Annotated in this window: 67 protein-coding genes (1 of these 67 cut by a window edge); 14 read left to right on the plus strand and 53 right to left on the minus strand. The window is 40.9% G+C overall.

The window, feature by feature from the left end; genetic code table 11:
- Positions 1–114 precede the first annotated feature (114 nt).
- The 5 genes from C508_RS0110330 to C508_RS0110345 all read left to right on the plus strand — a co-directional run bounded on the left by C508_RS0110330 (position 115) and on the right by C508_RS0110345 (position 3,641).
- On the plus strand, positions 115–1,170 hold the full coding sequence (locus tag C508_RS0110330; protein WP_018703490.1) for an IS30 family transposase: 1,056 nt from the start codon (positions 115–117) through the stop codon (positions 1,168–1,170).
- 128 nt (positions 1,171–1,298) lie between these two features.
- Entirely contained in the window at positions 1,299–1,946 is a 648-nt protein-coding gene (locus tag C508_RS19470; protein ID WP_018703491.1) for a lytic transglycosylase domain-containing protein, read from the plus strand.
- A 25-nt stretch (positions 1,947–1,971) separates the two neighbouring features.
- Positions 1,972–2,508, plus strand: a complete 537-nt coding sequence (locus C508_RS0110340; protein ID WP_018703492.1) for a hypothetical protein — start codon at positions 1,972–1,974, stop codon at positions 2,506–2,508.
- A gap of 22 nt (positions 2,509–2,530) precedes the next feature.
- Entirely contained in the window at positions 2,531–2,800 is a 270-nt protein-coding gene (locus tag C508_RS20320; RefSeq protein WP_156817613.1) for a hypothetical protein, read from the plus strand.
- 46 nt (positions 2,801–2,846) lie between these two features.
- Complete coding sequence (locus tag C508_RS0110345; RefSeq protein ID WP_018703493.1) at positions 2,847–3,641, plus strand: hypothetical protein; 795 nt, start codon at positions 2,847–2,849, stop codon at positions 3,639–3,641.
- Positions 3,642–3,674: 33 nt separating this feature from the next.
- Here the strand turns inward: C508_RS0110345 and C508_RS0110350 are convergent, their stop codons facing one another.
- On the minus strand, positions 3,675–4,121 hold the full coding sequence (locus C508_RS0110350; RefSeq protein ID WP_018703494.1) for a hypothetical protein: 447 nt from the start codon (positions 4,119–4,121) through the stop codon (positions 3,675–3,677).
- Between the two features lie 111 nt (positions 4,122–4,232).
- On the opposite strand from C508_RS0110350, the gene C508_RS18305 reads away from it, so the two are divergent.
- The 3 genes from C508_RS18305 to C508_RS0110365 all read left to right on the plus strand — a co-directional run bounded on the left by C508_RS18305 (position 4,233) and on the right by C508_RS0110365 (position 8,394).
- The gene (locus C508_RS18305; protein ID WP_018703495.1) at positions 4,233–5,444 is read left to right on the plus strand and encodes an LCP family protein; all 1,212 of its coding nucleotides are present in this window, start codon (positions 4,233–4,235) and stop codon (positions 5,442–5,444) included.
- Positions 5,445–5,458: 14 nt separating this feature from the next.
- A complete protein-coding gene (locus tag C508_RS0110360) occupies positions 5,459–7,249 on the plus strand; it encodes a hypothetical protein (RefSeq protein WP_018703496.1) in 1,791 nt (596 codons plus the stop codon).
- A 203-nt stretch (positions 7,250–7,452) separates the two neighbouring features.
- The gene (locus C508_RS0110365; RefSeq protein WP_018703497.1) at positions 7,453–8,394 is read left to right on the plus strand and encodes a tyrosine-type recombinase/integrase; all 942 of its coding nucleotides are present in this window, start codon (positions 7,453–7,455) and stop codon (positions 8,392–8,394) included.
- Between the two features lie 13 nt (positions 8,395–8,407).
- Here the strand turns inward: C508_RS0110365 and C508_RS0110370 are convergent, their stop codons facing one another.
- From C508_RS0110370 to C508_RS20925, 12 genes are all read right to left on the minus strand, one after another.
- The gene (locus C508_RS0110370; RefSeq protein ID WP_018703498.1) at positions 8,408–8,722 is read right to left on the minus strand and encodes a hypothetical protein; all 315 of its coding nucleotides are present in this window, start codon (positions 8,720–8,722) and stop codon (positions 8,408–8,410) included.
- Between the two features lie 469 nt (positions 8,723–9,191).
- Positions 9,192–9,356 carry a hypothetical protein gene (locus tag C508_RS20325; protein ID WP_018703500.1) on the minus strand — a complete coding sequence of 55 codons (165 nt, stop codon included), beginning with the start codon at positions 9,354–9,356 and terminating at the stop codon, positions 9,192–9,194.
- A gap of 5 nt (positions 9,357–9,361) precedes the next feature.
- Complete coding sequence (locus C508_RS0110385) at positions 9,362–10,342, minus strand: site-specific integrase (RefSeq protein ID WP_018703501.1); 981 nt, start codon at positions 10,340–10,342, stop codon at positions 9,362–9,364.
- 11 nt (positions 10,343–10,353) lie between these two features.
- A complete protein-coding gene (locus C508_RS0110390) occupies positions 10,354–10,809 on the minus strand; it encodes a PIN domain-containing protein (RefSeq protein ID WP_018703502.1) in 456 nt (151 codons plus the stop codon).
- 1 nt (position 10,810) lies between these two features.
- Positions 10,811–11,059, minus strand: coding sequence for an AbrB/MazE/SpoVT family DNA-binding domain-containing protein (locus tag C508_RS0110395; protein WP_018703503.1), 249 nt, complete (start codon positions 11,057–11,059; stop codon positions 10,811–10,813).
- A gap of 302 nt (positions 11,060–11,361) precedes the next feature.
- On the minus strand, positions 11,362–11,802 hold the full coding sequence (locus C508_RS0110400; protein WP_018703504.1) for a DUF5348 domain-containing protein: 441 nt from the start codon (positions 11,800–11,802) through the stop codon (positions 11,362–11,364).
- A 129-nt stretch (positions 11,803–11,931) separates the two neighbouring features.
- Positions 11,932–12,333, minus strand: a complete 402-nt coding sequence (locus tag C508_RS0110405; RefSeq protein ID WP_156817614.1) for a hypothetical protein — start codon at positions 12,331–12,333, stop codon at positions 11,932–11,934.
- Entirely contained in the window at positions 12,284–13,039 is a 756-nt protein-coding gene (locus C508_RS19475) for a phosphoadenosine phosphosulfate reductase domain-containing protein (RefSeq protein WP_018703506.1), read from the minus strand. Before C508_RS19475 ends, C508_RS0110405 begins: the two co-directional genes overlap by 50 nt.
- 392 nt (positions 13,040–13,431) lie before the next feature.
- On the minus strand, positions 13,432–13,623 hold the full coding sequence (locus tag C508_RS0110415) for a helix-turn-helix domain-containing protein (protein ID WP_018703507.1): 192 nt from the start codon (positions 13,621–13,623) through the stop codon (positions 13,432–13,434).
- A 359-nt stretch (positions 13,624–13,982) separates the two neighbouring features.
- Positions 13,983–14,144, minus strand: a complete 162-nt coding sequence (locus C508_RS20330) for a MerR family transcriptional regulator (protein WP_018703508.1) — start codon at positions 14,142–14,144, stop codon at positions 13,983–13,985.
- A 197-nt stretch (positions 14,145–14,341) separates the two neighbouring features.
- Positions 14,342–15,454 carry an RNA-guided endonuclease InsQ/TnpB family protein gene (locus C508_RS0110425; RefSeq protein WP_018703509.1) on the minus strand — a complete coding sequence of 371 codons (1,113 nt, stop codon included), beginning with the start codon at positions 15,452–15,454 and terminating at the stop codon, positions 14,342–14,344.
- Positions 15,411–15,578: a transposase gene (locus C508_RS20925; RefSeq protein WP_215731967.1), complete on the minus strand. Its 168-nt coding sequence runs from the start codon at positions 15,576–15,578 to the stop codon at positions 15,411–15,413. Before C508_RS20925 ends, C508_RS0110425 begins: the two co-directional genes overlap by 44 nt.
- 167 nt (positions 15,579–15,745) lie before the next feature.
- Between C508_RS20925 and C508_RS0110430 the strand changes: the two genes are divergently transcribed.
- Together C508_RS0110430 and C508_RS0110435 are read left to right on the plus strand one after the other, a co-directional pair.
- Positions 15,746–17,608, plus strand: coding sequence for an ATP-dependent helicase (locus tag C508_RS0110430; protein ID WP_018703510.1), 1,863 nt, complete (start codon positions 15,746–15,748; stop codon positions 17,606–17,608).
- Between the two features lie 70 nt (positions 17,609–17,678).
- Positions 17,679–18,410 carry a hypothetical protein gene (locus C508_RS0110435; RefSeq protein WP_018703511.1) on the plus strand — a complete coding sequence of 244 codons (732 nt, stop codon included), beginning with the start codon at positions 17,679–17,681 and terminating at the stop codon, positions 18,408–18,410.
- A 31-nt stretch (positions 18,411–18,441) separates the two neighbouring features.
- Here the strand turns inward: C508_RS0110435 and C508_RS0110440 are convergent, their stop codons facing one another.
- The 31 genes from C508_RS0110440 to C508_RS0110600 form a co-directional block, all read right to left on the minus strand.
- Positions 18,442–19,221: a RecB family exonuclease gene (locus C508_RS0110440; protein WP_071595789.1), complete on the minus strand. Its 780-nt coding sequence runs from the start codon at positions 19,219–19,221 to the stop codon at positions 18,442–18,444.
- 61 nt (positions 19,222–19,282) lie between these two features.
- Positions 19,283–20,140, minus strand: a complete 858-nt coding sequence (locus tag C508_RS0110445; RefSeq protein WP_018703513.1) for an ERF family protein — start codon at positions 20,138–20,140, stop codon at positions 19,283–19,285.
- A gap of 95 nt (positions 20,141–20,235) precedes the next feature.
- On the minus strand, positions 20,236–20,439 hold the full coding sequence (locus tag C508_RS20705; RefSeq protein WP_018703514.1) for a helix-turn-helix domain-containing protein: 204 nt from the start codon (positions 20,437–20,439) through the stop codon (positions 20,236–20,238).
- An 81-nt stretch (positions 20,440–20,520) separates the two neighbouring features.
- Positions 20,521–21,720, minus strand: a complete 1,200-nt coding sequence (locus C508_RS18320) for a site-specific DNA-methyltransferase (RefSeq protein ID WP_018703515.1) — start codon at positions 21,718–21,720, stop codon at positions 20,521–20,523.
- A gap of 108 nt (positions 21,721–21,828) precedes the next feature.
- Positions 21,829–22,938, minus strand: coding sequence for a DNA polymerase III subunit beta (gene dnaN / locus C508_RS0110460; RefSeq protein WP_018703516.1), 1,110 nt, complete (start codon positions 22,936–22,938; stop codon positions 21,829–21,831).
- Positions 22,939–23,028: 90 nt separating this feature from the next.
- Positions 23,029–23,469: a tetratricopeptide repeat protein gene (locus C508_RS18325; RefSeq protein WP_018703517.1), complete on the minus strand. Its 441-nt coding sequence runs from the start codon at positions 23,467–23,469 to the stop codon at positions 23,029–23,031.
- Between the two features lie 22 nt (positions 23,470–23,491).
- Positions 23,492–24,037: a hypothetical protein gene (locus C508_RS0110470; RefSeq protein ID WP_018703518.1), complete on the minus strand. Its 546-nt coding sequence runs from the start codon at positions 24,035–24,037 to the stop codon at positions 23,492–23,494.
- A 24-nt stretch (positions 24,038–24,061) separates the two neighbouring features.
- A complete protein-coding gene (locus C508_RS0110475; RefSeq protein ID WP_018703519.1) occupies positions 24,062–24,499 on the minus strand; it encodes a pilus assembly protein TadG-related protein in 438 nt (145 codons plus the stop codon).
- Position 24,500: 1 nt separating this feature from the next.
- Positions 24,501–24,935: a TadE/TadG family type IV pilus assembly protein gene (locus C508_RS0110480; protein ID WP_018703520.1), complete on the minus strand. Its 435-nt coding sequence runs from the start codon at positions 24,933–24,935 to the stop codon at positions 24,501–24,503.
- A gap of 9 nt (positions 24,936–24,944) precedes the next feature.
- Entirely contained in the window at positions 24,945–25,178 is a 234-nt protein-coding gene (locus C508_RS0110485; RefSeq protein ID WP_018703521.1) for a hypothetical protein, read from the minus strand.
- A 114-nt stretch (positions 25,179–25,292) separates the two neighbouring features.
- Positions 25,293–26,075 (minus strand): single-stranded DNA-binding protein, encoded by a 783-nt coding sequence (locus C508_RS20710; RefSeq protein WP_018703522.1) that lies wholly within the window; start codon positions 26,073–26,075, stop codon positions 25,293–25,295.
- A gap of 108 nt (positions 26,076–26,183) precedes the next feature.
- Complete coding sequence (locus C508_RS0110495; protein ID WP_018703523.1) at positions 26,184–26,708, minus strand: hypothetical protein; 525 nt, start codon at positions 26,706–26,708, stop codon at positions 26,184–26,186.
- A gap of 22 nt (positions 26,709–26,730) precedes the next feature.
- On the minus strand, positions 26,731–27,048 hold the full coding sequence (locus C508_RS18335; protein WP_018703524.1) for a DUF192 domain-containing protein: 318 nt from the start codon (positions 27,046–27,048) through the stop codon (positions 26,731–26,733).
- Positions 27,049–27,128: 80 nt separating this feature from the next.
- A complete protein-coding gene (locus C508_RS0110505; protein WP_018703525.1) occupies positions 27,129–28,028 on the minus strand; it encodes a type II secretion system F family protein in 900 nt (299 codons plus the stop codon).
- Positions 28,029–28,041: 13 nt separating this feature from the next.
- Positions 28,042–28,983: a type II secretion system F family protein gene (locus C508_RS0110510; RefSeq protein ID WP_018703526.1), complete on the minus strand. Its 942-nt coding sequence runs from the start codon at positions 28,981–28,983 to the stop codon at positions 28,042–28,044.
- 9 nt (positions 28,984–28,992) lie between these two features.
- Complete coding sequence (locus tag C508_RS18340) at positions 28,993–30,405, minus strand: TadA family conjugal transfer-associated ATPase (RefSeq protein WP_169342528.1); 1,413 nt, start codon at positions 30,403–30,405, stop codon at positions 28,993–28,995.
- 98 nt (positions 30,406–30,503) lie between these two features.
- A complete protein-coding gene (locus tag C508_RS0110520) occupies positions 30,504–32,486 on the minus strand; it encodes a CpaE/TadZ family protein (protein WP_018703528.1) in 1,983 nt (660 codons plus the stop codon).
- Positions 32,487–32,502: 16 nt separating this feature from the next.
- Positions 32,503–33,213, minus strand: coding sequence for an SAF domain-containing protein (locus C508_RS0110525; protein ID WP_018703529.1), 711 nt, complete (start codon positions 33,211–33,213; stop codon positions 32,503–32,505).
- On the minus strand, positions 33,210–33,446 hold the full coding sequence (locus tag C508_RS0110530) for a helix-turn-helix domain-containing protein (RefSeq protein ID WP_169342529.1): 237 nt from the start codon (positions 33,444–33,446) through the stop codon (positions 33,210–33,212). Before C508_RS0110530 ends, C508_RS0110525 begins: the two co-directional genes overlap by 4 nt.
- Positions 33,447–33,570: 124 nt before the next feature.
- Entirely contained in the window at positions 33,571–33,999 is a 429-nt protein-coding gene (locus C508_RS0110535) for a M23 family metallopeptidase (protein ID WP_018703531.1), read from the minus strand.
- A 49-nt stretch (positions 34,000–34,048) separates the two neighbouring features.
- A complete protein-coding gene (locus C508_RS20335) occupies positions 34,049–38,134 on the minus strand; it encodes a serine-rich protein (RefSeq protein WP_156817615.1) in 4,086 nt (1,361 codons plus the stop codon).
- A gap of 14 nt (positions 38,135–38,148) precedes the next feature.
- Complete coding sequence (locus C508_RS0110555; protein ID WP_018703535.1) at positions 38,149–38,889, minus strand: hypothetical protein; 741 nt, start codon at positions 38,887–38,889, stop codon at positions 38,149–38,151.
- 14 nt (positions 38,890–38,903) lie between these two features.
- A complete protein-coding gene (locus C508_RS0110560; protein WP_018703536.1) occupies positions 38,904–40,247 on the minus strand; it encodes a hypothetical protein in 1,344 nt (447 codons plus the stop codon).
- 134 nt (positions 40,248–40,381) lie between these two features.
- A complete protein-coding gene (locus C508_RS0110565) occupies positions 40,382–42,190 on the minus strand; it encodes a cobaltochelatase CobT-related protein (RefSeq protein WP_018703537.1) in 1,809 nt (602 codons plus the stop codon).
- 48 nt (positions 42,191–42,238) lie between these two features.
- Positions 42,239–43,648, minus strand: coding sequence for an AAA family ATPase (locus C508_RS0110570; RefSeq protein WP_018703538.1), 1,410 nt, complete (start codon positions 43,646–43,648; stop codon positions 42,239–42,241).
- A gap of 105 nt (positions 43,649–43,753) precedes the next feature.
- Positions 43,754–44,239, minus strand: coding sequence for a hypothetical protein (locus C508_RS0110575; protein ID WP_018703539.1), 486 nt, complete (start codon positions 44,237–44,239; stop codon positions 43,754–43,756).
- Positions 44,236–44,844, minus strand: a complete 609-nt coding sequence (locus C508_RS0110580; protein WP_018703540.1) for a hypothetical protein — start codon at positions 44,842–44,844, stop codon at positions 44,236–44,238. The genes C508_RS0110575 and C508_RS0110580 overlap by 4 nt, the downstream gene beginning before the upstream one ends.
- Positions 44,845–44,950: 106 nt before the next feature.
- Entirely contained in the window at positions 44,951–45,160 is a 210-nt protein-coding gene (locus C508_RS0110585; protein WP_018703541.1) for a hypothetical protein, read from the minus strand.
- A 15-nt stretch (positions 45,161–45,175) separates the two neighbouring features.
- Entirely contained in the window at positions 45,176–46,246 is a 1,071-nt protein-coding gene (locus C508_RS0110590) for a hypothetical protein (protein ID WP_018703542.1), read from the minus strand.
- 34 nt (positions 46,247–46,280) lie between these two features.
- Positions 46,281–46,751: a hypothetical protein gene (locus C508_RS0110595; protein ID WP_018703543.1), complete on the minus strand. Its 471-nt coding sequence runs from the start codon at positions 46,749–46,751 to the stop codon at positions 46,281–46,283.
- Positions 46,752–46,994: 243 nt separating this feature from the next.
- Positions 46,995–47,384: a hypothetical protein gene (locus tag C508_RS0110600; RefSeq protein ID WP_018703544.1), complete on the minus strand. Its 390-nt coding sequence runs from the start codon at positions 47,382–47,384 to the stop codon at positions 46,995–46,997.
- A 471-nt stretch (positions 47,385–47,855) separates the two neighbouring features.
- On the opposite strand from C508_RS0110600, the gene C508_RS0110605 reads away from it, so the two are divergent.
- The 3 genes from C508_RS0110605 (at position 47,856) to C508_RS0110615 (ending at position 50,920) form a co-directional block, all read left to right on the plus strand.
- The gene (locus tag C508_RS0110605; protein WP_018703545.1) at positions 47,856–48,401 is read left to right on the plus strand and encodes a hypothetical protein; all 546 of its coding nucleotides are present in this window, start codon (positions 47,856–47,858) and stop codon (positions 48,399–48,401) included.
- Between the two features lie 368 nt (positions 48,402–48,769).
- Positions 48,770–49,657, plus strand: coding sequence for a sigma-70 family RNA polymerase sigma factor (locus C508_RS0110610; protein ID WP_156817616.1), 888 nt, complete (start codon positions 48,770–48,772; stop codon positions 49,655–49,657).
- A 117-nt stretch (positions 49,658–49,774) separates the two neighbouring features.
- Complete coding sequence (locus tag C508_RS0110615; RefSeq protein ID WP_018703547.1) at positions 49,775–50,920, plus strand: hypothetical protein; 1,146 nt, start codon at positions 49,775–49,777, stop codon at positions 50,918–50,920.
- Between the two features lie 43 nt (positions 50,921–50,963).
- Here C508_RS0110615 and C508_RS0110620 read toward each other — a convergent pair whose 3' ends face one another.
- From C508_RS0110620 to C508_RS0110630, 3 genes are all read right to left on the minus strand, one after another.
- On the minus strand, positions 50,964–51,338 hold the full coding sequence (locus C508_RS0110620; RefSeq protein WP_018703548.1) for a helix-turn-helix domain-containing protein: 375 nt from the start codon (positions 51,336–51,338) through the stop codon (positions 50,964–50,966).
- A gap of 164 nt (positions 51,339–51,502) precedes the next feature.
- A complete protein-coding gene (locus C508_RS0110625; RefSeq protein ID WP_018703549.1) occupies positions 51,503–52,111 on the minus strand; it encodes a hypothetical protein in 609 nt (202 codons plus the stop codon).
- 22 nt (positions 52,112–52,133) lie between these two features.
- On the minus strand, positions 52,134–52,517 hold the full coding sequence (locus C508_RS0110630) for a hypothetical protein (RefSeq protein WP_018703550.1): 384 nt from the start codon (positions 52,515–52,517) through the stop codon (positions 52,134–52,136).
- 153 nt (positions 52,518–52,670) lie between these two features.
- Between C508_RS0110630 and C508_RS0110635 the strand changes: the two genes are divergently transcribed.
- The gene (locus C508_RS0110635; protein WP_018703551.1) at positions 52,671–52,877 is read left to right on the plus strand and encodes a hypothetical protein; all 207 of its coding nucleotides are present in this window, start codon (positions 52,671–52,673) and stop codon (positions 52,875–52,877) included.
- Positions 52,878–53,344: 467 nt separating this feature from the next.
- On the opposite strand, the gene C508_RS0110640 is transcribed toward C508_RS0110635, so the two are convergent.
- The 6 genes from C508_RS0110640 to C508_RS0110665 all read right to left on the minus strand — a co-directional run.
- Positions 53,345–53,980: a GSU2403 family nucleotidyltransferase fold protein gene (locus tag C508_RS0110640; RefSeq protein ID WP_018703552.1), complete on the minus strand. Its 636-nt coding sequence runs from the start codon at positions 53,978–53,980 to the stop codon at positions 53,345–53,347.
- A gap of 4 nt (positions 53,981–53,984) precedes the next feature.
- Positions 53,985–54,419, minus strand: coding sequence for a DUF6788 family protein (locus C508_RS18345; protein ID WP_018703553.1), 435 nt, complete (start codon positions 54,417–54,419; stop codon positions 53,985–53,987).
- Positions 54,420–54,601: 182 nt separating this feature from the next.
- Complete coding sequence (locus C508_RS0110650; protein WP_018703554.1) at positions 54,602–54,967, minus strand: hypothetical protein; 366 nt, start codon at positions 54,965–54,967, stop codon at positions 54,602–54,604.
- A 31-nt stretch (positions 54,968–54,998) separates the two neighbouring features.
- A complete protein-coding gene (locus tag C508_RS0110655) occupies positions 54,999–55,286 on the minus strand; it encodes a DUF7352 domain-containing protein (protein WP_018703555.1) in 288 nt (95 codons plus the stop codon).
- 76 nt (positions 55,287–55,362) lie between these two features.
- Positions 55,363–55,947 carry a hypothetical protein gene (locus tag C508_RS0110660; RefSeq protein ID WP_018703556.1) on the minus strand — a complete coding sequence of 195 codons (585 nt, stop codon included), beginning with the start codon at positions 55,945–55,947 and terminating at the stop codon, positions 55,363–55,365.
- A gap of 52 nt (positions 55,948–55,999) precedes the next feature.
- Positions 56,000–56,194, minus strand: partial view of a hypothetical protein gene (locus tag C508_RS0110665; protein WP_018703557.1) — the 3' portion only. 144 nt of this gene lie beyond the right edge of the window; the window shows 195 of its 339 coding nt (coding positions 145–339); its start codon lies beyond the right edge, outside the window — the gene reads right to left on this strand; it ends in the stop codon at positions 56,000–56,002.

Consider the following 56,194-nt stretch of genomic DNA (forward strand, 5'->3'; position numbering starts at 1 on the left):
AAAGGTTGATTGTAAAATGAAGTTGAACACTTAAGAAAAAAGTCCATGGTGACTTTTCCTCGTATGGTAGAATGGAGTTCTCACACAACCATCACCAACGAGGAGGCAATCACTATGGACTGCCATGATTATATCATACAAGAGCCAGAACGCAAGCGCGGCCAGCACTTAGGGAAAGAAGAACGAGGTGCTATTCAGCACCTAAATAAGCAGGGCTATTCATTACGCAAGATCGCTCAAGCCATCAATTGCTCGCCAAGTACGGTTATGAACGAGCTGCGCCGGGGAACGCCGCTGCGCAAAAGCAACAGAGGTCGTGCGCCTGAATACAACGCTAAACGAGGTCATGCGGTCTACAAGGCTAACCGAACACGCTGCAAGAAAAGGCATCGTATAGTGGAGTGCTCGGCCTTTGTTAAATGGCTAGTAAAAATGGTTCGCAGCCATACGTGGTCCATAGATGCTTGTGTAGGCCATGCAAAGCTTCATAACAAATTCCCTAAAGAGCAGCTGGTGTGTACCAAAACGCTATACAACGAACTGGCATCCGGCAACTTGCCTCTATCACTTTTTGACGTGCCGGAATTGCTTAAACGCAAGCGCAGAAAGGTCAAAAGCCATGAACATAAACGCCTGAAAGGCCGTAGCATCGATGAGCGCCCCGCTATTGTTGCGGAACGCACCGAGTTAGGACATTGGGAAGCCGACACAGTGGTCGGCCTGCGCAATGGCAAGGAAGCTGTCGTTTTGACACTGATCGAACGCGTCACAGACCATTATCTTGCCATTCACATTCCCGGAAAAACAAGCGTGGCCGTGATGAATGCCATGAGGCAACTATACAGTGAATATGGCAACCAGTTCAGTACTATCTTCAAAACAATCACCACCGACAACGGTTCTGAATTTGAAGACTTTGCAGACGTTCAGCAATGGGGCACGAAAGTTTTCTTTGCTCATCCTTACTCGTCTTGGGAGAGAGCCATAAACGAAAGGCATAACGGTCTCTTGCGCAGGTACATTCCCAAAGGCACGTCTATAGAGAGGTATACTCCCGAAGAGGTGAAGGGCTTTGCTGATGAAATAAACGCTCTTCCACGCAAGCGCCTCGGTTATCGAACTCCAGACGACCTTTTCGAAGACTTTCTTGACTCTATTTATGCTGCTTAATTTAAACTACTGTTCTACTTTACCAAAGTGTTCAACTTGCACTTGCAATTTGCGGATAATTTTTAAATAACAAGGGAGGGGAGCGCTAAAGTATCTAGTGATACTCTTAGTTAATAAGCGCGATGATGATGAAAAAGTGGGTTGTATTGGTCATGGTGGGAGCTCTCATGGTTTGTTGTACTTGCGAAGCAAGCTGGGCTAAAACGTCTGATGGTAAATATTACGAAATCCCAGATGCAGGGAGCGCAGCGTCAACAACTCAAGCCGAATCCTATTCGTCTCAGCAACAACAAGATATGGGCCAAACATACTATCAAGTTATTATGAGACATATTTATAGAACGTCACCGTATTTAGGTATGGATTGGGCCGATTCTGTCGCGCGTTGTATTTTATCATCTTGCGTGAAATACCAAGTTGATCCATTGCTAGCAACAGCTCTTTTTACGCAAGAAAGTGGGTTCAATAATTCGGCGGTATCTTCTACCGGTGCGATTGGAATATCGCAGCTTATGCCTTCTACCGCTGAGTCGTTAGGCGTCAATCCGCAAAGCCCTGCCGAGAATATTGATGGAGGTGTTAAATATCTCTCGTATCAATTGCAGCAGTTTCAGTCAGCAGGAGAATGGTGTTTTACCTACGCTATAGCAGCGTACAATGCCGGTCCAGGACGAATTTTTCAATATGGTGGCGTACCACCATACCAGGAAACTATTAACCACGTTAGAAGCATAGGAGCTATATATACAAGATTGGTTAGTGACATGTCTGCATAGGTTGGTTATTTGAAAGGAGGTCTTTATGGATTATTGCAGTCAGTGCAGAGGAAGTTTAATATCGGACGTTGACTTGCCAACAGGGGAAGGGGCCTATATTTGCTCTAGATGTGGGAGTGTATTTTTAGTCGATGGACTGCAAATTTTAAAAAGTATCTCAGTACCTAAGAGATGGCCGTTTCCATTAGAGGAAATTCAATTGCAACCCGGGGAGACATTGCCTGATGAGGAATATCTGCAATCGCTTCATATACACCCAGTAAACAAAGAAATTTTAAGACGCATGGCTATCTTGATTGTTCTTTGCAAGCGGTTCAAGTATAAGTATTATCCGAGGGAAGGTATTGTTGGTATTTATTCGTTAGGGGATCGATGGAGTGTTGATATTACCTCTCCTAAAATGAAATTGATGCACGCGAATACACGCCATACCTTAAATAACAGTCATGTTCAAAGATGTTTCACGAAAATCGAAGAATTGGTTTTATATCTTCGCCATCACGATCGCTATCTATATGGACCACGGTCAAAGGAAATGCGGGTATTAAAAGCATTAAGCTAATAAGGCAAGGAGAGCGGATAGTATGGGAAAGAGAAGTGCCGCTTGTGCGGAAAGCTGTTATAATCCGGGTATGAATTTCTTGGTCCGTCCCAAAGAAAGATACTTATCTTGCGATTACTGCCAGCACTTTGTGCCACCTATAGCTGATGCGCAAGGAAACTTATCTGCTAAAGCCGTTTTTTATTGTACCGCGTTGAAAATATCGTTTTTTGAAAAAAATGCGTATCGATTTAATGAATATGGTACCCGTGAAATCCCATCGTTGTGTCAGGGCCATTATAGAAGGAAGTAGAACGAATTCCCCTGCGTTGCAGGGGAATTTTCTTGAGGAGATTAAAATGGCAAAAATTCACTGCATGGCATATCTTGAAAGATATTGCATATCTTGCAAAAAAAAGATTCTTGGACGAATTTTTGATTATGGAGTAAAAGATCCTGATTTTGTAGAAGATTGGTGCGAAGAAGTTGAGTTGTCTATTTTACCCTTGCCTTGCGATTCCTGTGGAAACAGTTCATACCCATCTCTTCTTTCAATCTATGAACAGGATCAGTATAATCGCCCGATACGAAGGATTTACGCAGAACGTATTGGGCGTTTACATGCATTAGAAGTGAAATATAGGGAATGTAGGGAAGAAATAGACAAGAGAAAAGAAGTTCCCTTTATTGAATCAAGTGAAGATGAAAACGGAAAAAGGCTTCAAAAAATGGTTCTATCGTATGTTGAACTGGCAGCCAAAATGAGGGCAAGGATTGTTGAACTAGAGTCTTCCCAGACTAAAGTGATTAAGTCGGCAACGGAGCCGCCCGAGGAAGAGGATTCGCTTAATGATGATGATTTGTACAGCCTGGCTAAACTCGAAAATAGAAAAATAGGAGTGTTTGGGTGGCCAAAGGACATAGTTCAATTAGAAGGAGTTTTATTTCAATGGCACCATGGAAACTGTATTGATCATAAGGCTGTCTCCTTAACGGAAGATGCAGATATTTTGGTGTGTTTGACTCGGTACAGTGATTCAAATTTGATATGGTGGTTGCAAGATGTTTCGATATCGCATCAAATCCCTTTAATTCTTTTAGACAACAAAAATATCCACCATATTATTCAAGCAGCTTCCAATATATCAAACTAGAAAGAGCAAGCCATATAGGCTTGCTCTTTTATCTTATTCGGCTTTTCTTCTTTGGGTATTATGAGAATTTCTTTCGTATCGATTGATAACCGTTACCTTTGGTGCCTGAACAACAGCAGGAGGTTCTGGAGTACCTTTTTTCTCTGGTTTTTCTTTTTTTGGATGTTGCTTTTGATTGGATTGTTGTGGCTGCTGCGGCTTAGCAGGAGACGAATTCGATTTATTAGATACTGGCTCGGCGGTACTAGCTTGAGTATCTAAAAGTGGTTCTCCTTGGATTGAAAGAATGCTGCTTTCCGGAATTAAAAGTATTTTCCCATCTTCTTGGGAAAGGCATAAAAAGGTGGTGTGGCTGTTGGGAGCAATACCAACTATATCTTGCGCTGTACCTGTTACTGCACCCTTTGCAGTAAGCATTTTATTTTTCGTTTCATACGCAATTGTAACTTGTTTTAATCCTAGGTCAGCCCATTTTTTCATAAAATAAAACCTCCTAAAAAAATTTCTTCTTAACTATAGTATACGGACAAAATTTGAAATTAAATCCGTATACTATAGCTAAGAGGGTAAATTATCAAAAGGAGTGAGGCTATGAAACGAGTGATTCGTATTAGAGGACGACCTTCCGATCTTAGACCCATAGAGTCTAAAAAACAGTTTAAAAGGCTCTATCCGTGGCTGCTAGGACTTTTTGTTTTATCACTCAGCCTATCGTTTGCTTGGACTTCTTGGGGAAATATGCTTTTCCCAAAAGAAGACAAGAACGCAAAGCAAATGGCCCAAGCGGACGATGGAACGGTACCACTAAAAGGCAGATTTCTTTTACTTGGCGTGGATGAGCGGGAAGAGGATCGTGGACGGTCTGATGTAATGATTTTGGTTGACCTGACAGGTTCTTTACCAACGTTCACTCACATTCCAAGAGATACTCGTATACCTGTTACTGGATATGGTTTAACAAAAATCAATCATGCGTATGCGTATGGAGGTGAACGTTTAGCGAAAGAAGCGGTGGAGCTTCTACTCGGCAAAAAGGTAGATCATACCATTGTTGTGACAACGCAGCAGTTTGCCAAAATTATTGACGCTATGGGTGGTGTTGATATTGATATTGCAAAATCAATGCATTATGAGGACCCATGGGACGATAACGGTGGCCTAGTAATCAATTTTGAACCTGGCCCCCAAAAGCTAGACGGTCGTCGTGCCCTTGAGTATGCACGTTTTCGTGATGGAGAAGGGGATATCGGACGGATAGAGCGTCAAAAACAAGTCATTACGCAGGTGATTTTAAAAATGGCCAATCCATTGAATTGGCCCAAGTTGGCAACTGTTGTTCATGAAGATGGTTTGTTTCATACCGATGCAAACACCTTGCAGCTTCTAGGAGCTGCTAAAACTCTGGTGTTGAATCATCAACTTTGCCATTTTGAAACAGTGCCCGGCCATCCGGAAATGATTAACGATATTAGTTATTGGATCGCTGATGGTGAGAGCCGGTATATCGCGCAAAACACTCTTTCGCAAACATTCTCTTATTCCACGGTAGAACAGGATTTAAGCGAGTTTTCTGGTGCTAGTCGCTCATCGAAGAAGGAAGACGTAAATGAAAGCGCATCTTCCAATTCGAGAAGAGCAGCTGCTGCATCACCCCAGTCAAGTAAAACGTCTTTGGAAGGAGTAACGTATACGGCATCCGCGAGAAGGGCTACAGCGGAAGAGGTCGAAGTGATTCGAAAAAAAGAGACCTATAGCCGGGTAAACCAAATGTTAGATCAAACCAAGAAAGCAATTGGAGAATAAATGGGGGTGAATCTGTGCAAGTAGTTCGAAGAGACGGATTGGAAAACGTGATCTATGATATGAAAGTCGGGTGGTGTCTTTCTCCGTCTAATAATGAAGAGGAAATCAGAGAAATTTTTAATCACACCTTTCAATGGAAAACAAGTGCCGAAGGCAGTGTTGCAACGTTTCCAGACAACAAACATGATGTGAAAATTTTCGGCATGTACAAGATGAACGGGGAAGGACGATATGATCTGCTGCCTGGTGCGGATATGATCATTGGTGAAACAGCTTGGCAAGCGTTTGTTCCTTCTTTTGAGGGCGCTGCAACACGAAGCAAAGTCTATCCGGTAGTATTAGTGTCTGACCATAATGAATTTATTGAATGTGAAATCGGTGAGCTATTAAACATTTTTAAAGCATTGAACAGCCAGCGCAACAAAGAAGCGGCCGCCTTTCTCTATGGGCGATATACGGCTTCAAAATGGGATGAAGAATTAACGTCGCAGTTGAAAAGCAAAACAATCTCCTATTGGCGGTTTGTTAAAGAAAATGGAACGACAGTTCCTAAAAATGAAACCTTACGGTATTATGTTGCAAACATTCAAGGCGGAGGGGACCTGCGCTTAGAAAATGTTCCAACTCGCCTTTCCAGGCATTGGACTGAGGCTCCTGCGCCACAAGCAGGCATGATTGACCCTGTAAGTTTTTACTTGTCTTGTGGTGTTATTCCAGACTGGCGCTTTGGTGACGACAATTCCGAATTTGTCAAAGAGTCCATTTCTCTAATCCACGATCGCTTTGGAATTGAACGGGTTGGGAATTGCTTTTGCAAAGAGGAAAACGGGTTAATTGAGCAAGTCTGGTCGTATGATCCCTTGTTTGATAAAGAGTCGTCAATCCTTGGTGAGCAGTTAGCGGAAGGGGTTTATCAGAAAAGAGAGACCGACCGGGTAACATTGTTCGGTTTCTTCCAGCCTGGAACCTTTGGAATGCATCAAGAAGACTTGGTTATGTCGGAATTCATGATTGAAGGCAATCTGTTTGCAGCCGTTGGCGATATTGAAAAAGCACTGAGACGAAAAGCGAAACATCAATATTGGAAAGAACGGCTAGTCGATCTTCGCTCTCGTCCGCGACCCAAAGCAGTACCGGCAGCGCCGCAAGTGCTTGAGTTGAGAGAGGCGCCGGCGGCAAATAAACCGGTGAATCCGTTCTTTACTTCCCATGAAACCAAAAACCATTCTAATGAAGTACCTGTGGCGGTTTGTGAGCCAGCCGAATTACCACCGACTATGGTGGTTGCAGAGGAATCTACTCCCCAGGAGCCGTTGGCAAAGGAAAAGCAAGTTGAGGAAATCAATGCAAATCGACCGGCGGTTCCCTTACGGGTGGTAGAAAACGTACCGGGGGATAATCTTCAAAGAAGGGAAAATTCACTTTTCAGAAGTGATCATTCCCCACAGAGAAGGATGTTTGGAACCCATGGCGGCCTTAAACCTGGCTTTGGCTCCAACGTCAGCAATGGTCAAAACAATCGGGAATACCAACAGCTGCTTCAATCGCAGTCTGAGCGTATGAGCATTTCACTGGATCAAGTTAGGATCACATCGGAACGCTTGAATTTGCGGAATGACTTTGATGAGTTCGTAAGCCATTTCGCACAATTGTTCCCGGATAATGCAAAAGCCAAAATTCCGCTGCAAACGCTTATGGAATACGATGAGTGGCCAAGCATTGAGGCAAACGTGCTCTTTAGACGCTGGTTTCTCTACCATGCTACAAGAAATACGTCCGGTCCACAAAGGCTTTTGGCAAGATAAAAACAGGGAGCTAGGTAAAAAACACCTAGCTCCCTGTTTTTGTTAAACTATGAATGACTATTGATATTATCAATACTAAAACATACTACAAAACCCAGCAAAAGCTACACTTCCGGCCGATTATCGCTAATAAGATACTAGGATACCAAACTTATGTTTTGTATAGTATAATAATGTTAGATTAGTAATAGAGGAGGGTTGACATGGGAAAGACAATTGAAGAATTTTTGGAGACCTATATGGACGATTTAAGAAAGGATATTTCTCATGGTAGGCCCTCTCCAGATACCCTTCGTTCTTATCAAACTTCGATATCCAGATTTCTAGATTGGTGCAACCAAAAGAACATTGGCCCACTTGAAGTTATTGAATCTGATGCTAAAGACTATCGTGACTTTCTATGGGCAGCTGGTCGGAAAACTACCACGGTGTCACTTCACTTGTCAGCGGTTCGCCATTTTTTTCGGCTTGCTTCAAAAATGGACTTGTATCACAAAAAAAATCCCTTCGGGGATATATTTGCAGGATTGCCAGTAGAAAAATCGTTAGCTCAACTTCATTACTTAGAAGCCGAACATGTTCAGGAGTTGTTTGATGGTATTGCAAGGGAAGAGATAGATCCGGTACGTTCCATTAGAGATCGTTTGATCATTGCACTAATGATACTCCAAGGGCTGAAAGTTATCGAAATTGAACAAATGAATGTTGAAGATCTTGACCTTGATCAAGGAGCTGTCCTAATACGTGGACGCAGGAAACAAGAATGGGTTCCCGTTCGGTTCGATGTTGTTGAATTGATTAAGGCGTATCTGGAGCTATCGCCGCTCCGATTAAAAGATTCGTCAGGCACTCCATTATTTGCAAGCGTTTCTAATCGCAGCCAGCACAAACGGTTAACAAGGGTTGGCATTCGAGCCATTATAAATGGCCGCCTAGAAGATCAAAACCTAAAAAGGCCGGGCCTTAGCTGCCAAACACTGAGAGATACCTGTGGCGCCTTGATGTATAAAGCTGGCGGCGATTTAACGATAGTGCAGGATGTAATGAGACACTCTAAAAGTGAATCTGCCCAAAAGTTTATTAAGGTCCAGGAGCGATTACTCAAACGTTATACTGAAGCTATCCCGGTTAAGGTAATAAAGTAAAGAGACGGACTAATTATTGTCCGTCTCTTTTTCTTATTTCCCTCGCTAACGCTAAGGCTTTTTCGGAAGGGATAATACTGGGAGCTTTAGCTTTGCTGTTTTTGTTATTTTCTTTTTCGACAATAATTGTTGCGGCAACTATATCTCTAAGTTCAACACAAGAGTTTTCCGAAAACGAACTTTCTTTATTCACGAATGCTTTCATTTTCTTCATGGCTTCGTTGTATCCATGGGCATAAGCGATAGTGTAAATTATTTCTAGAAAGTCATCGTTAAGATTTAAAGCTTTTATATGCTTAAATGCATCAAAGTGTAGAGAGGTTTTCATAGTCTATCACTACTTTCATTTTGGTTTGTTTTGATTATGAAATTGCTCAAAGCGCTCCGTGTTTTTCCCCATGCTGCGCAAGTGTTCCATTTGGGATTGAAAAATGACTTCGCGGCCGGCTTGAAGAAATTCAGTGGGGTTAATATTGATAGGGGAAAGCGTATGCACGAAAAGGCCTAAGAAGAAGATCACTGCGCGGCATACGAAGTAATAAAAAACCAACTTTTTCATCCATCTAATCATGACATACGCACCTGCCTTTCAAAATAATTGAACTTGGCCACTCTCATCTATTGAAAGAGGGTTTTTGTCCTTTTTTATTATTGAACTTCCTTTAATCAATTTACCACAAGTTGGACAATATACGTCACACGATGGCAAGGCCCAGATAATACTTTTATCGCATTTGGGACAAATGAACTCAATAAGTCGATTGCCATCACAGTTGTCGCTCAAATTGAGACCCTCCTTATTTGCTCATACAAGCAGTTGAACAATACACGGTCATATCTTCTTTCAAATGCCAGCCGTTCTGGATGCACACCTCTTCTAAAACGGTAGGAGAAGAGATATCTGCTTTTAGGTGAACCGCTTTTCCACATGATGCACAAACCAAGGTTACAGCCGTTTTCATTTTTATCACTCCTCTGATTTTATTATTGTGCTTAACCCGTTAGAAGAAAATACATCGCTTTCTTCAATATATCGGCGGACCATTTTCTCGCTTCGGTGTCCGGTTTGCTTCATTATATGTCGTTCAGCTGCGCCGGCTTTTGCAGCGGACGTAGCGAAACCTCTTCGTAAACTATGACCGGCAAACCGCTTTGGATCAGCACCGATGCGTAGGGCAAATTCCTTAACGGTTTTTGCAACAACCTGATCGGTTAAACGACTGGATTTTACCATATCCAGCGACCGTTGTTTAATCGGACGAAATAGAGGGCCTGCTTTAATATTTGCAGCTTCTAACCAGGCTTCTAGTGCTCGTACCGGACATATTTGAGGGATATCAATATTTCGGTTGATTCCCTTAAATTGTCCGGCGCCATCAGGATCGTTCTTAGCATGGCCTAGGAAGACTTTTATTCCTTCTTTATGATAACTTAGATCCTCGCAGTCTAGGGCCACCAATTCAGACCGTCTAAAAGCGCCAGCAAAGCCAAAGAGAAGTATAGCGCGGCTCCTAAGGCCTAATAGGGAGGTGTCAAACGCTAAAGGAACTTTTTTTAACATTTGCCACTCAATTGGTTCTTTCCCTTTTTGAAAAGTGCCTTTGCTTTTTCGAATGCCTTGCAAGGTAAGCCGTACATCTTCCGATAGAGTAGGAGAGGGAATACCCGCTGCTTTATGGGCTTCGCTAATCGCTGTGAGTTTTCTTGAAATCGTATTTGCTTTAACGTAGTCAGCCAAATAGGAAATATATTCTACAAGGACATTGGGAGCCGTGGGAAGCGGTTCTACGTTCATGCTTTTACACCAATAGATGTAATCGGTCCAATCGGCCTTGTACGCTTTAATCGTATTCTCGGCCTTAGCATGGCTTAAGTACTTTAGAGCCTTTGCAGAATAGGACTGTTTTGAAAAGGGTACTATATTACCGCCTGATTTTTTTAAATGCACTTTGCTTCACCTCAGTTTGCCGGTACTCCAAATACCAAGATACCCGATAGCGGAGATTCGTCTGTGCAGCAGCTGTTATAATGCCCCACTTTTTCGGGAAGTGTCGTAATTGTTGCCCCTAAGAGTTTGGCTGTTGATGCAACAAAGAGTAATTCGTTTGTTAACGGGTATTTTTGAAGGTCTAATCCCTCTTGGCTCGAATACCAATTGCGATAAATACCCGCATATTTTGCTATATCATTTGAAATGGGGATGCAATTAAAATGAGATAATAGGTCAGTTAGTTTTTGCGTTTCTTCGGCCGAGCCACCAACAAACTCTTTTCTTGAGTAAATTTCAAATAGGCTTGCCGCGGACACGATGATTTCGCGTTGACTTGCTAACAAGAGGCGCAGTAGCTTGCTGCAACTTTCATTTCTAGTAAGGTGGCCGATTATTACCGAACTATCAATTATAATCTTTTCCATATTAAATCACCTCCTGGGCGTTTTTATACCATAAGCCTGAAGTAGCTTCTAATGCGCTGATCGCGACTTCGCGCCGTTTGGTATGGGAAGATAGATTTTCGAGATCTTGACTGGGAATAATAATAATTTCGTTTTTATCCGTAATATCAATAGCAACTGCATCTTTGTCAATTAGTCCGCATTTCCTGCGAAAAGATATCGGGAGTGTTAAAGTACCTTTTTTGCCAAGAGATATAAAAGCCTTACTCATTATAAAAACCTCCACAAAAACTATATTTATACTATAATTATAGCATGAATACTAAAAATATGTGAGTTCGGATAGTGTGGAAATGGTAAAATTAAAAGTAACGATAAATTATAATTATCGTTACTTTAGCCTTGCGAACCCTGTCGGGATTCCGCTGTTTTTTTGTCCAGTGACACTTAGACGCATACTTTTTGAGAATTTAGATTTATACTGCTTTTTTGCAAAAAAAGATGTTGTTTAAAAAGTACGACAAACTTGCAAAAATATACTTTTGCTATAAAATCTTTCAATGTTTACTTTTCTTATTTTTTGGTTCTAACTAAAGCTCCGTCTAGTTTTACGTGCGGCCTAGCTGTGAAATAATAATCGCCTTTTTGATGCTCAATACTGGTAGGTATCCATGTGTAAAATTCATCTTCATCGTCATAGAATGGAAGAAAGACTTCGCAAGAATCTCCGCATGTAAAATATCGCTCTGTACCTTCGAGTTGATACCTTCCTTCGGAATTTAAGAAAAGAGTACCTTTCGCTTCTACCGGCATGAAAAGCCGTTCTAAGCGCCAGGCAACTTCATCAAATGGGCGGTTGGCTAGGTTTCTTAAATGTTTTACCTGGCAGCGTTCTTCCTCGGTTGCCTCTTCCGGTGAAAACTCATTGTCCAGCCATTCTATATCCCTTTGCAGTTCTCGTAGCACTGGCAGTGCCGATCTAAAGCGTTCAATCATTCCAGGCTTTAATGCCATATTAAAAACTCTCCTTTTCAATAATTTTTTTCCAATCAGCTAGTATAGTCGTTTTACTCATAGCCAGTTTCTTTAAAATGAGTATAACATAAACCAAGAGAGAGAAAACTAAGTTTTCTCTCTCTTGGTTTAATTAGTATTCTCTTGTTTTTTAAACCCTGCTGATTCTAAGGCCATTAGTAATGCTTGCTCGTGAGTTAGCTTGGTTATAGCCCGCAATTTCTCATAAATCTCGAAAGCAACAAAAATGTTTTCTACTACTTCTTTTACCATTTCCATATTAGATGCCGCAAATTGCATAAAAGGGAATTTGCGGTCAAGGCATACCCCAACAGGAACATCTTCGAATGTGTCGTCTTCTAATGCAATAAGTAGAGGATTTATTTGCTCTGCGTCCATAGTCGCATCTTCATCACAAGTAACAATTCGCAAGCTATCATTAAAATTTGGATTTGGAAAGCAGGGTATACCCTGCTTTCCTTTAAAATGCGCACATGCAAGGGATTCCGTAATCTTCTTCATCTTCATCAAATAAAGAAATACTCCCTCTTTCCCATTCCAAAGCTAGTTCGATCAATGAAATGTTTTTAAAAACAGTATGTCCAGTTGACTCTTCTCTAGCAACTGCTTTTGCAAATTCATCCGGATAGTATTTCCAAACTTTTTTCCAAGATGACTTCCCTGCTTTATAGCAAGGGATGCAATTATTATGTTTCATAAATCGATATGCGTTTGGGAGACATATCTTCCATTCTTGCTGAATAATGGCTTTAATATCCGCATTAAGAAGGTTCTCTTCAAACAGAAGTGAACGTACTTTGCGATTAGCCATTTCCGCTCGCATAGTGGCTTTCTGCACCCGGCTCCACTCCTCGGGTCCAAACCCATTATAAGTGATGAAGGGTATAGAAGCTTTCCTCAACGAAGTATAAAACTTTTCTGCAGGTGCCTGTTTTAATGCTTGAGTACAAAAGGGCATCATGTTACTTGGTAGGGCTTGATACTGATCGATAAGCTCCCATAACGACCGCCCATCGGAGCATTCTGTTATAGGAATGTCTAAATAAGTTGATACATCATTGATAAACCTAGCCGTATCTGGATCTTCCGCCTTTGTGTCATGGTGTAAGAGGATAATATCTTCCTTGGAAACCCTTTGAGACACCAAGTAAGCAACATAAGCGCTTGCGGCGCCTCCACTAAATTGAACCACATGTTTGCAATTTTTTGTTTCCATTTTCTACCCGCCAATTTTTGTGTATTCACAAAAATGACAGGTAGTAGATGACACTAAAAAACGTGTCTTCCGCGCCTTCCCATGCTCGTCGTTTTGACATACGACTCACGCTAGTTATCGGCTACTTTATGGCTTCATTTGACAGCATATGCGGCGCACCTCGACAGGTGGTTGTCCTCCTATTAACTGTGTGTGCAGTTTCACGCCTCGCCAACCCAGGTTAGCCTGGGACTCGAAAATGGAAACGAAGAGATGATAAATTTGTCTTCATAAAATTCCTCCTTAGCGCATCTGCGCAAATTTTTGTTTTCATTTTTAGTATACCGTTTGTTCCTAAATAAAAAAAAAGAGCAGGGATCCAAAACCGCACGCGGTAATGGCTCCCTACCCTATTATTTGGATGCTGTTTTTGGTTTTCCAAACACCCTATTCATTCCCTCTGTTGTAACTAACCAGGTACCTCCTGATTTCTTTGCTTCTGAATCAGTAAATTTTTTTCGAATACAGGCATATCGGATAGTTGAAACTTCTTTATTCCATATTTTCGATGCTTCCGGTATAGTCATTATCTCATTCAGTTCCATTTCTATACAGCACTCCTATAAAATGTAAATTCACGACTTCGGGAACAAGAAGCAGGCTCAAATATAGTATTTCCATAGCAAAATCAAAAATCCTTTTTTAAAAAAATAGGACCGCTAAAAGCGGCCCTACCATTAAAACATATTATTTTTTATATGTTAGTGTAACTTAATGTGTTTTGATATATTTCAATGAATTGGAGTTAAGACAGATTGCTTTAATGTCCAGTGCTTTCGATGCCCCTTTTTTTCACAAGCTTTGCAAATGGGGGGCTCTGGTTGGCTGCAATCCCAATTAGCGCATGTTCCGCATCGCACCGTTATTGTTGCGGGAGTTACCGAAGATACGTATTTTGAACTTACTAGGCTTGTTCCTTTAAACATAGTGCAGAAATGCCTCCTTTTTTCATCCATTTAACAATTTCCTTTTCACTGACTTTTAACAGAACGGCAATTTCTTTTGGTGAAAATGCTTCTACCAATAAATGACTGGCCACACTCTTATTGAATCGTGGTTTCCTCATTATTATCATCAGCTCCTTTTAAAAACATATGAAGCATAAAGCGACCGCTGTAATGCATATACCTGCACTAAAGAAGAGCTGATTAGTGACAACTCCCCCGCCTAGCTTCGTTAGGAAGGGGCTTCTCGGTTCATCTACGGTTAGCAACCTACCCATATCCCCGAAGGCCGTGTCCCGGCCCTAATTGTTTGAGTTGCTTAGCTCTCCAATGCGATAGCTAGAATATTTATAGCTGCGTTTACATCGCGCTGAATGCTGAGGCCGCAGTGCGGACAATTATGCCAGCGTTCCGAGAGTTTTTTCGGCACGAGTTTGCCACAACCGGAACAAATCTGACTTGTATAGGCGGGTGGTACAGCAACCACTTGGCGACCAGCGTCACTCGCTTTGTACGCCAAGAAGTTGAATAGCATGAACCAGGCTGCATCTGTTATTGATTTTGCTAAGTTATGGTTCTTAACCATGTTTTTGACTTGCAAATCTTCGTGAGCGATTAAATCGTTATTGTTGACTAGTTCGCGGCTTACCTTGTGCGCTATATCCCTGCGTTGATTGGCCACCTTTTCATGTTGCTTGGCTAGCAGAGCAACCGCTTTGCGTCTGCGCTTCGAGCCTTTTTTACGGCGACTAACTTGCCGTTGCAAGTATTTTAGCCGCTTTTCGGCTTGGCGATATTTATCTAGTTTCGGAAAAAATTGACCGTCAGATGTGATGACAAAATCAGCAACGCCAACGTCAATGCCCACGCTATCGCCAGTAGAGAGCATTGTTTGCATTTCAATCTCACACGAAAAACAAGCATAGTATTTGCCGTTTTTGCAAACGATTAAACACGTTTTGATTGTGCCGCAAATCGGCCGATGCAATTTGATTTTAATCGTACCGATCTTGCTTAATTGCAAATGACTCTCGCCAAGATTAAAACCAGACTGTGGATAGCAAAAACTATCGTAATGTTGTCGTCCCTTGAATTTAGGGAATCCCGGTTTTTCTGTGCCCTGCTTCACGCGGCGGAAGAAGTTCTTGTAAGCCTTATCCAGTCTCGCCGCGACATCCTGAAGCACTTGAGAATGAACTAAACTCAGATATGGATTTGAGAGTTTGAGTTTTGGTAGCTGGCTAGTCTGATCGAATTTGGTCGGAGAGGACTTGATTTCCTGATACGTGTAAATCCGATCTTCCAGCCAATAGTTATAAAGTCGGCGGCAGGTCTCGATAGTTTGATCTATAATCTGAGCCTGCTCTTTTGATGGGTAGAGACGATATTTAAACGTCTTTATGGTTCTGGTTTTCGACGTATCGTTTGACATCAGCTAACTTCACCTCCCCGACAGAAGCTAAGAAATAACTTGGCGACCATAGGCTGCCGCCCCAAAGTTGCTTTTTAATTTCCGGGAACTCTTTAAAGAGCAGACGAGCCGAAACGGTTTTCAAGGAGTTGATGACTTTGGAAATTGTTCATATGGTAACACCTTTCTTTTGATTTTTTTTAGTATAGCAATGAATCGCTCTTTTGCGTGGAAATACGGTTGTTTACGAAATAAAATCAAAAAAATTCCGTATACTAAAAGAGATGAGTCTAATAGTAAGGAGGTGCTCGTATGGGATTAGATCAAAGGCAACAAATGGTCGTTGATTATCCTGTAAATACGCCCGTGTGTATAAGCGCGTGCGCCGGCGCCGGTAAAACAACGGTACTTATTGAACGTATCCTACATTTAATTGATCAAGGATTTAGAGACTATCAAATTTTAGCCCTTACCTTTACGAAAAAAGCCGGGACAGAAATTAAAACCAGGCTAGCCAGTAAGGGCGGTATGAAAGCTAAAAAGGTTATTGCAGGTACATTTCATTCCCTGGCGTTATCTTATTTGAAACGAGCGAGTGAATTTGTTCCTAATCCAGTGCCGTATACTTTTGATGCTATACTCTCGGAAAGAGACAAGCATAATATTGTTATTTCATTATTAAACGAATATGGCTATGAATTGGACCCTTCAAAGTTACTGCAATTCATTTCATGGCAGCGAAACAGTCTACTTATGCCGGGAGATAAATTAGACTATTCGTTGTGTGAGAGAGATAAACAAGAAGAAGTTACAGCGATGTATGCAGCGTATCATAATAAAATTAACGAGTTAAAAAAGATCGATTTTGATGATATGCTGGTACGCTTCTATTTCATGTTACGTCAAAATCCTGACTTTCTCAAAAGAGTGCAGCTTCGTCATCGATATGTATTGGTTGACGAATTTCAAGATACTTGTGTGGCTCAGCATGAAATTTTAAAATTGCTTGCTTCTCATGGCCGGCTGTTTGCAGTGGGCGATTCAAGACAGTCTATCTATTCATGGCGAGCTGCGCGTCCGGATATTTTGCTAAATTTTAAGGATAACTGGCAGAAGTCTGAAATGCTATCTTTGGATACAAACTATAGATCCGCAGGCCCCATTGTTGAATTAGCAGACTTTTTTATTCAGCAAGGATTGATAAACTATCCCGGCCGTACACTGGCCTTTCATAAAGAGGGTCTGCCTGTTAGTTTTAAGGCTTATAATGATGAAATAGCGGAAGCAAAAGGCGTGGTAAAGGAAGTCGATCGCCTGATTCAAGCCGGGACTGATCCGAAGGATATTTGTATATTGTTCCGGACAAATGGACAGTCGATCTCTTTTGAAAACGAGCTTGCTATTTCAAAAATCCCGTTTTATTCACCGCGGACCAACTTTTTCAAATCAGAAGCTGTTAAAATAACATTAGCTTATTTGCGCTTAATGGTTGAATCTGACAATGTAGATGCTTTGCGTTTAGCTGTTAAAACACCGCCCAGAAACATCACAGATAGTTATATTCAAAATAAAATCAATTTAGCCAGGGATAATAACATGCCGTTAGCAGAATGCTTTTATAGCGAGGATGCTAGTGATGATGCCATCGAATTTGCGAACCTGATGGGAATGTTGAGACGCTTTAGTAAGCGTTCACCCGTAGATGCGATAGCTGCCATTATGGCCATGACGGAATGCAGCAAGTACGTTACTGTATCAAGCAGTCCGGATTCATCTGCTCAGGAGATGGAAAACCTTCTATTAAGTCAAGCCAGACAATTTGATTCGATTGCTGGCTTTCTATCTCACTTAAATCTTCTTCAAACTACAGGCAACAACGAAGAAGAAGGTGTGCGCTTGCTTACAATCCATAGTGCCAAAGGGATGGAGTTTCCGATCGTCTTTCTTGTAGGTATTGCGGATGGCATTTTCCCGGCCAGAACCTCTACAGAGGTTGCTCATGAGGGCTCACTATCCCCTCTTGAAGAGGAACGACGTCTTTGTTATGTAGGTATTACCCGGGCGAAAAAAAACCTTTATATTTCAAGCCTAGACTCTTATGCAGAAAGACTCCTTCCAGGTGCATCGTTTTTTGACGAACTAAGAACGATGGCTCATTCTGCCAGAGAAGATTAACCCCCTATTTCGCAAGTCTTAAAAGCCATTTCACATCTAAAATACTATTTATTTTAAGGAGGATTATTTTATGAAAAAAGCGTTGGTCTTAGTAAATTACGAGATGTGGTACCATAGTGCCCATAACGAAGGAGAACAGCCAAAAGTGAAAGAGCTTATGGCTTCGTTAGAAGATCGATATACTTTGAGCAGGTTGGCCTTTTTAGGTGATTTTTCTAAGGCGCCCCTTAAAAACCAAATATCAGCACTAAATGTATTGCCTTATAATGAAGTGGTCGTAATTAACACGATCGATGAAAATCATCAAGAGAATCCTTTATTATTTACTATGGCTGAAGAATTATTTTTGTATGTAACAGCGATTCCAGAACAGGATCGAAATGCTCATGCGGTGGTTCTTATGAACGGAGATTGGAGAATAAACGGGATAGCTGCACAACTGGCCGAATTGAATGTTGAACTTCATGTTTTAGGGCCAGAAGGAACACTTAATAGTGATTTAAAGGATATCGCTTATTCTTTCCATGAGTTTTCGGTAACGAATCCCAATAAAGAACTTTATGAAACGCTACTTCGAGAAGAATTCGTTAAACGATTCAAGTCTTGTGAAGATACAGAAACCCCTTTGGCATTTAAACCCTTTGCAGCTACCGCAGCGAAGAAGCTAAAGCTTAAGCCGTTGCAAGCGGAAGCGCTGCTTTCAAAAATGATCGATAATGGTGAAGTAATACGGTACATGCAACAAGCCGACGATGGGAAAACCTATCGCCTAATTAAAGCCAATTGGGAAATGCTAAACTAAAGAGAAAGAGCCGCCTTAGGCGGCTCTTTCTTTATAAGCATCGCTGCGTACCACTTTGACAGTGATAAAAATAGGGGCACATTTTAGGTGAGCACCGATACGTGTCAACATTTGGGTAAAAATTTCCTGCCTGGATTTGCATCCAGACTCCGGCAATCGTCTTTGCGCAAATATCAAGGTCTTGCTGATTGCGCTTAGAAGAAAGAGTAATCGCTTCAATTTCCTTTTTGGTTACCAATACATCTAAATTTACGCTAGCTTCTTCCATCGCCATCTCGCTTCGATATGCCATAGAATAAATGGAAAGTTGGACGTTTTTTTGAACATCACTTTGCGTTGGTGTTTTAGCGTAACATTTTAGGTCCCGGATATTTCCGTCTAAATCGATATTATCTAAGATAGCGATAAGACGAACCGGTCCTATAGGAGTCATGATAGAAAAGTAAAGCGTCTGCTCAACCATAGCCGGCTCAAATGTTGGAGCAACGGTCTCCACAAAAGCTTTCGCTAATGCAATGCTTTGGTCTTTAAAAAAGCCTGGATCATCTTCTCCAAAATCGGTTAACTCGGATTCTTTGTCGAAGGTTTCCGAAACAAAATCCAGAACTTCTTCTAGGCTGGGAATAATACTTGGGTTCGTTCTCGCTTCAATACGCCGGCGCCCATGCAATTCAGCGCCAGCATGTACTGATTTTCCGCGAGCTAAAGGTGGCGTTGGTAATGAGCGCATCCCATCAATATATCTAAAATAATACATCGCTGGGCAACTCATAAAAGTACCTATTCTCGATGCAGATAAATCGTATTTCATATTAAATCCTCCGTGAACGACAGGCAACCGAAATGGCTGCCTGTCCGTTCTAACTTTTTGTTTACGCGGGGATATTATTTAGTACAGCTGGGACATCACTCTTTTTGAGTTTATCCAAGCTTTTTGAGTTTACTCCAAACTCGGCAAGTACTTGCTCCATTTGCTCCTGAGTAGACTTCCCACTCTTAATGGAAGATTCCATTTTGCTCATAAGCATCTTTACTTGTGTCGATGAAGCAACTTGCGTTGAAGCGGTATCCCCATTAGACGGTCCTCTTGACGTTTGAGGAAAAGGAGTTGGGACATTATCCTGATTGTGGTTGTTATCGCTTTCTACTTCCTCTTTATTGCCCATTGGGATATTGAAAGCGTTGGTCATAGCATACTTCAGTGCCGATGTTTGCGCTTTTTGCAAAAGACGCTCTCCAGCATCTTGGCCGCAGCCATAACCATAATAATCAATATACTCAGTCGTTTCGGGATCGATGACTCGGAACGTTGATTCCATGTAAATCTGGTATTCAACATTCCCTTTGAAGGTTTTGACTTTCCGTGTTCCTAAAACTTTGTAAAGCGTTTGGCTAATAAGCTTTGCTCTCCGCAGCGCGGGATTAACAACATTTTTAATGTCATCAATTTCCGCGTAAGCGTAGTTGAAGTGACTGTTATAGCCAGTTTTAGGAACATTGCTAATCGCATCGTTTGCGACTAACAGTTTAGCTCCCACTCCTGCACCAAACTTCTCCATGTTTGGAGACGACATGACATTTTGTAAAAAGAACAATTCATTATCTGAGTTTGGCGTCATAGTAGGCTCTTGGTCACTAGTCATTCCAGGCATTCCAACACCAGCATTGATGTTAAGTTCTCCTGGGCCTGAATTTGGGATTACGGACGATACCTGTTGTACATTTTCCATTTAAATTCCTCCTTGGCCGTAATTCGGCTTATTTTGATTTACACTTTAATTTTAAATGAGAAAATGCTTGGCCGCAAAAGAGCCAAGCATTTCGTTCAATTTTTAGATGAAGTTTGTTCAAGCGGTTCGGGCCCATAAACCCTTACCATACCCTGCTCTGTAATTAGCCATACATTACCTGATTTTCTTGCTTCGGACGGTTTAAATGCTCTCCGAGCACAAGCTTTGCGCAAAGTGGATACCTCCTTCTTCCATCGTTGTGCTGCTTCTGAGATTACCATGACATCCATTAAGCGCATCCGCAATCACCACCTTGTATTTATTTTATCACGAATTCGTGACATTACGATATATTCTGTACTTATGAAAGAGTTTTTTGCCTATTTCCCTTGAAAATTAAGAAATACGGGGTTTATTTGAACTAATTTAAATCGTGTGAGTGACGTTTTGATATAATGGAAGCTTTTTTCAATGGATATCCATTGTCTACCTAATTTTTCCGCAATCCAACCAGTTGTATTTGAACCAGCAAAAATATCCAATATCACATCATTAGGTTTGCTCAGAAATTTTATAAGAAACTCGGGTATCTTCCAAGGGAACCTGGCTGGATGAGGCTTAACCCCTTTTTGTTTGCAAGCTTTTATATATTCATTATCACAATTATTATGAGGTACTTTAATGATATTATGAGGAATGGCGCCACCATTATCTGCATAAAACGAAGGACTTATTGAAAATCCAGACGGACGCTTTACGGTTTCTTGTGGAGGAGACTCCATTAAGCTTTGCTGGCTCGCTGCATACGGCTTTAAAATGGCGCGGGTATCTGAATAGGGGTCGGGTGTTTTTGATAGCCACCAGAGCGATTCTACAGCGTCCTTTACCCTCTTTCTCTGTTTAGCGACCCACATAGTTGGCGTGGGCAGCTTTGTGGTATTATGCCAATATAATTTTTGAGCTAAATAGAATCCATGATTTCTGCAAAGATCAAGTATAACTTCTTCTTGATACAAACTCATACAGGGTTTGCCCGGTTCCCAAACATTGCCAAGGTTTAGCACAAGCGATCCGTCATGCGTAAGAACTCGCTTAACCTCTTGCAATGAACCTACTAGCCATTGATGATAATCTGTCCCTTTTAAGTTTCCGTATTCTCTTGGACTAGCTAACTGGTATGGTGGACTAGTTAGGCATAATTGCACATGATTATCTTCAATGGTTGCTAAACTTTCACGACAATCCCCCCAGATGCTCGTTCCCTTTGTGGTAGAAAATACGGTTACTACGACACCGGATTTTGCATTTAACAAATGCTTTTTTCCTGCTTCCGTTAGATTCCATAAGCTCTCCATTTTTCGCTCAATGAATCCAGCTTTTTTTAAATCTTGGTATACCCATCGGACCCTACGCTTCCAATACGATACATTCCCAAGTACGGTTTTTTCTCTTTGAAATTCGGTAAGATCAAATGAATCGGCCAATAGGTTATAGGCTTTTTGTGGTTGTGTAGTTCCTTGATCGATTAACTCTAATAGGGGTAAAGCGAGTTGTTTAGCTGATGGATATTTCCCCTGCATCTTTACACCTTCTTTATTGATCTTTATGATTAAATGCTATCATCGAACCATAGTTTTGTGTGGTTAGAAAAGAAAAGCCTTTGCATTAAAAAATGCAAAGGCTTTCTTTTAAATCCGCATTGGCGTCAAAACGCACAAAAACGAATTGTCATCAACCGGCGTAAGCAACAATGGTTTTAATGGCCCAGAGAAAGATAGTTTAACATCCTTGCAATCCAGTACTTTCAGTGGTTCGAAAAGGAAAGACCCATTAAATGCAATTTTTACGGCTCCATCACTTGTCGCAGTAAGCTCTTCTTCAATTTGCTCGGCAACTTTTTCCGATGTGGATAATTTAAGTTGATCCTCTGTTAGATTTAAGCAAACCGATTTGTTTTCCCCTTTGGCAAAGAGAAGCAACCGATCCATAGTGTCTCGCAGCTCTCCCGTATCAGCCTGTATTGTTGCAATAAAATCACTAGGGATAATCTTATTATAATCAGGATACTTTCCACAAATTAGTCTAGAGGACAACTTTGTGTTGGGCAACCTAAATTCAATAAGACTTTTTTCGTCTCCGAAGATACGAATATCATCTCCTGGATTTTCAATAAGGCTAGCTACGTCAACCATGGTTTTATAGGGAACAATAAACGCGTTTGTTGCTGCTGGTTCGCGTTCTAAGGCAACTTTTGCCTGAGCTAACCGATGCGTGTCTGTAGCAACAGCAGTGATGGACTTATCTTCCTTTGAGATGGATAGATAAATACCTGTAAACATAGGACGACTTTCGTCCTTCGCAATTGAAAAGCCTGTTTTTTTGACCAGACTTTTAAAGTCTTCTCCTTTAATCGTTACTAATTCTCCAGATTCAATTTTAGAAGTCGGTGGAAGTTCTTCTGCAATCACAGGCAGATGGCACTTGATTTTCCCTGCCTTAATAAGCAAGCGGCCATCCTCTTTGATCTCCATCGAAATTAACGATCCTTCCGGCATCTTTGTGGTAATGGCCAATAGTTCGGCTCCTTTTACCAAGACAGCAAATTTTTCATCGCCAGCTTCAATACTGCAAACAGATTGAACGTCAACAGACAAGTCTGTCGATCTTCCGGCTAAAACAGTCCCGGTACATTTCAAAAGAACCGTACCACTTACAGAAGCCACTCCTACTTTGTTATTCCATCCTTTCTGAACCTTTTTCAATAGACCAATCAATTCCTCACGACGTACTTTAATCATAATAAAATCCTCCTTTGCCTGTATGGCATAATTTTGTTTTATGATTCAATTTTATGGGTTAAAAGGGACAGATGCAAAAGAGCCGAGGATTTATTTTTCCTCGGCTCTTTGTTCATTCTCAAGTTGTTTTTTTTCAACCAATTTGAAGTACTTTCTTGCAACGCTTCTACTTTTAGGAAATCGCACTTGGCTCTTCCCTTGATCATAAAACCAGGCAAGTCTAAACATTGCATAGGTATTACCCTGTTCTGCTGCTTTGCTATACCATTCCAACGCCAACTTATTATCAGGCTTAGTTCCAAGCCCATATTGGTACATATCCCCGACTCTGGCTTGGCTGTGAGCATCGCCCTGACTCGCAGCACGAGTAAACCAATATAATGCGGCATCATTATCTTCAGCCCGATTTAACCCATGGTAATAATGTTCGCCAAGGCGGCGTTGAGCTACCACATTGTCTTCCCTAGCTAATCGTAGTAGCTCATCATCGATAACCTGTTCTACGACGGTAGGCCGATGAAAAGACTGCATATAATCAACCTTTCAAAGAAACTCAACCAAACGGAATTTTTACGGTAGAATCAAATGGAGCTTCACCCATTCGAAATAACCGTGGAAGGGTCAGTTGGAGGGTTGTAACTTCAGTTGGAATAGGCGTAAAAGCCAATTCCAGCTTTGCTGTTGTACCCGGCAATATAGACGCTGGATTTCTTGTTTCAAGCGGTTCGCATTTGTATTGTTGGCCCACATTATCAATCAATGTGGCTTGGTTAACACCGCTTAAAATTTGCAATTCTTTTGCACCATCATTCTTGACGGTTAAAAAGACTTTTGAATATTCCTTTTTAAACTGAATTCCCTCAACCGTTACGCCTAAATCTCTTGTATAGGACTCGGCCGAAGTTTTATAAATTTTATCCCCCATATCTTTCATTGGTGGCTTTTTGGTAAATTCTTTTTCGCTAACCAGCGTAGCGTTTCCTAAGCCAGGAAGATGACCATGTGTATTCCAATAATACGCACCCAAACCACCTATGCAACACCCAAGGACCAAAACACCTACAAGCAATTTCCACGGTCGACGATTCGTTTCTGCCATGATGTTTCCTCCCTGCACCTATCATCAGATTCGTTTTTGTTTGATGGCAGCAGTACCTTTAGCTTTTACCTTTGTTTCTTTCAATCCGTTACTTACAGCTTTCATAAAGGTCATTGGAACAGTAGCTTCCACTTCAATATTTAACAAACTTTTATCAGATTGAATTTCAAATTTTGTTAGCTTCATGTTCCAACTGGCATTTCTGGCATTATCTCGTAAACTTTGTTCAACGCCCTCTCTAGCCTTTCCAGGATCTAAAACACGGTTGCCGGTTTGCATAAAGACTTCTTCACTAAATCCTTTTCTAACGCCGGCAACCGCTGCAGCATTTGCTATGTTAGCTAAGTCAGAATGAACGGAAAGGGCGCCTCCCAAATCAAAGACCAATATTCCTAAGCACAAAGTAATGCAAACGAGAAATACGAAGCCTATTACTAATATAGCCCCCTTCCGCTTTTTCATCTTAGACGTCCTCCATAATCATAACGGCTTTTCTTGATACGTTAAACGATGCCCAATTTGGTAGAAAATACTGTGAAAAAATTGGTTTCAAGCTAACGGTCACGACAACTTCCAACGGATACCCAGGAGCATTCTGGCCGGCTTTAGGATAGGCTTGCACATTACTGATCGAAGTGTATCCGGCTTTTGCAAATGGGACATTCTCCATCGCTGCTTGTCTTGCTGTTTGTTGGGCCACAGACAGGTTACTGGGGGCTTTGGTTAAAACCCCCTGGCGTACCCCTGCAAAGGCTGCGCTTGACGTAGCCTGGACGGTTATAACAGCTCGTCCGACTTCCATTAACAGCGCAATTGCCATGATCATCATTATGAAAACCATTAAAAATTCTACAATGGCTTGTCCAGAGCGCTTTCCTCGTTTTGAGAAGTTAAGCATAAGTTCACCTTAGTTTGCGAGTTGCGAAATTTTGGTTTTTACCGTAGTAATCAGAGGATCGATAACTCCAGACGAAAACTTATCCTTAAACAAATACACAATGCCGGCAACAACCGCAAGGATTGCCAGATACTCAATTAAACCTTGTCCTTTGCGAGCTTTTCCTTTTGCGGAGATAGCCGGCTTAAAAGAAAACCATTTGGCTGCCATGACCATACTAAATTCATTTACTTTTTGATACATTTTTATTCCTCCTTTTTGGGGCCTTTATTTTAGTATACGGAAATTATTTTAGATTTTCGGGCGGCTGGTAATAAAAAAGAAAACTCTCGTAAAGAGAGTTTTCTTTTGAACTAATTAAAACGGAATGTCTTCTTCTTGTATTGGCCCACCAAATGTACCGCTTTGCATCATTGCTCCACCAGGCATTCCTGCGTTGGAGTTCTGCGCTGTAGGCGGTTGTCCACCGGGAGCTGCTTGAGAACGTTGTTGGCTACCTTGATTCGGTTGCGGAGATGGTTGCGAAGTAGTGGTAGAATTTGTTTGATTAGCAAAATCAAGGAAGGTGAACGTATTCAGTACATAACTGTGTTCAAACCTTTTTTTGCCATCATTTCCGTCCCAAGCTCTTGATTGAAGTTTTGCTTCAACCAGAATCCGGCGACCTTTCGTTAAATGATTGCCGATGTTTTCTGCGGCTCGGTCAAAGGCTGTGACTTTGAAAAAATCTGCTTCATTTCTGTCGCGTTGAACAGCCAAAGAAAATGTAGCAATACATTTCCCATTTGCAGAATATCGCACTTCAGGATCTTGTGCGAGTCGTCCAACGAGCATAGCGACATTTAAATCACTAGTTGCTTCGCTGGGAATAATCCCGCCATACAAAATAGCATTCTGAATATCAACGTAGCCATAGCTTCCGTTGTTATCATTAAACTTACGAGTGACAGGATTTCCTTTGACAGTAACTGGTTCTCCTGCAGACAACATCTTGGCATGTTCAGCCGCTTTCCCTTTTGTCATAACCCAGATTGGCAGCGATTCCAGGCATTTGTTACTTACCTGAAAATAAACAGAACCATCGTTTTGGACCACAGGATTGTTAACAAGGCACCCCGAGATAATAGTTGTCTTTGTCATAATAAAATTCCTCCTTAGCGCATGTGCGCAAATTTTGTTTTACATATTTATTTTAGGTGTAAAAAAAACAGAAAGCAAAAGAGCGTACCCTTTTACTTTCTGCTTCGCTTATATGTTGTTTACTGGACTATGGAGTAAATGTTCTCCATTACGCCACTCTTTTATTCGCACCATCACATCGAAGGCCGCAGCACGGACAACCTCGTTTGGTTCCCATCCATTTTCTTTTTGCCATTCTTCCTCCGTCTTGGGCATTGTATCGTCCAATGACTGTAATAACCACCCTCCGTCGACTTTGAGATTGTTTCGATATGTTTCATCCATTGCCTTTGCAAACATGATTAAATCCATCATTTCTTTTATAGTTTCGACCAATAAATCCACTTTGCTGTTTTCGCCTAGATGTGGATTTAACAAGGTAATACAGTCCGCAAAAAAATTGAACATGGATTCATAATTTCTCATTCTGGCTACTTTAAGTAACGCGTCAGAGTAGTCAGCCGTGGTCTGCTTATCATGAGAGTTTAATAAGTACGCATCCAACGCTTGTGCGGTTTCTGCTAGCATTTTATCTTCATTCTTTCCAAATTTGTGCTTTGCCAGATCAACCACAATTTCTTTCTTCTTTTTCATAACTGCCATTCTCCTTTATTCGTTACTTCCATATAAGTGTATCTCCGCGGCAAATACTATACTTTTGAATGGTTCCTTCCGGAAGCTCCAGGGCATAACTTCCTTTAAAGGATATCATGATTTTCCCTGGATGAAGAGTTTTCATGGATACTACCTGATGATTTTTCGATAGAAAGAAAATGTCTAAAGGGATTGTCATGCCAAGAGTATGTACTGCATGACAAGGTTTTAAAAGTAATCCCTCATCAAATTGTCTTTCCTTTTCCCCCAACAAGCCTATCAATCTTTGGTAAAAGGTTGCCGCTGTCCTAACTTTTATTGTAAGATGAACTGTTTTCATTAGATTCTTCCTTTCAAGAGGAGTATAGCATAAAGGCGCTATAAAAATGGTTGTTACTCCAATGGAGCAACAACCATTTTTTAAAAAGATTGTGCCGTTTTCAAATAACCTACGAGCATCGGGCCTAAGAGAAGAATTACAATGGCCGGAAAGATCAATAGCATCATGGGCATATTGAGCTTGAGTTGAGCTGCGGACGCGCCTTGTCGAATCTTGTCTTGTTGGCGCTGGCGCATGGTGTCGGATAGAAGAGTTAATGTTTCAGCTACCGGGTGCGCGCCCATTTCATTTTCCATTGTAAATGTTCGGTATACTTCATTGATATCTTCTGTAGGTAAACGTTTACTTAACAACAACAAGGAGTCCTGGAGCGTCATGCCCGATTCTACGCGCTGCACAAATAGTTGAAATTCTTTGGTTAGAACATTATTTGCGTTTTCAGAAGCAATAGAAGCCATCTCTAAAATCGATAAATTTATACTTGCCAAGACAGCCATCAGGTCCAATGTTGCTGGCAGGGCAATGGAGGCATCCAGTAAGCGATTCTTGATTTGTTTTGTAATTGCGTAACTTGGCAGATGACTTCCTGCAATAGCTCCTAATATAATTAGAAGCGGCCATTTTGTCCATTCAACATCATAAATAATGGCTAAGAACAAAATAAAGGCTCCTCCTAGATACATCCCTACCATTTCAAGGGTGATAATATGAGAAGGCTTCCAATTAAATGGTTCCCCAGCAGCATACAACATAGATTGAATGTCTTCATAGCGTTCTGGTGGAACCGGCGGACTAGACAGATTAGCTAGTCGTTTTACAATCGACTCGCGGAGCTGAGCGTAATTTCGAATCTTTTCTTTGCCGTTTTCAAGCTCAACGGTTCCGCGTATTTTCATTCGCTCTTCAAGATCTTTTTCGTCTTGAATTAGGTAAAGAATAATACATATAAAAGTGAGTAAACACAAAACAAATACAGCCATATGCCCTCCTCCCTTACAGTCCAGACCGAATCATTTTTTTGATGGATAGAATCTGTTTAGCCCATATAAATCCAACAATATTGAGAATTGCCGCAACGAAAAGCATACTAAGACCTAATGCGTCCGTCAGCATTTGAGAAACTAGTTCATATTTAAAAACCAGGCAAAATAGAAAAATGCCCATAGGTGAAAACCCCACAATTTTTATTGATGCACGACCAGTGGCTGTTATCGTTCGTATGGCAGACCGATCCCCATCTCTTTTCCGAATGATACTGATGGTGCTCGTTATTGCCTTTAATGCAACTTCGGAACTGATTCTATCGGCAACTAGCAGGCCATTAAAGAGCAAATCACCGTCCTGGGTATTGATATTATTTTTTAAAAACCTCAATACACTTTGTAAATCCTGCCCTTTTTTTACCATGAAGGCTGCCGCTCTAAATTTTCGTCCAATCGGATCAGGAACGGTTCCCGCTTCTTCTAAAGCGCGCAATATACTTGGAGAACTTCGAAGTATGGATTGCATCTTTACTGCTGCCTGTTCAAGCTGCACTTCAATTCTTGCTTCAAGCTTTCCTTCTGCTCGTTTTACTTTAAAAATGGTTAATAGAACACCCGCAATGAAAAAAGGAAAGCTGACTAGAAAATTGCCTGTTGCTAGGGTGACTAATGTTACGATAATACATCCTCTAATTACACTATGTTGTTTTAACCCTTTTATGCTTGTTTGAATTCCTGCGTCGTAAGCTCGTTCTGCTAAACGGCCGTAAAATTTATCGATAAAACTATTATTTTGAGTTTGGCTAGCTTCTTGCAAGTCCTCATTTCTCAGGCGAAACCGTTGCTTAAATCGTTCTTCTTCTTCCATTTGCCAGTAATATATTCCGCCGATACATAGCAATCCCACTATGAACCAGAGCATATAAATTGTGGATGGTTGAATGTAGGTCATAAATACATCTCACCTTTCCAAAAATTCGTTAGCCCGTGGGTGGACCGGTTGGCTTTTATACCAATCTGGAGTCAATGTTAATCTATCCGCAAATGTTGGAATATAACCAGTAAAGCCTAAAGTGTCACTTTCTCCCTTTTTTAAAGGGTATTTCATTTTGAAAATTGGTTGAACTTCATAGTTCCCTTTATCATCTAACCCCACCATTTCTGCAATTTCAACGATCCTGCGTTTTCCACCATTTCGGTCATCCCGATTGATTTGGATAATCATGTTTATAGCGGAAGAAATTTGCATTCTGAGAGATGATAACGGAATTATTTTATCTAAGGTACACATATACTCAATACGAGTAAGTGCATCCGCCGGCGTATTCGCATGAAGTGTTGTAAGCGATCCATCATGCCCTGTATTCATGGCCTGCAGCATTTCTAAGGCCTCAGACGAACGACACTCCCCGACTATAATTCGGTCGGGACGTGCACGCAAAGCACTCCAAATGAGAGCTGCCATGTCGATATTTACGATGTCTCCTTTACTGGCGCGTATTTTTCTTGTTGCCCAGTACAATGTATGGTCTACAGCAAGATCCAGCTCCCTCGTATCTTCACAAACAATAATACGGTCTGTCTCAATAAAATTGCTGATCATATTCAAGATTGTTGTTTTGCCGCTACCGGTACCGCCGGATATTACAATATTTAGCCGTCCGTCAACACAGGCCCTTAAGAAAGTTAATGCAGCGTCAGTAATAGACTCATTCTGCACAAAATCTTCAGGACGCATTTTAAATTTTGGGTGTTTCCGTATGGTTAATTCCGTTCCGTTAGTAGCAACTGGCCATATCGTAACGTGTAGGCGATGCCCTTCTGGCAAGTACCCATCACATACGGGGTTAGCAACGTCAACTTTTTGTCCTAATGGTTGAATGATTCTGTCTACTATGTTTTTAAGGTGAGCCTCACTATCAAACCGAACCCCTTTAACCTTTCTTACCTCTCCATATTTTTCTACCCAGACATTATTGGGACCTACGCACATGATTTCTTTAACATCATCATCATGTAAAAGAGGTTCTAAGGGGCCGTAACCACAAATCTCATTGATGATTTCTGTCATCAGCCGGTCTTCGATTTCTTTTCCTGCATAAGGAATGACAATGCGAATTTCCTTTAGCAAAAACTCTTTTAATTTTTGTTCTTTTCCCGTTTCTTGGAGCATCTTCAATTCAGGAGAAGATAAGACATTTTTAAACACGGTATCTTTGAACTGAGAATATGAGCTATCATCCATCCTGCTTTTGGGGCCTGCATTCTCAGTGCGACGACTTCCAAAAGGAGAATCGCCTTGATGAATATGTTTATTCTCTTCAGAGCAGGAAGCTATCGGCTTTTCTGGAGGTATCTCTTGAATGATTTCCAATTTTCTTGGTTGATTTCTTTGCCCAAATAATCCTCTCATTTTTAATAAGGATGCAGTTAATTTCTTAACTGCATCCAGCCTCCTTAATCATTTTTCATTTACCGTCTTCTAATTTTTGGTCCTTTGGAAGATCTTTTAAGAGTTGGCTTAGCAGCTGCTGGTTCTTTCTTTTTCTTTCGCGAGAACAATCTCGTAAAGAGTGAGAATAACCCTTTTTTCGGGGGCGCCTCTTCTTCGACAATCTCTTCTTCACCCTCTTCATCATAACTTTCTCCGCGAACTACCAACGCTTGATCCTTACTGCTCTTCCTTTTCTTTTCAATAGTACCCAATGTCGTTGCTAGACGTATCACGTCCTGTGCCAAGGGTTCGTTTTCAAATGATGCAACGGCCGGCAGTCCTTGTTCTTGGCTTTTATCAGCTGATTTTCTGTCAAAAACAATTTCGCCCGCAAAAAAGTTATCCACTCCTGACGGTGATACAGTTCCCAAGATGTCTTTAATTTTATCAACATTTAACTCGCCATTATACTTTGCTTTATTGATTACCAACCTCGATTTTTTTAGATACTGCTGTGTTTCTGAATTTGGATCCTGGGAAAAACCAGCAAGTTTTGTTAATAAACTCCGGGTATTTCTGACGGATTCATAGGTAGAATCCGTTACGAATACAATCGTTTTCGCTTCGCCAAAGGCTGTCAGAATAGGGGGTAATAAATCCACGGACGTATCAATGAAGATGTAATCGAAAGACCGCCGAAGCTCATGCATAATGGCTTCTATGTGCTCTTCCTTAATTTCTTCACTTTCGCCAATCATTTGCGGCCCCGTCAAAACCCATAAATTATCAAACCCATCGGGCTGCCATAGTGAATTGCTTATAGCGCCTGGCTGAAATGATTTTTCTTCTTTTTGAAATGCGTCCATACGGATAAGGTCAGGTATCGTTCTAATTGGACCTTGATTCGTGAAATGGGTATCCACTGCACAATAATTAAGGTCCATGTCAATTATGGCGACCTTGGGTTGCCCTTTCCCTTTTTTTGATGTTCCATACAACGCTGCAGCCGTAGCAAAATTTACAGTTAGTGTTGTTTTGCCTGAGCCACCTTTTACAGAGGTGAAAACGATTTCTCTTGCCTTCTCATTAATGCTATCTGACGCTCTATTCATCATATCGTTAATTTGAAGAAAGGAATTGCTCGTTTCCATAGATGGTTGTGGTAATGGTGTAGCGGGATTGGTACTAATAAATTGTGGTTCTTCTTCTTTTGGTGCAACGGGTGCTAATACCGCCGGGGACAATGTTGGTGGGGCGGCGACGACAGGCGGAACCGGAATTCCTGCAGGTGCAAAAGGCGTATCGCAAGTTGTTGCCATCTGGGTCTGGGAAATTTTCATTTGAATTACATCCAGAATAACGTTGTATAAATCATTTTTTGAGTAGGGTTCTTGGCCTTGGCCTGTACGGGTTATAATGTGCGGTATTCCTTGGGCCTGAATTTGTGTTTTGAGCATTGGGTCAGGTCTAATTCCAATAGCAAACTGTGTTTGCGGATTCCGCATCATTACATGACGTGCCACTTGAATCCCATTATGAATTGGTATGTTCATATCAATAATTACAAGATCAGGTTGATAGGACTCAATGAGTTCGATTGCAACTTTTCCTGTAATAGCCCAGCCAATATACTCCAAATTCCAGTCTTCAATGGTTTGAAACTGCTTTAAAAATTCATTGCATTGCGGGGATTGGTCTGCAACTAGAATTCGAAGGGTCGGCGTTTGCAATTGCGCTTCAACAACCGGAGATGGGATTAGCGGTTCGATAGGACTGGGGGTAAGCCGCATTTGATTTTCTTCCGGGACGTATTGTGAAGTAGTTAACCCAGGTATGTTCTCGTTTCGATTAGCAAGAACGCTTTCTCTAGTCGGCGGCGTGAAGGAAGACGCAATCACTGCCTCTTCTTGATGATTAGCTGGTTCTTCTTTCCATGGCAAACTATCTGATGAACCAAACCGAATTCTTTTCGTTTTGAGTTCTATTGGGGGGGCGTCACCACGAAATGTGTTTTTTGACATTATTGCTATACTCCTTTCATCGTCCTGGTTGTGATTGAACAATAAAACCAAAGCGACTTAAAAATGTTTGCGGCAAGACGTTTGCTTCCTGCACTTTTCTTGATCCTGCCTGTGCTTTGTTGATGCGGATACTTGCGCCTTGCTCTACCGCAAAGCTGATATAGCCAGCTTCTTGTGGAACTACCAGTACGGTCAGACTTTGTTTCCCGTTCGAACCGCTGCTTACGTCAACAACTTCGACCAACGGCGCTACATTGATCGTTGTAGCGATTCCAAGCCCGCCTTCTTTTTTGAAGTTCACAATAATATCAACTATATCTCCTTTTTTAACGTTGCCTACCTGTACATTTCCTTGGTCTAACGCTATCGGAAATTCACGGGTATTATCGTTTTTCGTTACAAGCTGTTTACCGTCTTCGTCTTCGACTCCTACCGCTTGTCCCAAAACCTCTTGGCCTTTATATATAGTTGCTACGCTTGTTAACCCAACAACTTTACTGATTTTCTCTGAGGTCAAGCCATTGGGGTGTTTGGCCATTTCTGGAATTGATTTTGTTTCAAACATATCCGCGGTTAAAACGGTTCTTGCATCAATCTTTTGTTTGGCAACAACTACCTCTGTTAAAGTTAATGCTTTGGTATATCCTTCATACATTACAAAAGCAGCACCTAAAGCGCATAGGCAGGCACCAATAAAGAAATATTTCTTATTTACCTGGATCTTCATGCGTGCTCCTCCCGTGATTCCAGTTTCAATAAATCGCCAGGAGTAACTGCGTATGTTTCACAAAGCTTTTCCAGTACATCCAGTTTTATCGATTTAACATTTCCTTTTCGTAGTTCGGCCAATGTATTATTTCGGATTCCTGTTTCAATATGTGCCCGGTAAGTTGAATGTCCCTTTTCCTTTAAAACATCGTCCACTTTTAAGACAATCATTTTTGATGCATTTTCAACCATTTTCCACACCCTTTCTTGAGCCTCTTAATTTTAGTATACGGAAATCGTTTAACATTTTTCGTATAACAAAAATTTTTTTGAAAAAAATTTGAGGCCCACCAACTCTCATTGGTGAGCCTCGCTTTTATTCCCATATTTTCATTGGATCTACATACTGTCCATCCTTAACATATTCTAAGTGTACATGAGGTCCCGTAGAGTTCCCGGTACTTCCCACAGCCGCAATGGTATCACTTTGCTTAACGGTTTGCCCCACTTGAACGTAAATTTGGCTGCAATGACCATATAGGGTATAGGTTGTTCCGCCATGATATAGAACAACTACATTACCATATCCGCCATACCATCCTGCAAAGGTTACTTGCCCTTCCCATACGGCTGGTATTGGAGCTCCCATGTCGCCGGCAATATCAATTCCCGTATGAAAACTCCTTTCCCCTGAAATAGGGTGAATCCTCCAACCAAACGGGGAAGTAATTGTCATTGCATAAGAAGTCATAGGGCAAAATAATGCCATTAGCAAAACGAAGATAATAATTTTTGTTTTTTTCATGAGTATTTGTACACGCTGGAATAAATTCCAGTTTCACCTTACACCACCTTTACTGAGCTTTTTGAAATTGGTCTTCCCAATATTTCAGCCTTTGTTTTTCCACCTCCAAATCAATTTCATCTTTAGGAAGATCATCTGCATAAAATATAGTGCGGTCCGTTTCCTCTGTTTTCTTTAAATCCCCGTCCCGAATGAGCCTATTTATAAACCGCCGAGGCAAAGGCAATTTTAAAGTTTCGATGATTTCCTCATCATGAGGAGGGAGCACTGTCACAGGAGCACTTCGCACCAAGATGGGCTCGCTATGGAAATGTGAAAACTGATTATTGATTTTTATTACGCACATGCCAATAGGTTGTTTAGTAAGCCAGGTTGGTACGTCCCTATCATCTAGCCTGGCATTCCTTGATAATGCGGTGGTAATCATTTGCACATCTTCTTGTGTACCCAGTCGATGTGCAATAATTACACCGACATTCGTTAAAACCGCATCTGGAAGATGTTGCGGCGCCTGACCTATAACCATGGCAAATAATCCATATTCACGCGCTTCATTCAGCAGTATTTGGTATATATCTTCGTTTACACCTAACGGCGGGTCCTGATTGGGGCTGCATGGAAAGACTTCATGTGCTTCTTCCAGAATAAAGAGTCGCTCTTCCACAAGCTTTTCAAAGGACTTCATATCCTTCGAATAAAGAAATACACCCCAAGTAATGAGCCCCAAGATAAACTTTTTAGGCATATCATCGAGCATCCCGCCTTCAAGAACAATAATTCGTTTACCGTTGATAAGGTCTTCTATTTTTACAATCTGGTCTCGGTCCCGAGAGCAATACATTTCTCGCAAGTTGCGAGTCATAAACGCATTCGTTTTCGTTAGAATGGAATCGTAAGCGTCAACCATATTTCTTCCAGCAGGGTTTGATACGGCTGCCTGTCGTAGTGCATTGATTCGTTCTAACACATCCGCTAAGGTCACATTGTAGACCAATTCATAGGCATTTTCTGACTCTACGGCGATGGTTCCGGCACCAGTTCTTGGATTCTTTTCCAGCACTCCTTGTTTTAAAAATAGCTCCTCCGCGACTTTATCAAATACGCCTTTTTGCTTATTACCAAAACCATATGCAAGGCAAAGACTTTCATGAACTTTATTCATCCAGTCCATGACCGATATTCCCATAGGAGGAACATATACCTGCATTCGTATAGGGCGTACTCCTTCTGCGTAAAGCGAGAAAAAGTCAAAGTCCTCGTCAGGCACAAACCGCTTCAATATTCTCCAAGACTTTTTCCAATCCAACGCAAGGATTTTCTTTTTTGGGCAATTCTTTGCAATGCCTTCTGCGATCCGTTGGCTTGTTGTTGTTTTACCGCAACCAGAAGCACCACACACTAATATGTGCATTAGCTCTTTTTCTTTAAAGGAGTATTCAAATTCAGGTTCTCCTGTTTCATGACTGATTTGCTTTCCTACATAAATTTCCCCTTGTTTATCCGCACGAAGGGTAAATGCTGGAATGTTTTGGGCCGTTGTAAATATACCCCCGGCTTCAACCCTTGGTGGATGCGTCAATCCCGCCAATTCAGTGGGCAACAAGACGGTACTATGCTCATAAGCTTCCGCAATCCCCGGTATAACTTCCTTTTTTGTACAAGTAGTAAATGTGCTCATGTGTCGAAGTAAATGCTCACTCATATATGGCGGCGGCGTGTATACCTGTACAGGGCTGACAAGAGAACCGTCACCTCCAAATGCAGCTTCTGCTAAAGCGCCGATTGCTTTTTTCAGTTGAGGATCATGACTTGAAATAAACACTTCTACATAGAAAGCTCCATCAGCAATCGCTTTGGTAAATCGCAGATTTTGTTCTTCAAATACTTTTGCCATATTAGCTTTAACTTCATCGTATTTTGTGTAGGTTTTGCTCATACCAACCGATGGTCCTAAGCCCATATTGGCGCCGGTTCCTGCACTTAACCCATTAGCAACACCTTCAGAGCGACCTAGTGAATGCCCAGTTCCTTCGGATCGGCCCTGTGTAGTTCCTGCTGCCTGTGATTGTGTCTGCGAAATATTTTGAGTTGTGCCGGCGCTTTTAGATAGCGAATCGTTTACACCTAATGATTGAGTTTGCCCTCTACCTACAGAAGCCGTTTGCCCTGAATTGGTCGATAACCCATCTGTATGCGTGGTACCTTGTGCTTTTGACCACCCATCAGAAACGGATTGTCCATGGCTTTGGGACTGGCTATTGGCTACTGAATGAGAGTTTGCTACAGAATAACTGGTACCCTGCGAGCTACCCTGTGATGTTCCATTTGATAAAGCCCTGGATGTACCTACAGAATGGCTGCTTCCTGCTGATTCTCCATTTGAAACGGAATGTGAATTTGATAGACTATTTGACTGAGATTGACTAGTAGAAGTTCCGGTAGTATCACCTTGTCCCCAGCCTCTACTTACACCCTCACCAACATTAGCGCCGCGCCCAGAAGATACTCCATCACTCCAATTGGCGCTAGATCCCATTGTGCTTGAATTAGAAAATGAATCCATTTCTGATGTTCCGCTGCCATTGGATAAAGAACCGTTTCCTCCAACACCCACAAAGGGCAACGAAGCATTCATACCTATAGAGCCAGCTTCATTTGTTGACATGCCGCTTGCATGGCCACTTGAACTAGAACTAGATGCTGAATTTCCGCCACCCACCATGGAACTGGTACCCGAATTAACACTCATGCCACGATTTTGGCTTTCGCCATAGTTATAGCTGTTGGAATGGCCTGCCGAAGTTCCAGTTCCTACTGAATTTGTTTGACCAACAGTAGTCCCGTCCGTTGTGGTTCTACTTACTCCATGATTGGTTCCATAAGACTCATTGGTACCATTAGTCAATGTTTGGCTTGTACCTTGATTTGTTCCATAATTTTGTCCATGCGAAACCGTTTGACCGTTTGTTACTGTTTGTCCCACTGTATTAGTAAGGGACTCCCCTTTAGAATGTGAAATGCTGTCAGTATGACTGGTGCCATCAGAAGAACTATGCCCAATGCCCTCAGAAACACCGAAGGACTGCTGATTAGAATCAGCTATCCCCTGTGAGATGCCTCGACTTACTCCGTTAGTATCCGATATCCCATTTCCAATACTAACTCCTTGGGTATTCGTATTAGAAACCCCTTCTGAGTAGGATAGGTTGGAACTATCTGTATCGGTAACACCGTTGTTATGTGTCAAAGAAGCGGACAGATTCCCAGCAAACACCATTGGCATTGACATTCCAATATTGGTTGATATGTTTTCCGCAGCACGACTTTTATAATACCCAAATTTTGTTGCTACAACTTTTGAGTAAGCAATTATTTCCCTATGTTGAATCGGGGTAGCGTTAACCAGCATAGCAAAATGATGCTTCATCATTCCGCGAAATAGTTCTTCATTTTGTTCTTGCGAGTCGGGTGTTGGGTCTCCGCCTTTCATTCCGGCCTTTCCTAATCCCTGAGCGCTGGTTGAGTGAACCCTAGGAATACCTCGCAGCACTTGCAAGTTAGAGGCGTTTTCCATAGTATTTTTTATAATGGTTGCTTCTTCAAGAGTTAACAATTGAGTTGTTGATTGCCGATAATTCGAGCGGAGCAAGGATACGATGGCAATATAGTCTTCTTCGACTTGTTCTAACGCTACTTCTATGGTCGAGCGTAAAGCTAATTCCGTATCGTCCATATCTGGAACTGGAAGTATTCTTCTGGCTCCATAGCAGTAGATTAACCCCATTGGGCGGGGCTTTAGAATATTGGCGCATACCATGAGGAAGAAAATATCTTGCCGCCAGATAGCGGTCATTAAATCTCCATGAATTTTCATCAAACTTTGCTTTTCGCGAAGTTCCTTAGGGATACTCACGAGGCGAAGTAATTTGACTACTTCTATACATTCCGTCCATACATCCGGTTCATCGTCCGACGAAATTAAAAGATGATAAATCATGGCTTTCGCATTGCCATCATCGTCAGACAAAATGTAACTGTTTAGGACTCTGAGATCATCATGCTCTAAATCCGGATGAAGTGAATGCAAAACATAGTCTTCTTCCATGTTCCCACGGTTTGTTCTATCTTCCGACATGTTTACCACCCCTTTTAATAGTTTCTGTAATTCTCTTCCTCATGCTTTTTCTTTTGATTGCCAGTACGCATTTGTCTTGACATTTCTTTCTCAAAAATTTCCCCAGCACTATATTTTTGCCAGTACTCCCATATGGTTTTCCCATATAGAATGGGGACGATCGCGGCAATGTAGTCTCGTGCCATTGGTAAATAACCCATAACAGCGGAAGTCGTTGCAGGAGCAGATGGGTTTTTATGAAGACTTGTTGAGCCGATTGCGGAAACTCCCGTGTTGAACCACAATAAGATTTCAATAAGCATTATCGCACCAACATAGGCAACGGTATACGTTTCCACCGTTTGTGACAATTCTTCGCGGTCACCTTTTAGAAAACGTACAGACAGGGCCCCCATTGTCCACATAAGGGTTGTTGAATATAATATGGCAGGTGAGCTGATCACCGTCGCAGCTGCTATAACCACAACATAGACTGCATATTTTACAAGCAGGACCTTTTTCTTTCCGTTTAGCGTATCTTCATCGTAGGTTGCGATTTGGGTACTTGCATCATCAATATCCTCATTGTTAAATCGCCTTTTGGTTAGTTTTGTTGCCAGTTGTGTCTGGAATTTCATTCTCCATTTGTAGATAAAAAGCATAGCGGTTGTCAAAATGACTATTGCTATATTACTTATCACAAACCAATATAAAGTAACCGCGGCGTTATAATGATATATTTTCAGGGTGTTTATCAGATTATGAAGTACATCCATCAGGTGTCGCTCCTTTAATTCAATTCTTTGGGCCAACACTTTTTCGACTTAAATTCTTCAAAGGTTATGATTGATACAATTCCTCCCTCTTTTTTTCTAAACTGTTCAATGTTTTTAATTTCCGATCCATATTTATCGATCAGTACAAAATTGACCAATTTTAATAGCCTATCTTTTACACCTGCATTTTTTGTCACGAAGTATACTTCTTTTGAATAGGCTAAGATTTTTTGGATTTTATGCTCAAACATATCGTCCGTATAATTCCCGCACTCTACCTCTATGTGAAATTCCAGCCCTCCTTCTTGGGCTAATACATCACAGATGGAATCTCCTATAGGAGTTTTTACGCGGACTTCTCTACTTGTCTTAAACCCAACTTCCTTTAGCCTGGTTTCAACCTGTTCAATCATTGCTCCATGTTCAGGACTTTTTGCTTGCTCTACATAATCATAGTATTTTGATTTTCTTGGGGGTTTATTAGGCAATCCTTTTTCCTCGAGGATGTCCTGGTAATACTTTTCTCCCCGTGTGGAAAGTAAAAAGATATTCGGTGAGCGCCCCGTCCCTATGGAAATCTTGTCTTGCATTTGGTGCAAGACTGCCTTTTTTTCTAATTCATTAAAATCTTTATGCAGCTTCATTTGGCCTTGAATTACTCCCGCAAGTTGCAGCATTTCTGTAATATCCTTTATTAGAAAGTCGCCTGTTTCACCAATCGCCTGCACAATCTCTTTCTGGACATCTGTCAAAGAGCTTTTTGCATGGCCCCCAGTAACAGAAATCGCTGGTGCGCTGTTTTGCACGCGAGGAGGAATTGTTGACTCACCTGCCTCTAGGCAAGGAACCTCAGGGGGGGCTTCCGTCTTTTCCTCAGACGCTATTTCTTCAATCATTCCTGTATTTTCGTTGCGTTTCATTGCTAACAATTCCTCATACGATATAGGCCCTTTTTCTTGTTGTTTATTTCCAGCGCTTTCTTCTCGTGTTTCTTGAAGAGATGCTTCTTTTATGGATTCTATTTCCACTTTCAAGGTACCAACATGATTTTCCAACTCATGGATAATATGATGGCGGCTCATAATTTTAGCTTGATGGGTCATAATGATAAATAACCCTTTTTTCTTGGCACTCCAATTATTTTTATCCTTATCCTGGATTCTCTCCCAATCGTCTCCCAACGCTTGGTTTAGAATGTCATTTATTGCCGCTTTGTATTCAGAAAGCTCCTCTGTTTTTTTCTCAGCAATCTCTTTTTGAGTTTCATATAATGATTCCATATAGGAATTGGCACTAGACAGTGTTTGAATTCGTTCTTCTGCTGCGCGTAATTGCATGAGTAATACTGTATCATTCACAACCTTTTCCTCCGTTTTTCAAACTATTTCTCTCTTTTAGTATACGGAGATTTGTTGTTTTATTTCTCGAAGCTTATAAAGAAAAGCAAGCTCGCATAAAAGCGGTAGCCTGCTCTTCTTTATTTTGCTTCTTTCTATTGTGCTGGAAAGTAATTTTTCATCAGATTGACCAATTTCCTGGTTAATGTCCCAACATCTTTTACTAAGAGATTCTGTTGATAACAAGCTTTCACCGATTCAATACCAGCATCATCCAACCCCACTCCAATGACCTGAATGTTACTTTCTTTGGAAAGAGCTGTACTTTGGTATCGTACATCGGCAGTCGAGTTGTATCTTGTACCAAACGCATCTAAATGATTGGGACTTCCGTCAGACAAAACAACAAGGATATTTTGTTCGCTGGGAGAGTTTTGGCTAATATAATCGTTAACCCAACGCAACGCGCATCCATCCCTATTGCATCCATCTGCATCTTCGGACACTCGTGCTACATTCGCATAGTCCGAAAGGTAATTTTTCCGAAACGATTTATACAGAACGAGATTAATAGCTGATCTCCCATCGGGCGCGGAATGACCAATAATCGATATTGGTATTTCTGCTCGACGAAAGCATTCTGCTAAGACGACCGCAGCTTCTTTGGCAAATTGAATTCTACTCCCCCACATAGATCCTGACATGTCCAGTAACAGCGTAACCGCAACATCTAAATCATCTGAAAAATCGAGTGCTTTAGCAAATAACTCTTTTCGTTGTCCTCGAGCTACTTGTTTAAGGTTTAATTTTGCCCCGGTATTTACATTCATCCACTCATCTCTTTGTTGACGAATGGAATTTTTTAAATCCTTTGAGGTGGACACGATTAACCCCTTCTTGCTTTCTACGACCCGATTATATTCTGTAATATTGCGGCTTTTGATTTCAATTAGATTGCAATGAATTCCCTGATGAATTCCCCAACTTGTTGGCGCCTGAGAAACCGGTACCGATTCGGTTCGCATTTTCATCTCTTTTTCGACTTTTTTTATAAAGTCTTCAAGAAACTCTTCTTCTTCAGCAACCGCTTCTTCGGTCGCTTCCGTATCGGACGGATCAAGCTCATCGCCAGAGTTCATGCCGGTTCGTTCTTCAGAGGCTTCTTCCTTTTCTGGCTCATTGCCCGGCTGTTCTGTGTCAGGTTCATTTCCCTGCTCGGAATTTTCTTCTGCAGTTTTTTGAGGAATATCCTCTTTCTCCTCACTATCTTCTTGATTATTTTGTTGATTCTCATTCGGGAAAGAAGAGGAGGATTGCGAAAATTCTTTTGTAGTAAACGTGGCTTGTATGATTTCTGCAATTTCTAATGCTGCGTCTAACCGGTCCTTACATTTGGGTAATTCTCTGGCCTTAATGGCCAACTCCATGACTTTTTGGAATACATCCAATTCTTCTTCGCTCAAATATAATGCAGGATCACCTTTTGAGGTTCCTAACATTACTTGATTTGCAAAGAAGTTCATCACGACATTAATTTTTGCTTGATCATGGTCTGGTTGGCTTAGTTGGAACAATTCGTTTTTTCTCCATTGAACGAACCGTCCAAGGCCTGGCCATTTACAATAAGATAAGCCGTTCTCAATAGCAGCGTCTTCAATAATATTGAAAACGTGTTTTTGAAAAGCAGTCAGCTTATCTAGGAATGAAAAATCTGACCAAAACACATGTCCTAACTCATGAGCAACCTGCGCAAACATATGACGCAAGCCTGCTTTGAGTTGCATTTCTTCAGGAAGTTGTTCAATCCATTCATCATGGAATGTAACTGCTACAACCTTTCCATCAGTAAACGCAGTGGAATTACTAGAAATAATCGTTTTGATTTTGCCTTCGGACCAAATGTTAATGGCCCGTTGAAGCATTTCCAGTGTTTCAGAAGACTTGAAAAAAGCATCGTTTATCATAATAATCCTCCTTGTGAATTATAGTAGAGAAGGGGCTTACGCCCCTCTCTAAATAATTGCACGCTTAATTTTGATTATGTGCTCCATAATTTCTGAAGCAAATTGCTCGTCAGGTCTAGTAGCAAGAGCAGCTGCGTAGGGAATAATCGTGACTTTAGCAGCTTCCTCAATGTTTTTGGTAAGAGCAATTTCGTCTGCCCAATCCAAAAACTTTCTAGGCCCAACCAAGACTCCACGATCCTCATCTACCGCTTTTTTTCTGATGGATTCGTAGATCTCAAAGCATTTTTCAGTGAGTGAATCAGGGTCTGCTAATCCATTGATTTTTTCTCTAAACCGCTTGATAAGCACTTCCTTTGGCATTTCCTTAATATCGAAAAGCCGTTGAAAGCGATCCAAGAAGGCCTGATTCATTTCTTTAGTTCCTGAGAATTCCGGGTTTGCGGTTGCAATTACTTTGAATGTTTCAGGGAAAGCTAACACTTCACCATTTTCCAAAGTAATACTTCCTCCAACTGGCATTAGTGCTTCATGCAAAACACCTGCTACGCCGGCTTTAAGAAAGTTTACCTCTTCCATAATGAATACTGCCTTTGTTGCTTGAGCTTGTTTAATCGCTCTTACCAGGCTTCCCTCTTTCCAAGCAAAACCACCATTTTCTAAAGGCACGTAGCCGCCCATAAAATGGTCTGCCTGAATGCCTTCATACAAGTTATCTGTGAAAATTTCTTCTGGCAGATAACCTGCATCAACCGCTGCCACTTTAGCAGCTGTCGATTTTCCAGTACCCTGGGGCCCGAAAAGAAACATATTGCGAACATTAGCGAGCGATAACCAGCCAGTAATCCGTTTGATCACGCCGGTACGTTCCACTTTACTAAAAGGGGAAGTACCCACCGGGCTAACCATTGCGGCAGCAGCCGGCGCAGCCAAAGGCTCACAAATAGCTTCTTGGGGCTCTGGTTCTTCTTTGGTGGCAATTTGTGCTTCCATGGCAATCCCTTTAGTGGTAATAAACATAGAATCACTTACCACCTCAAGAATAGCTTCAAGACGGATTCGAACAAGATCGGCTGCCTTTAAAAAATTGGCAGCGTTTTTGGGTGTTTTAATCAATCTTGCCATTTCATCTTCATCTTGAACGGAATTTGCCATGATAAAACCTGCCAGTGGCCATACGCCCGGCATTGGTTCAAGGCTTTGTACTTGCCGGATTTTTTCACCAGCCATAAGCACTTTTACCTGAGCCGTACCACCTTCATCAATAATCAGTAGTCCTTCTGTAATAGGCTGCGCTTTTGCAGTTATTACAGCTTCCGCTACTTTCCCTCCTAACCAGGAGAGAGTCATCTCTGTTGACGAACTTTCTTTACTGTGTTGAGGAAATCGATCACCCGCATATAGACCGTTTCGTACCAACTCACCTTTTTTAAAGTTCATCACCAATTCCTTATTCATATAGAATCCTCCTTTGCCAAAACGGCATAATTTTGTTTTATGGTTTTATTATATGACTTGATTTAAGTACAACAAAAAGACCTACCAATTAAGGTAGGTCTTCTCCTATTTTATTAGTCTGTTTTTTGCTTCTATTATTGCATCTGTCTTTTTTACATATGCTCGTATCGCCTTATCCCGTTGTCGTATTTGCTCACTGTCATTCTCCGTTACCGCTTGTCCTGCTAATGCCGCAATATCTATTCTCGTTTTTAATAGGTCGATTAGCAAAGCCTGATAGTTAACCAATTTAGCCGGCGGCTGCCTTTTTTCAACAGTGCCTAGTATTTCTTTTGCTTTAATCGAATGTTCAGATGCCAGCGATATTACGAAAGAGTCCGACTCGTCTCCTTTTTTAGCACGCTGACTCGCTACGTTGTATTCCTGATCCATTCGTTGAATTTCTTCCATCTGTTTATCCGCAAATGAAATATAATCAAGTACCTCCCTCATTTCAAGGGATACCATACTTCCTCCATGATATTGAGTATTTACCATTCCTATACATAAAAATAACAAATACGTTGCTAAAATAATTCCTAATTTATTCATGATAAAACTCCTACCATAACTTGTAACCCAGTGATCGTTAATTCAACAATAAAATACTGGATAAAAAAACAACTTAATCCTAAAACAAGACCATTTTTAATTTTGATATTTTTGCAAAGAATTAGGTATAAAACAATAGAGGGCAATGTAAGTATTAAGCCATAGTATTCCGTAAAGAAAAATCGATTTATTGGAAACATGATTATGGCTCCCAAAACAATAATGCTTAATATTGTCGGGTAAAACATAGATGCTGCCATCAAAAAGATCCATTCTAACCTTCCCAGCAACCGTTCGCTGTGTTCTTCAAAAACTTTTTCCGTCATTTTTTGAATAGATGGCATTATCGCTGCAGTCAACCCACTGCTCAAAAGACCAATTACCAACGAGCCTGTTGTAACAAAAAACAAGGCTTTTAAGGACATAGTATGCTTTATATCCGAAGTGTAAATTGCCATTATAATTCCTTGTGTTATTAAGTATGCCATGATCCATGCTATTGCAAACAACAGGCTTCTTCTTCGAAAGATAACCATTGGAATTTCTGCAGCTTCTAACGCTATTTTTGCTATTCGTTCTACTGTCGACTTATCTTCTATTATCATTACGAATACCGCCTCCTTTTGCCTATATATAAAGTATACGGATTTTTCATAAAACAAAACCGCCTAGCTTAGAATAAATTCAAAGCTAGGCGGTTACAATGCTACCTTACATTGGGGCCTGAATGACAACCAAGGCTAGAGATAAGGTCATGCCTATGGTTCCAGCAATTACCGAGTATTTCCTATTTCTTTCATCATACGTTCTAATGAAAAGAACAATATAGTGGAAAAAAGTAAGCAGCAACGCTAATGATAAGTAATACATTACCTCGGTAACCACTCCCATGGAAAGAAAACTCCATACTTGGTTTAACATGACCTCAACTCCTTCTTATGATAAAAGTTCTTCTTGCTTATAGTATATATTCTCGACCCAAACATGTGTGAGAATGTCAATCTTTTTCCCAGGTCTTTTTTGTGTAAGCGGATCAGCAATCAAATCGAGCAATCTAATGATTCCTGGCTCTTCATGTGTTCCAACAATTACAGGGTGCTCTTTGTCGACTTTTAGAATGGATGCTAATTCCTCTTTTTCGCGCTGGCTGGCAACGTATGACATTCGATAATTTTCATGTTCTAAGCTGCCACGCACATGCAACGGCTGGCCTGGGCGGATAATTTTATGCGCCAGCTGCCAATCCTGCGTTCTCCAGATGCACCGGATCACATCAAACCTTTCACTGTTACTTCTGCGAACCATTAGTTTAAAACATACCTTATAATCATCTACTGCATTTTTTACCCATGGTTTAATATCTGCTTCTTGAAACACAATGCCTTGCAAAATAGCTCGGTTTTGATATTCTTCGGTTCCTTGGACAACGGAGTCTGCTAATATGTGAAGTTTAGATGTAGTCTGCATGTTTTGAAATATCTCTTTGTTATAACACTCAGTTCCTAACAAGCCGATCATTGTTTCATATTCAATGTATTTTTTTGAGTACATATGGAGTGCTGAAAATACCTTGTCCAGGAGCGGCGAAGCAAAATCAACTTCCAACAGTTCTGCAACTTTATTTCTATCGGCAGCATTGTACTGTCTTGTTGGTAAAATTACTTCTCTGATCTCGCCAACGATATTAACAAAATCGTTTTCCAAAACCATCTGCGATGCTTCTACTGCTTTTTCCCCATACATCATAACAGACAGTCTTGATAAAAATGGCACACTTCGTTTTTGATCGGTACCTTCTATTGGAACAAAGCCTTTTTTAGTTGGGCTTTCGCAGCCAACAATACATCTCCACCGATTAAGGATTTCCGTATCCGTATACATTACTTCCTGCAGGTTAGGACTGGTTTTGTAGGTCCCTTGTAATGTAATTTGATTGAAGTGCATTACCTTTTCATTTTCCGGGGTGAAAACCTTTGAATATACGGCTCCCATTAAATTGTTTTCCATTGTTAAATTCCTCCTTATCGATTTTGATTTATCTTTAAGAATAAGTTATCCATTTTAGTTTGATCAGCCCTTCATTGAAAGAATTTGAAAATTTAAGGTTTCTTGAATAAATTATAAACTGTCTTTCCTCTTCTGTGATCATTCCTTTGGTTAATAAGGCATCTTCAAATGATTTTTCTTCTGCTTCCAGGATTTCCGGTATGTATTCACCGGGGTACATAAAAACCGTATCTACAATTTCCCTTCCTGCCGTGTCTATTCTATGTTTAGGATGTATGAATAGCGATCGTATTTCCCACAACCCATTCACAGATCGGTCATTGGTCAGGAGTAATTGATATAATCTGTTTTTGTATATGTGATGGCGTGCTAAGCCAAATACATCATCTACTGAATCACTGTAACTCATCCAGCCCAAAATGTAATTGAGTCCAGGGCATTCTATTGATTTATGAGCTAATCGTTGCTTAAATAAATCAATCTGCATATATTCGCCCAGACTCATCCCTCTTCCACCTCCTTCTTTTTATACTCCCCCTTTTTTAGTATACGGAGAAATTTTCAGAACGAAGGCAAAGACTGAATTTTTTTTAAAAATATTCCTCGTGTCGCGTTTTTTGAAATTCTGAAAAACATTTTTTGAAATTCAAAAATTACACAGCATTTTTTCTCTTTTTCCTATTTTATTAAAAGCAAAGTGTGTTTTTTGAAATTCCGAAAACCATTTTCTGAAATTACAAAAACAGTGCTAATCCATATTGCATTCCTTAAACAGTTCTTTATACCGTTCGTAAACTAATTGCCTACCAATCATTCCTTTTTCCATTCTCTTAATTTCTTCGATTGTTACATTACATCCAAGGATCTTTGCCATTTCCTTGACGGTTTTATTTAACCTACGTCTACACAGGCCTAATTCCTCGGGAGAAGGTAGTTTTCTTTTTCCCAAATAGTCTCGCGTTGCCTTCTCGATGTTTTTTAGTTCCTCGTCCATCACAAAGATTTTACTTTTACATTCGGGACATTTTGACGTTATCTTTTTGACCTGGATAGGTTCAAAGCGAACAATATACTTTCCTTTTTCTTCTTCAGTAACCAGTTCGATCATCTTCCCGCAAAACGGACACATTCTTTTCATCTTCTTACCTCCCTAGTTTTTTCTCAGCTCTTTTTCCATTTTCTATTTCTCACTTTTTATATTAGACGATGCAATTAACCCCATTTAGAAAAAAAGAGAAAAACGAAGCAATTAACAGTATTAAAGGGAAGATTATTACGCATAATTCTTTTTGAACAAAAATAAACCACAACAACCAAATATCCATATTCGACGCAAGAATGGTACGATGCAAATATATAAGAATAGTAGTTAAAAATAAATTTCAATTCAAGGGAGACATATACCAACTTTCCGATTATAATATAACACGAGCAACTTCACGATGTGGGGAATGAGAGAATTTTACTGAATACTAAAATAAGCATGATTATGTTAAATTAAAGCCTTTTCCAATACTTGTAAATATAGCGTTATTAAGTTAGGATAAAGATAAAATCAAATACTCAATCAATTAAATAAAAATACAAAATATAAAGTGTGGTGACACGGATGATCCGGAGTAATGTACCTGTAGTCTTCGCGTTAACCAACCAGTTACACCAAATAGATATACTTAAACTATCTAATTGGACTATACCACAAAATCCAGCATTTGATGCCGATACGGTAATAACTCAGTTAGAAGAAAGCAATCTACCGGCAATGAGACAAGTGGTTTTCGACTTTTATGAATCAACCGTATCATGCTTAGAAAAATTTGCAATTGAACTAAAACAAAATGCAACAAAAGGAAAAGAAGTTTTAATCTTGCAAGATTGTTTTAAAACCTTACTGATTCAATTACTGTTTATTAACCGTTCAACACAAATAGTGATGTCGGTTACCTGGAAAGAATTTTTAGCATTGGCCGTTATGGGCCAAATTGGCCCAATAATATATGGACGATTGATGAATCATTGTAGCGATGAAGACGAATGGAAAATTTTTAACCAAATGGCTAAAGTATCCGACGAATTTCTAAAGCTTGCTTTTGTAACGACACAAGATGCAGCTTTCGGTAAGATTCAAATGATGATTCGTCAGAGTTTGAATTGAAAAGTGTTTCGACTGGAATAAATAATTTAAAAGAATAATTTTAGCCAAACTAAAGCATAAAAGTACCTGAATAAAACCAGGTACTTTTATGCTTTTTTGTATAAATGAACCGTATAAAATTAAAAATTTATTGAAATATTTAAAGGCAACTGTTTTGAAGTCTCTAAAGAATAATGATATAATGACGCTAATATTACTTTACCGTAAGTTTTCGCACTATTTTTTATGACAAAAGAGGCAGCAGGAAACAGTGTAAAACATCCCAATCACTTCTTAATCGGAAAGACTTTGGTCTTACGCAACGAATGCAGAACCTAGACTAAAGTCGGAAGTATAATAAAGGTTAAAGAATGGCCTTTTGACGGGTGGTGAGTAAACTGGATCAGGCAAACAACCCAAACACGGATTGGGCTTCATGGAGTCAAACCTTTCTTGATGGTCCAAATCGCCCACTGACCAGAGCTGAAGAGAAAGCGTGTCTTCAGCAATGGAAATATGGTGGAGATGTCACGGCTAAAGAAATCTTGTTCTATGCTAATATGGGCATAGTTCAAAAAGTCGTAAAAAAATTCAATACTGTCGACAGCTCCTATTCGCTGTATACCAAGGAAGATTTGAGAAACGAAGCTTACCTTGGCTTTGAACGTGCGCTTGAAAAATTTGACGTTGGAAAGAATACTCGTTTGAGTACGTATCTTGAATTCTGGTTAGTAAAGTATATCTATGAATTCATTGTGCGGAACAGCTCAGCGATCAATCTTTCAGATAACGCATTTCAACAAATTCGCGCATATTCCAATCTTCTTCAAGACTGCGAAATGAACTGTAAAATCATGACAGACGAGGAAATGTCCGAAGAGCTGGATATGAGCGTTGCCGTAATACGGAATGTACGAGCTGTTCATCAATTAACATCGAACACATTTAGTATTGACGACGATACAACCATAAAGAGCAATCATTCCTCGGTATCTATTTCCGAGGCTATACCTGACGCTCGTATAAACATTGAGGAAGAAACCATTGGAAGGGTTGAACTTGAACTTCTTCAAAAAGGTCTTGAGCAATTATCACAAACCGAGCGAAAAGTAATTGAGTATCGTATTTTAGATACCCCCTGCTCTGTAACCAAAGCATCTCGCACGCTAGGACTCCTACCAAGAGAAGTTAAGATTGCTGAAAAAAACGCACTTCAAAAATTACGAAACTATCTTGAGGGAATAGCACCTAAGCACCCCTTATCGAATATGGATTAAATAGATTATCTAAGAGCGCTAGCATTAGCTGGCGCTCTTTTGCTTTTCAACTATTTCCCCAATAAAATAAACATATAAATTAAAATATGCCGACTTACGGCTAAGGAGGATTTTATTATGGCAAGTTATGAAATTCAACAGGAAATTGAACGAATCGAAAACACCCGGGACGCTTTTTTTGTGGATGTTGTAGTCCCAATGGCTTCGACTTCTTTCTCTATGGACAATGGCCCAAGACTCTGCTTTGACTATAAAGGCGAAGAGCATACAATGCTCCTGGAAGAACATGCCTTTACGCAGTATTGCGAGTTTTTGGGAATCCCTCCCCGCTATGCACAAGCCTTGGTTAAGGCTGGCGCCGAAGGCCTGCTAAACTCCAATATTATGTATTGGTCATTAAAGCAAGCCAACGAGCGCAAGATGCTGCGGCTTTGCCCTTCTAACGAAGGAAGCGAGCCTTACGCGGTTCGGGGAATTGTCTCGAGTCGTTTTTTGCGGCTAGACAATAAAAATGTTCTGGACGAACTTAAAAAAGCTCTCGAGAATCCAAGTTGCTCCGCTTTTGGGACAATGGAAGTTCATCATAGTGAAATTAGCCGTGATGAAATGCGTCTGGTTCTACTTCAAAAGAAAAGTCAGAGCCAGGAAGACCTTGGAGTGGAAATTACCATGGGCATTATTGTCGAAAACAATGAAATTGGTATGGGCGCAGCTAGTGTACGGCCGTTCTTCCATTTCAAAACCGACCAAACCTCTTTCGAAATGCCTATGCCGCTCACTCCCTACCGGAGAGCGCACCGCGGCCCGGAAGTATTTACCGGTTCCGACGACGCCGAGGTTTTTCAATGTGACGTTCCCGATCATGTCCGTATGGATATGGCCAAATCCATTGATAGAATGTTGAATCACAGTACGTTTTTAACGGCCACGACACGCATGGCCAAAGCATCCGAAACGATTATATCCATGGACGCTGTGGATCATGTATTTACGAAAGCCGGTATTAAAGCAAATGAGCGAGAAATGCTTGAACGTATTTGTGGTGGTGTAGCCTTTACAAACTGGGACCTGGTTCGCCAAATAGCGACCGCTGCCAGTCAGATTACGTCGAAAAGCCGGCGTGAAAATCTGGAAAATTGGGCCTGGACGTTACTGAATAGTGGCGTGATTAAGGCTCCCAAAAAAGAACAAGCCACCGATATGGGCGACCTGTTCGACTCTCCTGTTGAAAAAATCGATGCAGAAGAAACTCAACCCGCATAAACAGAGAAGCTGCCGGCAATAGCTAGCAGCTTCTCTTCTTTATTTATTTCATTCGTTCTGGATAAGCTCGTCGTAGCCCCGGCTTAGTAATCAGCCATTCACCGCGGCCCCCCTCCACCTTACGCACGTCCAGTTTATTGAATTTTGCTCCAAGAACACAATGCTTGCGGACCGTAATAACAGCCAAATTGACTTTTTCTGCCGCTTCCCCCACGACCATAACCTTATGCACTATCTTTTCTAGTTCAAATAATTTAGCGTAAGCCGCATAAAGGATTTCACTATTTAATCTCTTTGCCGTATCTTCCCATGACTCCGTTAAAGCAGCATCCCATTCCCCTATTTGAACCAGATAGGAATGAACTAAAATAAATAGTTCATTGGCGCTACGGCATTTTTGAATTTTCTCTATCGTCATAAGGACGCCCTCCTTAAAAAGACTTACTTTTCTCCGGTCTCGATCGATAAGGCCACTTAATTGAAAAACAAATTCCTTACTAAAATAATACCATACTTTCCCGTGAAAAAGGACGAGCTTAATGCGCATTTTTATTAGCGATAATATCAATAAGCATTATTAAGCTACTTGGTTAAGATAATTAAACGCCCTTCTGTATTTAATTCTCCTTTGACCGACAGCTGATAAAAGCATGACTCCACTGCTTTATACAAGTCGATAAACAAATCCTCCCTATTGGCGCTGTGTCCCTCTCTGAGGGCCGTTTCAACACTTGCTTGTACTTGGGATAGGGTCATATAAAACTCTCCTACTACCCAGCTCCAAGAAGGGCAGGCCGCTTCAATCATGTCATTCAATAAGTTTGTTGTCCTGTCCTCATCGCAAAGACTTAGGCCCCGCCCCATGGCATTCGCTACTTTACTAACGTAGCCGGTTATCATGCTCCAACACTCATAGACATGACCAATATCATTTGTAGTTACTATTTGCTCTCTTAATTCAGCTACCTTTTCAGTACATTCCGTGATCGTATCCACCAGCAGTTTAAACTCGGTTACCTCATGCGCTGCTTGCTTAAACAGCAGTATCGATTTTTGATTCGCAAAATACTCCGAAAAGGCGGACTCCGCAATAAATTTATTGATAAGTTCTAACTCTCTTATGGCTATGTTTTGGGGAAGATGGGGTATTCCAAAGGTCTTGTTGAAAATTTCCTCTTGTATGATATGCATACATTCATGTCGAAGCAGTCCTCTAGCTAGCAATTAACACCTTGGAAGGTTCGTTTGCATTTAAAAGATCGCCAATGACTCCCTCTAGTAAGAAAATGACCACTTGCTCCTTATTGTCTTTCGTCCAGCGCAGGACTTTCCCGCCCACAATGCCTGTTTCCATATTTACGGCCGGCACCAAGCTATTACACTCTTGAGCGATTACGTTATAACACTGCACTACATCGCTGGTTATTAGTATTCCCTTTAAAGCAACCAATGATGGATACTCAGCATATAGTTCCTCCAGTTCCCCAAACACCGCTTCTCGCATTTCATTTTTATTTTCGTCAGTCCAGAATGGATGATCACTTGCAAAATCCACTCGCAATGAACCTTCCGGTACTTCTTCCCACACTTCCAACATAGCTTGTACCTCCTGTTTTTGATTTAATAATAAACCCATTTTTAAAAATTACTACGCACAAGGTAACGGCCTTGTTCTAAAATAGTAGGAGAACCAAGGAAAAGCAGTACATCTTAGCGAATTTATTTTAATCGAAAGAAAGGAGATTTTATCATGAAAAACATTCCCTGCATCAATAGTAATCCATCATGCCTAAAAGAAAAATGCTGCCATTACCGCTTTAATCAAGATGATTCAACCCATTACTGCATTAACAATAATTCTAAGCAATATTCGTACTTTCAAGGCAAGTGGCAAGAAATACTGGGAAACCGAGCTCGTTCTGGTGGTATGATCGCAGCAATGCTGGACAAAAATTAACCTTTTTGAACCATATGTCTACCTTGCATCTTTTTGCCATATTTTCAACAATTTTAGTCTCTCTTCCACGGGTTAAACAGCATTATTCGTCCCTCTTTTATAATTATTCTTATTATCCTTTGTGAAAATTGCGTTCAGGTCTATACTTATCTTGTTGCAACAAGGGTCGGAGAAAGCCGGCCGCCCGCCTTTTGCAAGTAAAATGAATTCGCGTTGGGTTAGCATTATGCAATCAACCGTTTATGTTTCTATTTGCTCTATGGCGGCGCTCTGATCTCAACCTGTTTTGAGGGTAAGAGCACTCCTGGTCTTTGGAACACCGGAACGGGCACCCGGGGCTCATGCTTTTGGCATGTAAGCGATGCAGATTGTCACCTGCCCAAAGACGAAAAGGCAGTCAGCAAATTTAGCTGGCTGCCTTTTTACTTCTACTACCCCGCCCCACAAACAATTTTTATTTCGATTTACTACTTCTTTCCCTCAGGGAACGGCAACTGAATAAAATGTGTAGTGCATTTTTCATCGATCCGTTTTTGAACTCGTTTCCCGCAAGTCTCATATAAGTCTATAATCCTTTGATTCGCCCCTGGCTTGTCCTTCATAACACGAACCAGCTCTCGTATAGCATCAATATCTTTTTCCCCTTTAGCGGGGTCTTTTCGCGTGATTTCCAGTTTATGAAGAACATACGCAGCGGGCTCAGGCACCATGACATTATGATCTCGCACCTTTAAGGTAATCGTATTATCGGTTAATAACGCAGCTCGCAACCCTGTGGCTTTAATGCCTAGGCTATCAACCTCATACGGTTCCACTTGCCCCCGCCCTTTTTCTAACACCATAATCTCTAATTCCATAGAATCTGGATGCAGAAAATGAACTAATCCATCGGGAACCCGTTCTTGGCGAATATAACCTACTTCTTTTAACGCCTCCGTAAGATTCACTCTAGGATTAGGGCGCCGTAGATTATTTAGCAGAGTATCAATATCCGTGGTCCTCAAATTTGGAGTGAAATCATCATAAAGGTTAGCCTCTTTATACAAATACTCCGCCCATGACCCGATAATAACCAAATGATTGAGTAAAGCTAACTCATCCATTTTTTTAATGGTCTTCCAAAATAAGTCTTCCTGTGTCGGATTCGTCTAAATCCTCCTCCTTCTTAACATTACTCCTTTTTATGTGCATAATACGGATTACTTTAGGTTCATATTGGATTGCTCTTTTAGCTGTTTCTCGATCCAGCCGGACTCGTATTAATCGTTCTTCTAAATACAACCGTTGCTTTACTGCACTTATAACCTCCTGGGCCTTCTCTTTATCCAAACTACCTATATAGCGTTCTCGAGTCTTTTTATCTTCCCATGAGCGCAGATATAAATACGGTCTGCCTTTAATCATCTTTATTCGAATGTTTCCCACAGGGAGCTGCATAATATCTTCAACAAGCCGTTTTTCAAGCAAAGCCAACCGCTTACACTCTTCAACTAAAGTACCCCGTAAAACGCTATTGCTAAAATATTTATCTAGCTGTTTCACGTTGATTCTCCTTTCTCAGATTACCCCAGGCAATAATATAAAAACACATTTACTGGACTAACTTTATTTTACCCCACCATTTCTATTTTTTCAATCATTACTGGACTAACTTTATTCCCGCCCAAAATAAAAAAGACAGCCTGGCGAAGGCTGCCCTCTTAACTTTGTTCTTTTTGTAATTTTCATTTGGCAAGGAATTTATCGCAAATTTCGATTACCGTTTGTGCGGATTCAATAGGTATAGAGTTAAGATGCTTTTGCGCTTCCTTCTCAATATCTTTTAAATGGTGTACTGCCGATTGAACAATACCATTATTTACATCACTCAAAAGGTTTGCTTCCATTCCTGTTTCATCGGCAAGTTCCTTTAGCGCTCCCTTTAACATCAACACTTGCGCTTGCAGAGTTTCACTCTCCTGCTCTGATTTAATCTCCCCATCAGTTTTTCCGCAGTTCAAGCAAACATCCTTGCTGATTTCCGCATTATAACTTCCCTCAATATATCGTCCAAAAACACGGACAAACTTCTCATGCTTGCACTCGCTCATGGCTGCTCCTTTCTTTCATCAAGACTTAGCGTCACTTTTCTATGAAAACATGAAAAACCATATCTCCATCAGAAACCATATAACTGCCTAAATACTCTTCTTTTGAGAGGTCAGGCATAGGGTTTCCTGTCCCTACGATCCGAATAGCCACCTCTTGACTCTCTTGTTCATCATCAACGAGACACCAGACGCAAGGAATTCCTTTTTGAACGGCTATATTTAAATATTGATCCTTGAAACTGGACGCTCCGTTTAACTTTGGAATTCTTATCACTTGAAGATCCGTTGTCTCAAGTGCATATTTAAAAATTTTCCTCATGGTATTTTCCTTTCTTAGAGTGTCCTCATTTTATTTTCACGGAAACTTTCCAAAATCCCAGCTGCATCTGATTTTATCATTTCTGATTTTCAAATGCTTTTTGGCTATCAAATGGCGTAATTCGGATCGAGTATAACGCCTTTCCATCGTTCGATTTGGTTCCTAGCGTTATCGGCTCACCAAACTTACACCGAATCTTGTCGGCCGAGATACTGGTAACCGCACCAGCCTCGCCCACAATCGTACCGCTTACGCTCATTTGAATGTAATCCCCTTCACGTTTCAGCGACTGTACCGATAAAGAACAACTAAATGATGGCGTGACACTTGAAGCATTTGAATCAGAATAACTACTTGATTCCGTCATACTCACCGATGCTCCTTCCGATGCGCCGGTATCAGAAAAAGCAACGCTTACAGCCGGATGATATAAAACATCTCCTTTCTCATTTAGCACTTCAAAGTTCACAACCCCATAATTTGCAGCATTGGTGGAAAGTCGGCTTTTCGTGAAATCCATATACCCTTGCGAGCTTCCCTGGGAGATTCCTACTGACGTTCCCTCCCCTTTACTTACGGTATCCTGACAACTTCCTGCGGCCGCCGGTGCCATCATCAAAATTGCGGCTAATGCCAATCCAATATTTCTTTTCAAATTCATATTCTACCACTCTCCCACTATATTTTTCCGCCATGGGCGGGATTCCATTAATTTAAGCAGATTCTTTACTGGTTTGCTTTTGCCGTTGGATTCGATCTATTTCCGCTGCAATTAACGCACCGGCTTTTACAAGCTCCTTAACTCGATCCTCAGGAGTAGGCTTCCAGTACTTCATTTCAAACGGCCAGAACCACTCAAAAAAGCTTTTACTCGCCAATTCAAACTTTCTAACTGCAGCCGGCAGCAG

It is taken from the genome of Anaeromusa acidaminophila DSM 3853, assembly GCF_000374545.1.
GTDB classification, from domain to species: domain Bacteria; phylum Bacillota; class Negativicutes; order Anaeromusales; family Anaeromusaceae; genus Anaeromusa; species Anaeromusa acidaminophila.

Bases quoted from the DNA above. Each gene is read 5' to 3' on its own strand.
- C508_RS0110330 (WP_018703490.1), top strand. From the start codon at position 115: ATGGACTGCCATGATTATATCATACAAGAGCCAGAACGCAAGCGCGGC.
- C508_RS19470 (WP_018703491.1), top strand. From the start codon at position 1,299: ATGAAAAAGTGGGTTGTATTGGTCATGGTGGGAGCTCTCATGGTTTGT.
- C508_RS0110340 (WP_018703492.1), top strand. From the start codon at position 1,972: ATGGATTATTGCAGTCAGTGCAGAGGAAGTTTAATATCGGACGTTGAC.
- C508_RS20320 (WP_156817613.1), top strand. From the start codon at position 2,531: ATGGGAAAGAGAAGTGCCGCTTGTGCGGAAAGCTGTTATAATCCGGGT.
- C508_RS0110345 (WP_018703493.1), top strand. From the start codon at position 2,847: ATGGCAAAAATTCACTGCATGGCATATCTTGAAAGATATTGCATATCT.
- C508_RS0110350 (WP_018703494.1), bottom strand. From the start codon at position 4,121: ATGAAAAAATGGGCTGACCTAGGATTAAAACAAGTTACAATTGCGTAT.
- C508_RS18305 (WP_018703495.1), top strand. From the start codon at position 4,233: ATGAAACGAGTGATTCGTATTAGAGGACGACCTTCCGATCTTAGACCC.
- C508_RS0110365 (WP_018703497.1), top strand. From the start codon at position 7,453: ATGGGAAAGACAATTGAAGAATTTTTGGAGACCTATATGGACGATTTA.
- C508_RS0110370 (WP_018703498.1), bottom strand. From the start codon at position 8,722: ATGAAAACCTCTCTACACTTTGATGCATTTAAGCATATAAAAGCTTTA.
- C508_RS20325 (WP_018703500.1), bottom strand. From the start codon at position 9,356: ATGAAAACGGCTGTAACCTTGGTTTGTGCATCATGTGGAAAAGCGGTT.
- C508_RS0110390 (WP_018703502.1), bottom strand. From the start codon at position 10,809: ATGGAAAAGATTATAATTGATAGTTCGGTAATAATCGGCCACCTTACT.
- C508_RS0110395 (WP_018703503.1), bottom strand. From the start codon at position 11,059: ATGAGTAAGGCTTTTATATCTCTTGGCAAAAAAGGTACTTTAACACTC.
- C508_RS0110400 (WP_018703504.1), bottom strand. From the start codon at position 11,802: ATGGCATTAAAGCCTGGAATGATTGAACGCTTTAGATCGGCACTGCCA.
- C508_RS19475 (WP_018703506.1), bottom strand. From the start codon at position 13,039: ATGGAAACAAAAAATTGCAAACATGTGGTTCAATTTAGTGGAGGCGCC.
- C508_RS0110415 (WP_018703507.1), bottom strand. From the start codon at position 13,623: ATGGAACTGAATGAGATAATGACTATACCGGAAGCATCGAAAATATGG.
- C508_RS20330 (WP_018703508.1), bottom strand. From the start codon at position 14,144: ATGAGGAAACCACGATTCAATAAGAGTGTGGCCAGTCATTTATTGGTA.
- C508_RS0110425 (WP_018703509.1), bottom strand. From the start codon at position 15,454: ATGTCAAACGATACGTCGAAAACCAGAACCATAAAGACGTTTAAATAT.
- C508_RS0110430 (WP_018703510.1), top strand. From the start codon at position 15,746: ATGGGATTAGATCAAAGGCAACAAATGGTCGTTGATTATCCTGTAAAT.
- C508_RS0110435 (WP_018703511.1), top strand. From the start codon at position 17,679: ATGAAAAAAGCGTTGGTCTTAGTAAATTACGAGATGTGGTACCATAGT.
- C508_RS0110440 (WP_071595789.1), bottom strand. From the start codon at position 19,221: ATGAAATACGATTTATCTGCATCGAGAATAGGTACTTTTATGAGTTGC.
- C508_RS0110445 (WP_018703513.1), bottom strand. From the start codon at position 20,140: ATGGAAAATGTACAACAGGTATCGTCCGTAATCCCAAATTCAGGCCCA.
- C508_RS20705 (WP_018703514.1), bottom strand. From the start codon at position 20,439: ATGCGCTTAATGGATGTCATGGTAATCTCAGAAGCAGCACAACGATGG.
- C508_RS18320 (WP_018703515.1), bottom strand. From the start codon at position 21,720: ATGCAGGGGAAATATCCATCAGCTAAACAACTCGCTTTACCCCTATTA.
- dnaN (WP_018703516.1), bottom strand. From the start codon at position 22,938: ATGATTAAAGTACGTCGTGAGGAATTGATTGGTCTATTGAAAAAGGTT.
- C508_RS18325 (WP_018703517.1), bottom strand. From the start codon at position 23,469: ATGCAGTCTTTTCATCGGCCTACCGTCGTAGAACAGGTTATCGATGAT.
- C508_RS0110470 (WP_018703518.1), bottom strand. From the start codon at position 24,037: ATGGCAGAAACGAATCGTCGACCGTGGAAATTGCTTGTAGGTGTTTTG.
- C508_RS0110475 (WP_018703519.1), bottom strand. From the start codon at position 24,499: ATGAAAAAGCGGAAGGGGGCTATATTAGTAATAGGCTTCGTATTTCTC.
- C508_RS0110480 (WP_018703520.1), bottom strand. From the start codon at position 24,935: ATGCTTAACTTCTCAAAACGAGGAAAGCGCTCTGGACAAGCCATTGTA.
- C508_RS0110485 (WP_018703521.1), bottom strand. From the start codon at position 25,178: ATGTATCAAAAAGTAAATGAATTTAGTATGGTCATGGCAGCCAAATGG.
- C508_RS20710 (WP_018703522.1), bottom strand. From the start codon at position 26,075: ATGACAAAGACAACTATTATCTCGGGGTGCCTTGTTAACAATCCTGTG.
- C508_RS0110495 (WP_018703523.1), bottom strand. From the start codon at position 26,708: ATGAAAAAGAAGAAAGAAATTGTGGTTGATCTGGCAAAGCACAAATTT.
- C508_RS18335 (WP_018703524.1), bottom strand. From the start codon at position 27,048: ATGAAAACAGTTCATCTTACAATAAAAGTTAGGACAGCGGCAACCTTT.
- C508_RS0110505 (WP_018703525.1), bottom strand. From the start codon at position 28,028: ATGGCTGTATTTGTTTTGTGTTTACTCACTTTTATATGTATTATTCTT.
- C508_RS0110510 (WP_018703526.1), bottom strand. From the start codon at position 28,983: ATGACCTACATTCAACCATCCACAATTTATATGCTCTGGTTCATAGTG.
- C508_RS0110520 (WP_018703528.1), bottom strand. From the start codon at position 32,486: ATGTCAAAAAACACATTTCGTGGTGACGCCCCCCCAATAGAACTCAAA.
- C508_RS0110525 (WP_018703529.1), bottom strand. From the start codon at position 33,213: ATGAAGATCCAGGTAAATAAGAAATATTTCTTTATTGGTGCCTGCCTA.
- C508_RS0110530 (WP_169342529.1), bottom strand. From the start codon at position 33,446: ATGGTTGAAAATGCATCAAAAATGATTGTCTTAAAAGTGGACGATGTT.
- C508_RS0110535 (WP_018703531.1), bottom strand. From the start codon at position 33,999: ATGAAAAAAACAAAAATTATTATCTTCGTTTTGCTAATGGCATTATTT.
- C508_RS20335 (WP_156817615.1), bottom strand. From the start codon at position 38,134: ATGTCGGAAGATAGAACAAACCGTGGGAACATGGAAGAAGACTATGTT.
- C508_RS0110555 (WP_018703535.1), bottom strand. From the start codon at position 38,889: ATGGATGTACTTCATAATCTGATAAACACCCTGAAAATATATCATTAT.
- C508_RS0110565 (WP_018703537.1), bottom strand. From the start codon at position 42,190: ATGATAAACGATGCTTTTTTCAAGTCTTCTGAAACACTGGAAATGCTT.
- C508_RS0110570 (WP_018703538.1), bottom strand. From the start codon at position 43,648: ATGAATAAGGAATTGGTGATGAACTTTAAAAAAGGTGAGTTGGTACGA.
- C508_RS0110575 (WP_018703539.1), bottom strand. From the start codon at position 44,239: ATGAATAAATTAGGAATTATTTTAGCAACGTATTTGTTATTTTTATGT.
- C508_RS0110580 (WP_018703540.1), bottom strand. From the start codon at position 44,844: ATGATAATAGAAGATAAGTCGACAGTAGAACGAATAGCAAAAATAGCG.
- C508_RS0110585 (WP_018703541.1), bottom strand. From the start codon at position 45,160: ATGTTAAACCAAGTATGGAGTTTTCTTTCCATGGGAGTGGTTACCGAG.
- C508_RS0110590 (WP_018703542.1), bottom strand. From the start codon at position 46,246: ATGGAAAACAATTTAATGGGAGCCGTATATTCAAAGGTTTTCACCCCG.
- C508_RS0110595 (WP_018703543.1), bottom strand. From the start codon at position 46,751: ATGAGTCTGGGCGAATATATGCAGATTGATTTATTTAAGCAACGATTA.
- C508_RS0110600 (WP_018703544.1), bottom strand. From the start codon at position 47,384: ATGAAAAGAATGTGTCCGTTTTGCGGGAAGATGATCGAACTGGTTACT.
- C508_RS0110605 (WP_018703545.1), top strand. From the start codon at position 47,856: ATGATCCGGAGTAATGTACCTGTAGTCTTCGCGTTAACCAACCAGTTA.
- C508_RS0110615 (WP_018703547.1), top strand. From the start codon at position 49,775: ATGGCAAGTTATGAAATTCAACAGGAAATTGAACGAATCGAAAACACC.
- C508_RS0110620 (WP_018703548.1), bottom strand. From the start codon at position 51,338: ATGACGATAGAGAAAATTCAAAAATGCCGTAGCGCCAATGAACTATTT.
- C508_RS0110625 (WP_018703549.1), bottom strand. From the start codon at position 52,111: ATGCATATCATACAAGAGGAAATTTTCAACAAGACCTTTGGAATACCC.
- C508_RS0110630 (WP_018703550.1), bottom strand. From the start codon at position 52,517: ATGTTGGAAGTGTGGGAAGAAGTACCGGAAGGTTCATTGCGAGTGGAT.
- C508_RS0110635 (WP_018703551.1), top strand. From the start codon at position 52,671: ATGAAAAACATTCCCTGCATCAATAGTAATCCATCATGCCTAAAAGAA.
- C508_RS0110640 (WP_018703552.1), bottom strand. From the start codon at position 53,980: ATGGATGAGTTAGCTTTACTCAATCATTTGGTTATTATCGGGTCATGG.
- C508_RS0110650 (WP_018703554.1), bottom strand. From the start codon at position 54,967: ATGAGCGAGTGCAAGCATGAGAAGTTTGTCCGTGTTTTTGGACGATAT.
- C508_RS0110655 (WP_018703555.1), bottom strand. From the start codon at position 55,286: ATGAGGAAAATTTTTAAATATGCACTTGAGACAACGGATCTTCAAGTG.
- C508_RS0110660 (WP_018703556.1), bottom strand. From the start codon at position 55,947: ATGAATTTGAAAAGAAATATTGGATTGGCATTAGCCGCAATTTTGATG.